A 57,671-nucleotide genomic window follows, 5' to 3' on the forward strand; every position below is an offset into this window, starting at 1 on the left:
GGCTTAGCTGCTTATTACTTTTTAAGGAAAGCGCATTTTGCGCATGGAGGAAAATATGGTAAAATCATTCAAAGCGAAAGGTGGAAGAACTACATGGTTACGTGTAGATCGTACCTTTCCTTGTCCTATTTGCGGTAAGACAGACTGGTGCTGTGTAAATGAGCAGCAAACCAAGGCTGTCTGCATGCGTGAATTAGACAACACTAAACAATCGTATATGGGAGGAACTTTATATGATTTATATGACCACCAAAAAGTGGATATAAAAAAAATTGATAATTCGTCCCTATTAAATTTAGCACCTGCAAATAGACTGCACAAAGTATATTCCTTAGTCATCCAGCTCTTAGGATTGACTGAGGAGCATCAGGAGCATTTGATGAATGAGAGAGGACTTTCTGCAGAACAAATCGCTTTACGCGGATATGCATCTGCAGAAAAAAGTACTTTATCTCGTCAAATTTCTCAACAAAAATCTGGTGGGAAAAGCATTAAAACAATTTGGGAAGATGTTTTTTTAGCAAATAATCTTCCAAAAGATGCTTGGAGAGGAGTCCCAGGATTTTCCTACAATGAGGAGCATCAGGCTCCAGTATTTAATGTTTCTAAACATGGAATACTGATCCCTAGTCGCAATGATTGGGGGCAAATTGTGGGGATTCAGATAAGGGTTAATCCTCGCGAATATACTTATGATGTCAAAGTAAATTCTAAGAATCAATACCGGGTAAGCATTGTCTCTTCGGATAATACACCAAAATATATTATTCGTGATGAAGCATTTGAAGTAGTAGCTGAAGGGCCACTTACTTCTCCCGAAATGACTTTCAAGAATGGACTTTCATTTACAGCAAAAGTTAGAGCTAAATACATTTATGTGTCTAGTTCTGACAGGAACTTAGGAACAGCAGCAGCATCGCGACCTCACTTTTCTTTTCCTGATTCAATTTTAGCTCAAGCTAAATTTGATGATGAAGGAAATAGTCGAGTTCATTTGATGAGCAAAGTGAATATTCATAATGTTCTTGTGACAGAAGGTTTATTAAAAGCTGATATTATCAGCTCTTGTCTGCCAGAGTCACAATTTGCTAAACTTGGCCCAACAGTTGTAGTTGCTATGGCTGGTGTAAGTTCTTGGCAACGTGTTGCAGTGCAAATCTTGAAATATAATTTTCAAGAAGTTTATCTGGCTTTTGACCAAGATTTTGAAGGGACTGAACAAGTCTTTGAACGTTTAAATGATATGGTCCAGTATCTTACGTATGATAAAGGTCGGATATCAAATGTTCTAACTTGGGAAACCGGAAAAGGATTGGACGATTTTCTTCTCTCTGAAAATTCTAGAGTTGAAAAAGTTCAAATTTGGTCTTATGAACCAAAACAATAGAAACCCTATTGGGTATGGAGGAAAATCAATTAAATAGTCACTCATCTTGATGAAGAAGACATGTGGAAATAGTCAAAAGAAATTCTTATTATAAGAAAATTTTGATTTACTAACTGTATAGAAATAAAAAGTTGTCAGAAATGGCAGCTTTTTTATCGTGGAGGAAAAATGACAAATTTATTAGTTGAAACAACGAAAAAAAGCTCAAGTTGTTCTAAAAAGGTATTATTTCCTAGATTGAAACCAGGAGAGAAGAAAACTCAAATTGTTCGCAAGATGGTGAACTATTTGGGAAAAGTTCGCTTGTTAAGCAAATCATCTTATACATTGACTTATAGTCGTGATGATGTAGATCAATTGCTAGGAGAAGAAATGGAATACTGTTTAACCTATTGTTCCAGTGTTCCTTGGGAAGATAGAGCTTCCTTAATTAGTATTTTTTGTAAAAATACTAATACTAGGTCTGATCTCCCTGCGGATTTTATAGATAACCAAGTAGTTATCATGAGTAATCATGGGACACGAGGAAAGGATCTATCTTTAAATCTTTTCATTCTAGTTGTTGATGATGCTCTTATAAAATTAAAAGGGTACTCTGAGCTAAAAAGATGGTACTATTTTGTTGATGGTGAACAGCACTTTTATTCTATTGTATCTTACAGTTTTTTAGAGCTGTTATCTAATGCCACTGATGGGGATTGGAGAGAATATAGTTCATTATACACGACTGTAGCAGACTATATTTTAGATACTTATGATGATGCTCTTGCCCATTCTTTAAACAAAGAGCATTCTAATAATGCTTTTAAATCAATTGCAACCATAACTGATGATAAAATCTTTCAGGATTCTGATATGAATAAATCAACTATTTTTAATGACTTAGGATTCAGGAAGTGTGAAATTGACACGGAACGTTACCAAGGTAAAGAATTTAATCGATTTGCTTTTAGGTCCCTGGAGCATCAATGGAAGCATTTGTGTAATAAACTACCTCATAGCTCTGTTAGACCAGAACTAAAAATTAGAAAACTAGGCAAACATAAAGCAACCGGTCTTTTTGTTCCGAATTTAAATATTCTTGCAATCGATGTTCGAGTTTCTAATTCTTTTATTCACGAATATGGTCATTATTTAGATCATACCTATCATGAACATGAAGATATTAGTTTAAATTCTAATCTATTCAAGACTATTCGAGAACAATACAGAAAGAATCTGAGTAGCCTCGTTTTAAAAGCAAAAAAATCAAACCACCTATCTCTGAAAGAACAAGGAGAAACGATTGCAAAAAAATGGGATTATTACATTACTCCCACTGAAATCTTTGCTAGGGCATTTGAATTGTGGGTACACTTTTGTATTGATAGTGGAACTGAATTAACAAAGTCTACCAAAGATTATCAGAATAAACTGGAATATGTTGCCTTTCGTTCTTTTCAAGCAGAAGTCTTTAGCTTTTTCTACTCTTGTTTTGATGGTTTTGAAAAAAATCAGCCGATATTCTCCATTCAAGAACGGATACCGGCCAGAATACAATCTAATAACCCGACAACTGGGGAACAGCTATCGTTATTTGAATGATAAAAATAAAGAATAATTAAAAAGGTCATTGGAAGAGCCTTTTTTAATTATTTTGGAGGAAAATATAATGGATGAACAAAATGTAAACACTGTTGTAGCAGCTCATGACTTTGATAGAGTCATGGCTTTCGATAAACTTAATGAAGAGATGAACTCAGAACATAGTCCTTCTGAGGATATTTTTCATAATTGGTTATGTGAGCAGATGGAAACTGATGATGAACTTGTTCATGGTGTTCTAAAATCAGACAGGACGATAAAAGGTGCTTTGAAATATTGTTCTAGTAAAGCAATAAAATTGAAGACAGACAATGTTGCCTGTGTTGATGACCAGACCGTATTTGGTTGGGTTCGAGAATACTACGTTGCAGATAAGGTTGAGATAAAGAAATCAGTCCCTGCTAAAGTAGTAACCTCAACTAAACAGAATGTCGTCTCTAAGACAAAGAAACCAGTAAGTAAGAATCAAAACTTACCTCAAAAAGAGAATTTTGAAGAACAACTTACTTTGTTTGATTGATTGGAGACGTGCCATGAAAAAGACTATTTTAGCAAAAGATTATGCAGAAAAATGTTTGCGACCGCCTAAAAAATTCTTTTCTTGGGCGGAGTGCTATTTTCCAATTTATAAATGGGAAAATAAGACTCAGGCTATTTGCTCTTCTAATCGAAAAAGTGAAGTATGTGAAGTGGTTAAGAAACGCTTGACCAAGAACTCACGATTAACTTTTTATGGTGCTCCAATGTACTTTGTATGGTTAGGCGTGACAGAAAAGAGAATAGAGTTGCAAACCTATCAATGCTATCAACATATTGAAGATGGCAAAGAAAGCTTTGAATTTTCACTTTATAATCTGGAGTATTTTTCAAAGGATGTAGGACATATTAAAATAACTCGTAGTTACGAGGGGTACAGATATGGTCTATCCATCTTAGGTGTATTTCAAGGAACATATTCTGGGGCTTATTTTTATGACACTAAAGAAAGTATCATAAAAAAATTTTCAAAGTCATGTTTGAAATATCTGGATATGGATCATCTTATTAACAATTTCGATGTTCTTTTACAGTTGGATCGCATTTTTAAATATCGTGGGATAATTGAATATGCTCAAAAAACTGGAATGAAAGGAATTGTCAAAGAAATTGTTGGTGAATATATTTACTATGGTTATGCTAAATCTATCAAACATGGAGATATGCGCGTGCTTACTTTCAAATTTTTAAAAAAACATAAATCTTTTTTTAAAAATAGTGAAAAGATGCTGGCAAATCTTAAGTATGAGCAATTTGCTATTTCTACTTATGGAACCTATATAGAAGGACTTGAGAATTACTTCAAACTGGAAGATTTTAATCTTTTCCCTAAAGAAGTAAAGCCTGTTAGGTTTATGAAATGGGTAGTTAAGAATCAAGTAAATGGCATCGATTATCGTGATTACAAGAGAAATATAGAGAGGCTTAATGTTGCCTTTGTAGGGGAACGAATAGTAATGCCTCAAAACTTTCAACAAGCTCACGATGATGCAGCAGATGCTTACACAGCTATAATTGATGAGAAACAGATTTCTCTTTATGAAGAGAGATTGAAAGAGCTACTAAAAACAGAAAGAACTATTGGCCAGTATACCTTCCTTGTCCCCCATACTCTTAAAGAGTTGAGAGAAGAAGGTAAAAAGCTTAAACACTGTGTAGGTAGCTATACAAATCGTATAGCTGAGGGTGAAACTTCTATTTTTTTTGTCAGAGACAAAAAAAATAAAGATAAACCTCTCTATACTCTTGAAATGCACAAGAGAAAAATTGTTCAACTAAGAGGTACTTATAATGCACCTGCACCAGAAGATGCCTGGGCTGAAGCAAAAGAGTTTCTAACTCAAGTAGACTGTCTAGGAATCCATTATTAAAAAATAAAGAAAGACTAAAAGACTGTGCTGGATGGGCCAGTCTTTTGGTTTTGGAGGAAAAAAATGACGGAAAGTAAATTTGAATTTCCAACAACAACAGTAGAAAAAGTTGAAAGCAATATTATTGCTATTAGACTGTTAAAACAATTGGACAAAGAAGGAAAGCTGGCTACTCCAGAGCAACAAATTATTCTATCAAAATATGTTGGATGGGGCGGACTAGCTAATGCCTTTTTTAAAGGAGATAGATTTAAAAAAGAACGTGAAGAATTACAAAATCTTGTATCCGATGAAGAATACCGCAGCATGGAAATGAGCTCTTTGACAGCTTATTATACAGATCCACTGATTGCTAGTGAAATGTGGCAATATTTGGTTGATAATGGCTTCAAAGGTGGTAATATCCTAGATCCTGCAATGGGAACAGGTATCTTCTTTGCAACCATGCCTAAGTTTATCAGAGAAAATTCTATTCTATATGGGATAGAACTGGATAGCTTGACAGGCGCCTTAGCTAGGCAATTGCATCAAGATGCAGTTGTTTTAGTTCAAGGATTTGAAACGGTTGATTTCACTGGAACACCTTTTGATTTGGTAATTACAAACGTTCCATTTGCAGATATTCGTCTGATGGATGAAGTCAGTAAGAAACCAACTCTTATTCATGATTATTTCATCAAAAAAAGCATTAGAATTACACGCAAGAATGGCGTGGTCGCTGTTATTACATCAACAGGAACAGTTGACAAACGTTCAGGCTCTATTCTACCAGAGTTGAAAGAACAAAGTAGTTTTTTGGGAGGTGTTCGACTCCCAAACGATGCTTTTAAAAAAATTGCAGGTACAACTGTTACCAGCGATATCCTATTTTTCCAAAAAGGAACAGAGCACCAGAACTATTTCGTAGAAAAGATTTTCAGTGCTCCACAAAAAAGCAGCTTAGATGATCGTATTTTTGTGAATCCATTCTTCTTGAAAGAAGCTGGGCTTTACAATCCATACGTTTTAGGAAACTATACTGTTCGATATTTCAATGGAGCCACACTCTCACTCAAAGCAAATTCAAATAATTTGAAATTGGATTTACAAAAAGCTTTAGCAATTATGACAGAACATAATTACATTAAAGGTTTATATGATTATGCTGCTGATGAAATTTTCATTAATGGATTGAATTCAGATGAGCAGAGTTTGATTGCTCAACTTGGCATTCGTTTACATGAGTATGCTTGTGATAGTTATGGAAATATCTATTATCGTAGCCATGATGGAATCAGTAAATCATCACGCGCTGCAGAAATGATTTTCTATCAAGATGAAACAGGTAATTTCTCACATTGGGACAGCAAATACAGCGAAAAAGTTGTAGAAGATTTTATGATTGCCTATAAGCAAAATCCTCAAATTATAACGAATACTTATATTAGCTCAGAACCCTCTAAAAAGGGAGCGAATAAAGGATTTTTTAAATGTGTTCATTTCTATGAGAAAGGAATGGAAGAAAAAGAAAATCAGCGTATTCGTGGGATGGTAGATATAAAAAATGCCTATCAGGATGTCATTGACATTCAGGAAACTAGCAATTATGACAACGAAGAATTTGAATATTTATTGTCTGTTTTAAATGATAAATATGATGAATTTGTCTATAAATATGGTTATATCAATACATCTGTCAATTCACGTTTATTTGAAAGGGATGATAGATATCCTTTGATTGCCAGTCTGGAAGAAGAAGCACTAGATGAAAGTGACAGCACTAAAGTTGTCTACAAGAAATCAGATGCTTTCAGAAAACCAATGGTTCGCCCTAAAAAAGCCTTAAAGATAGTATCAACAGCAGTAGATGCTTTGAATACAAGTCTTTCAGAGGGTGGTGGAGTTGATTTTGAATTGATGTTAGCTATATACCCTAATAGTACAAAACAAAGTGTTATTGCCGAACTTGGCGACCGGGTACTTATTGATCCGCAACAATATCAACGTGACAACGTTGTTGCGTATAAAGTAAAAGAAGAAGTCCTATCTGGGGATGTGCGAACAAAAAAAGAAATAACTGAAAAGCTAATTGAGCAGGGAGACTCCACTGCAGATTGGGAGCATTATCTTAAGTTATTAAATCAAGTAATTCCTGAAGATATTCTTATCAGTGATATATCTTTTAATCTTGGCTCTTCCTGGATTCCTAATAATGTTGTTGGCATGTTTGCCTACCATTTCTTAGCAGGTGATGAAGATATCACTTTAGGTGATTATGAAGCAGATAATGTTGTAGTAAGCACAAAACTAGGACGTGGTTTAGCTGGTGATTTTATTAGCTATACTATGAATCGTCCTAAAAATATTCAAAGTGGTCTTCGTAACGCATCTACTTATCGTTATTCTCGAGGACATGACATTCTATCTTATTTACTTGGTTCAGATCAGCCAACTATCACAAAAGATATTGGAACTAAAGAAGAACCTAAAAGAGTAGTAGATGAAGTTGCAACAGCAGAATTGCGTAAAGCAGAGCTATATCTTCAAGAAGGTTTTAAGAACTTTGTCCTGGAACACAAAGAAGTAATGGAACTTGTAGAGTCAGTCTATAACAACACTTTTAATCGACGTGTTACCAGAACCTATGATGGAAGCCATTTAGTTATTAATGGACTTGTAAAAGGTGCTAGTCTGCGCCCCCATCAATTAAATGCTGTTCAAAGAATTATAGAAGATAAACGTGCACTTCTAGCTCACGAGGTAGGTTCCGGAAAAAGCTTAACAATGGTTAGTGCGGGCTTTAAACTAAAAGATCTTGGCTTAGTCAATAAACCTTTATATGTAGTACCATCAAGTTTGACAGCACAGTTTGGACAAGAAATTTTAAGATTCTTTCCAACTCGTAAAGTATTTGTTACTACAGAACAAGATTTTGAAAAAACACGCCGCCGTTTGTTTATCTCTCGTATCATTACTGGTGATTATGATGCCATTGTTATGGGACATAGCCAGTTTGAAAAAATCAAAGTGTCATATGAAAGAGAGCGTCTCTTTTATAGTGACAAACTTGATGAACTGAGTGAAATTATTCAATTTGCTGAAGCGAATGATGATCGTATCAGTTTCAAACAGGCACAAGCAATGAAAGCACGTTTAGAGAAACAAATGGAAAAAATGTCAGAAAACAAAAAAGAGCGTTCAGATGAATTTATTGATTTTGAGTCTCTAGGAATTGATATGCTCTTCGTTGATGAGGCACATAAATTTAAAAATGTGCGGCCAGTAACTAAACTTGGCAATGTGGCCGGTATCGGTCAAACAACTGCACAGAAAAACCTCGATATGGAAATGAAAATTCGTTCAATTCAGAACGAACATGGAGGCACAAATGTTGTATTTGCAACTGGAACTCCAGTTTCTAATTCCATCAGCGAAATGTATACAATGATGAATTATATTCAACCTGATATTTTGGATAGCTTTGGTATGAGTAATTTTGATGCCTGGGTAGGAACATTTGGGATTATAGAAAATAGTCTTGAATTAAATCCAACCGGGGATAAATATATTTCTCGCAAACGGTTTGCAAAATTTATGAATCTACCAGAACTTATGCAGATTTATAAAATGACTGCCGATGTACAAATGACCGAAGATTTAGATCTTCCAGTTCCAAAAGAAGAACGCATTGCTATAAAGAGCGAATTAACAGATGCTCAAAAGAAATATCTGAACCTTCTAGTTGCTCGTTCTGAAGCAGTAAAAGATGGGAAAATTGACCCAAGTGAAGATAATATGTTGAAAATCACAAGTGAAGCACGCAAGCTAGCTCTTGATATGCGTCTATTGAATAGTGATTGCTATTCTATCGCAGACAATAATAAGATGATGCAGGTGGTGGATCGCGTATCTAACATCTATCATCGAGAAGAGAAGAACCGTGGAACTCAAATAATTTTTTCTGATCTTGGTACCCCAACTGCTGGCAGCAGCTTTACTATCTATCAAGAATTAAAGAATTTGTTAATAGAGCGTGGAGTGGCCGAGGAAGAAATTGCCTTTATTCACAGCGCCAATAACAAGAAAGCTCGCCTACAACTTCAACGACAAATGAACTCTGGTGAGATTAGAATATTACTAGCCTCAACTGAGAAAGGAGGTACTGGACTTAATGTTCAGCGCCGATTAAAAGCAGTTCATCATCTAGATGTTCCTTGGAAACCCTCAGACATCATTCAGCGTAATGGTAGAATTGTCCGCCAAGGAAACATTTATCGTAAAGTTTCCATATTCCACTACATCACGACAGGTAGTTTTGATAACTACCTATGGCAAATTCAAGAGACTAAATTGCGTTATATTACACAAATTATGACCTCGAAAACACCAGTCCGTGCTGCAGATGATATTGACGAACAAACCATGACCGCTTCAGACTTCAAGGCAATTGCCACTGGCAATCCATACTTGAAATTGAAAATGGAGCTGGATAATGAATTTGAATTACTAACTAGCCGATATAAGGCTTGGAAACGTGATTATAGGTATTCCAAGCGAAAGATGGAACAAGCTCAAAATGATATCGAATTGACTAAGTATCGTTTGGAACGTATTCAAGAAGATATTTCCAAAGCAAATGCTACCAAACATCGATTTGATTTTGTTGATGGCAAAAAAACAGAAATCAATCCATTTTTGATGACTTTTGAAAATGGCATTGCTATTGATAAAAAGGATGCTGCAGGAAACCAACTACATTATGATATGCAGATGGCTATTTCTGAAAATCCTGAATTCATTACTTTAGCCTATTATCGTGGTTTTAAGTTAAGAGTGAAAACCCATAAACAACCATATATTAGCAATCAAATAATGGATTTGAAAATAGTTGGAGCTAATCAATACAACTTAGAGATTGATTTCTCTAGTCCAGTAGGAACAATTCAACGTATTGATAATCTTCTAAATGCTCTGGTCGCCAAAGAGAATGAATATCATCGTGACGAAGCTTCTTTACAAGTTATTATAGACCGTGGACTAGCTTCTGAAACATTTAGCGATCAAGAACGCCTTAATTATATTTCTGCCAAAAGAAATGTAATTAATCCTCTTATTCAGTTAGAAGAGAACACTGAGTCTATCGAAGCTGCTCTTGCAGAATTTGAGAAAGATTATGGTGCCTCTCATGGTCAAATTTTTGAAACGACTATTCCTTCTATTGATCGATATAGTGAGGTAGAAGATGAAGAGGAAAGTGAGCTTGTTGAAGATTATGTGACAGAAGCCGAAGTAGTTGAAGCGAAGCCAAATAAGCCTAAACTTGAAATTTCTAATGAATTATCAATCTTGCTGCAGGAATTTCTTTCTGAAGCTGAAGCATTTTTGAACAATGACGAAAAGGAGGAAAAAAGCACGGATTTTAATGAATACTCTGTAAATACAGAGGAAAGGTCCGTGAAACAACTGTCCATTTTTGAGACATGTGAAACAATCGTTTAGATTATCTAGCAATAATTAGCTAGACGTTAACCAATATTTATTGGTTAATGGGAGGAATTAAGTAATTAATTTCTCCCATTAGCTGGTAAAAAATATCGGCTAATATAAAATATCAAAAAAATATACTAAAATATGATATAAATAATGAAAAATAAATTATTTTATGGTATAATCAATTTATAAATTGATATTTCTATAAAATATGTCGTAAATATTCGAGGAGAACATTATATGGCTAAACTAATTTCAGTTGAATCTTTGGAAAATGAATTAAGATATTACCAAAGCATTGCAAGTCGCAAAACTACAAGAAGAGTATTAGAAGAAATGGAGATTGGAATTGGTCTTCATGACATTATTAATATCTGTGGTCTGGCCAGCAATTCAGCATTAGCTGAACGAACTATAAAAAGATGCCTGGATAATGACTTTAATAAAGAACAGGTAGAGGATATTTTATCTATTTATTATCGACTTTTGCTATATCCGATGTTGATAGCTGGAGAGCAGAATATTGAAAGAGAAAGTGAAGTTATAGATATGAACTCACGTATTTATAAGGAAACATTTCGTCGAGGGTGTATCAATTATCTTGGGAACTTACCTTATAATTTAGTTTCCAATTTAATTTCTCTTCCTGTTTTATTAAGCAATTATCCATCAGGAGCCGATCTTCATCGTACCGCTCAAATGTTTATTGAAATAGCGGAAAAGAACAAAAAATTAGCCGATTTTGCTGAAGAACTAGGCTATACAAAAGATAATCTTACTCTAATCATTAATAACTATTTAGGTAAGATGAAAATCGGATTTTTGGAACTACATCTGATGGATATGAACACTCAAGAAGCTGTCACTTTTTTGAATACTGCTTTACATCAAGGAGCATAACATGAAAAGTATTTTGAGATATCCAGGAAGTAAATGGAATCTGGCCAGTAAAATTGTTGACTTGATGCCAGATCATAAGAGCTATTTGGAGCCATTCTTTGGTAGTGGAGCGGTACTGTTTACCAAAGGAATAAGCAACATCGAGACAGTAAATGACTTAAATGAGGATGTTGTCAATCTCTTTAAAGTCATTCAGCAAGATCCTGCAGCACTAGCCAAGAAAATCTTTCTGACACCTTATAGCAGGGTTATGTATGACAGAGCTTGGGAAGTTCAGCCAGACAATGAAGTAGATAAGGCCTTGAATTTTATCATCCGCTCAGTCATGAGCCATGGTTTTCGCAACATTGAAAAATCCGGCTGGAAAATGGATGTGAATGGCCGGGAAAAGGCCTATGCGGTTAAGCATTGGAATGACCTTCCGGAATTGATTCAGGAAATGACCCTGCGATTGAAGCAGGTCCAGATAGAATGTCGGCCAGCCATTGAGCTGATTGATAAATATAGTAGAGAAGATGTCTGCATGTATGTAGACCCTCCCTACGTTCTTAGTACGAGAACAAGAAAACAATATAGTGTTGAGATGGAGGATCAGGATCATGAGGAATTATTGGACATCCTGAACCAATCTAAGGCAAAAATTCTCTTAAGCGGTTATGACAGTGAGCTTTATAATAAACAACTGAGAGACTGGGAAAGAGTGGAGTTTGCGGCTACTGCTGAGCATGGTTTACCGAGAACAGAAGTCCTTTGGATGAATTTTCAACCTAAGCAGCAGTTAGAGTTGTTTTGAATGAGGTAATCAATGAAATTTTTGGATTTATTTGCTGGCATTGGTGGCTTTCGCCTTGGTATGGAAGCCGCTGGCCATCAATGTGTAGGGTTTTGTGAAGTAGACGACTTTGCAAGAAAATCTTATAAAGCTATTTTTAATACAGAAAAGGAGGTAGAGCTTCATGACATCAGAAGCGTACCAGATGAATCTATTCGAGGACTTGGACAAGTGGACATTCTCTGCGGAGGATTTCCGTGTCAGAGTTTCTCGCTTGCTGGAAGCAGAAGAGGTTTCAGAGATGAACGAGGTGATCTCTTCTTTGAAGTTGCACGCTTCGCAAAGCTTCTTAGACCCTCTTATATTTTCCTTGAAAACGTCCCAGGACTCCTTAGTCATGGAGGAGGTGATACCTTTGAGACCATCCTCAGCACGCTTGATGCCTTGGGGTATAATGTGGAATGGCAAGTGCTTAACAGCTCGCACTTCGGAGTTCCACAGAACAGACAAAGAGTCTTCCTTGTTGGACATTCTCGAAGACGAGGTACCCGACCAATATTTCCTCTCGGAAGCTACAACAGGGAAGTTGCTGAATTATCAGAAATCAGAACAAATTCCCTTACCGCGCAATACCCAGGGGGACAAGGGAACGGATCGTACATTATTGAAAGTAAACCGAAGAGAGTAGGGAATATTCATCCTTCGGGTAAGGGAATGAATGGAGATGTTTACTCAACTGAAGGGCCTGCTCCTACTCTTACAACAAATAAAGGGGAGGGGATGAAGATTGTACTATCAGGTAGGCTGCCTGGTAAGTATTCTATAACGAACCGAGTATATGATACTTCAGGTATTGCTCCCACACTTTCCACAATGCAAGGAGGAGACCAGGAGCCAAAGATAATTCAGCGCTCTCATGGCTTTAATAAGGGTGGGGAACATAAAATAGCACCAACCTTAACCAGTCATAGTTATCAGGAGAATAACCTAGTCAAAATTGTAGACTTTTACAACAAAATAGTGAAAGACGAGGTTGGGACTTTAACATCTAGTGGGGGAGGTAGCACTGTACGAACTGGCAGCTTTGGAGTGACTGATGGTTACCGCATTCGCAAGCTGACGCCCAGAGAATGTTGGAGACTGCAGGGCTTCCCTGATTGGGCTTTTGATAAAGCGTGTTATGGAGAAGTTATACCGCAGGGTTATTTTGACCTACTGCTTTCAAGAAAATTGCCCCGCAAAAAATGGCGGAAGCTATGGAGAATAACTCGTAAGCAACGAATGTCAAACAGCCAGCTATACAAGCAAGCAGGGAACAGTGTGACGGTTCCTGTAATTACAGCTATTGCCAAATACTTTGAAAGTGATGTGCCTAATGAAAAAAAGAAAAATGGTTAAATTATATACTTGTGTCCGATGTCATATCAAGTATATTCCTAATCGTTCGGATCAGATGTACTGTTCTAAAAGCTGCCGTCTTAAGGCATATGCAGGAAAGTAACGAGGTATCAATCAAAATGAAGAAAGAATTAAGAGAAAGAGTCTACAAAAAATACAATGGTCACTGTGCTTATTGTGGCAAAGAAATTGCCTTCAAGGACATGCAGGTGGATCACCAATTGTCCCAACGTAACGGAGGTGGAAATGAGTTAGATAATCTTTTCCCAGCTTGTCGTCTATGCAATCATTATAAGAGAGCACAGGGTTTAGAAAGTTTCAGAGAGACCATGCTTACGCTTCATGAGCGTATTGTTCAGCCTTATATTAACCGGGTTGCCTTGGATTATGGAATAATGGAATTGAAACCATTTGACGGCTATTTCTATTTTGAGAAGCAGTAGGTTATTGAAAAAGATAAATATTATATTTATAATACATCAGATACATATGATAAATAAAAAAAGATGATTCGCTTGAAGCATCTTTTTATTTTAGGAAATTTATAATTACAGCTCATTTAAAGCATTTGCTTGTTCATCGGAAAGAACGTGCGCATACGTACTAACTAGGTTAGAACTTTCAGAATGACCAAGTTGTTGAGCAGTCAAGATTTGATTTTTAGTAGCAGCATAGAGACGAGTCGCAAGTGTATGACGCAATTTATGAGGGGTTACACGGATTTTAAATGCCTCAGAGTATTTTGCTACGGCTCGCTCAATAGCAGCTCCTCCTAGCCTTTTTACAGTGCCTGATTGACTAGTTACAAACAAAGCAGTAGTGTAGGTTGATGATATTCCATATCTTTTTTCTCGGATTGATAAGTAATCGGTCAAATATACTTTCGCAAATGCTGCAATTGGAACAGAGTCTTTCTTATTTCCCTTTCTCGTAACAGTTACAGTCATAGTATTAACATTAAGATGCTTTAAGTCAATATTGACTGTCTCTGAAAGACGGATACCAGAAGCAAGTATCAAAGCAATCATAGCTAAGTCGCGTTCTTTGTTCTTTTTATAAGAAGAGAGCGCTCGAGGAGATAAATTCGCTTTTTTGACATAACCTTCTGGACTTTCTTCGTCGGAAATGAAAGCTAAAAATTCGTTTGTTTCATCCCCCAGGAATAGTTTATCTTTAATTGCTGCAGCACGTGCGGCTAATGTCTCTTTTGAAAATTTAAAACTTAATTTCTTCATCACGTTGCGATAGAAGTAGGGCACACCTTCCTGGTTTTCGGTTTCTTCAGTTAAATATTTCCAAAGGCTGGCCAGTGAAGCTAGGCTGCGTTTGATTGCTGCTTCAGAAAGATGTTTAACCTTATCTTTATTGACACTTATCATTGGTCTTTCTTGGAGATAAACAAAGTATGCCTCCGCGTCTTGAAGTTTTAAATTCTCCAGAATTTCAATTGGTACGTTCATGATGGAGTCAGCATTAGAGATTCCTGAATCTATTAGCCACGAAAAAAATCTTCGGTATTCATTTAAATACTCATAAAGCGTTTTTTTGCTATATCTTTTGACATTCTTTGAAAAATAGTATTCTTTAACGTACCAAGGCATAATTGATAGGAGATCGTCAATGTTTTTTAAAATACGTGTATCTGAAGGCATTTTAAATTCCTTTCTTTTCTATTATTTTATCAAAAATTAGTTAGTAGTGGTGGTTTTATGTTTAGTAACAAAATTCCTATTTTTCTAATAAACGTATATATTGCTAAAAACACCTCTGAAATGAGGTGTTTTTATTACGTCAATTTTAAACTAATATCTAGTAAGTCCGCAATCTCTTCAGAAATATTGTTATCTTCTTTAATTTTAATGGCGGCCAGGCTAGTTTTTTCTGATGTGATCACTTCACAGCCGTCTAATTCAACTAACCTATCTATAGGAACTAATAAAAGTTTCATATAGGCTCTCTCTTTCTAATTATTATGATTTCTCACGATTGACAATGGGTCTGAATCATCAAATGAATCTGTGAAAGTGAATTGCTGGCCCTGTTCTCGGCTTTGCTCTTCTATTTTATCTTCCAGGGCATCAATTTTCCGTTCAAGTTTTTCAAAATTTGATGCCATTTTGGTTATTAAAGGAGTTAATTTATTCAGATACCCTTCAATAGCTTTTTCTCTATCATCCATTCGCCTATCTTCTAAACGTTCTCCAATCTTATGAAGAGAGGCAGCCTTTCTCTCAGATATTTCTGATAAGGAAATATCACTAACAGATATAGTCTCAGTTTTTTTGGATATTGCATCTAATAATCTTAGTGGTTTATTTTGCTCAGATAAAAAATAATTAGTTTCAGATAAAAAAGGTTGTTTTAGAATATCCGCATTGCAAAGAGTTCTAAAAAATTCCTTATCCCGTTCCAGAACTAATGAGGTCCACAAACTAATTTGAGGATCTATAAAGAGCATAGTATTAAGAAAAAATTTATCATCAGTTATGGTATCGTTTAAAATACATGTTTTAAAAACTTTTGATGTAGTTAAATAATGTACGTCAAAAGTTTCCCTGACCTTATAGAATAAGTTTGGTCCTATCTCACCATATTCATCAATAATGAATAGCGTGGTGAAACCCTTCGCTTGTAAATTTCTCAGCATCTTTGGATCTGAGGTCATTACAATTGAGCTATCAGATATCTTCTTCTCGTCAAACACGATATTCAAACTAGAATCAGTGAAATAGTGAATAACCTTTTGCGATGTACCTGCACCAACTAGAATAGCAGTTTTAAGAGCCTTGTTTTTTGTAATCCGCTCAGCTTTTTGAAAAAAGGGTGATTTGTCAAAATCAGGATGTATCATACCATCTATATAGATACTTGCTGGTTTCACTCAGTCTCCTCCTCTACTTCTACTACAGCCTCTTTGGTCTCTTTGGTTTTCGGTTCTGATCGATTTAAAAGAGTATCATCGATATTAAACTTTGCCGTTCTCAATTTATGACTCTTCCGATCTTCGCTTAGCAATAATACTTTCATAGCTTCCATAACATTGGTCTGACTAGCTATTTCTAAATCTAGAAACAAGATATTATTAAGACTCATGTAATCATTTGATAAATGATATTTATTTTCAATAGCTTGAATTTGTTCAGTAGAATCAACAATAATCATCAATAGGCGCTGATTTCCATTCTTATCCAAACCATTTTTCAGTTGTCCGTAATGAAGAAAAACATTAACTAACTTACTTAAATCACTATAATCTTCATTTTGAGTCACAAATGGATAGAGATCAATAAGTACATTCTGACCATTCTTTCCTCTCATATTGAATTGGCCATTAAAACGGATACGTGGGACGCGACGTTGTCGTTGATAAGTTCTAGCTGCAGGTTTAGTGCCTGTCGATTTTTGGTTTTTTATTTCCCCAACAATTCTTTTAGATTGTTCAGAGAGACCGCTCTTATCTCCAGATTGATTTCTAATTGGTACACTTATTTCTTCTGTATAGGTAAAGCCTTCCATATAGGAATAAGGTTTGAAGCTAACAAAATCATCTTTAACTCTAAAATTGAGATAAGCATCTGCAATCTTCCAATAACGAATAGGAGAATAACTGTCCTCCTCTTTGGTAATTTCTTTCCATTTATGGGCTAATTCTGGAGCAAGAATATTATTTACAAGCAAAACAGTAGTTCCATAAGCGTAAATACTATAACAATCACCAGCTAATTCTGCCTTATCCTCTCCGACAATGAGAGGATCCCTTTTAAACTTATACTGTCGAATTAAATAGAATTTGAGCAATCTTAAGAGAGATTTTTCAACTCTATTAGCACTGACACCAGTCTCTCGAACTATCTGTTGGAACTGCACATTTCGGAAAATTGCAATAAAAAGCAATATTTGTTTATCCAAGTCAGTCAGTTGATTATAGACTAGCAAACTATCTGTTTCTGAATATGCGTATTCAATTAAAATTTTATGTTTTTTCCCGCTCGGCTTTCCTGGTTCAATAGGTGTATCTGTCTGAGTGGATGATGAAAAAACTCCTAGTTCTTCTTCTGGTATTGTAAGATAAAAAGGAAAGGCAGACGGATGCTTGACCGGCTGCAGTTCAAAACTCTCATAATATGTTTCAGAAAACCTTGAAGCTGATGGCGCGATTAGTTTCCCAGTTTCATTATTTTTATAAAAGCCTAGTCTTTTTAATGATGCTTCAGAAAGTGCATGAGGTTTTTTAGGCTGTCTACTATTTGGTTTAAAAAAGGTGCTTTGGAAACTTTCTCGAAGGCTATTCCAAAAATTCTTAACACCAATTCGATTATTACTCATACTTATTATTGTTCTCCTTGTCAAAGTACAATGTGATATTCTTTTTGTTATTAATAAAATCTATAATTAACAATCGAAGTAAATTGCTGATTGATTGGTTTACTTCTGCTGCTCGTTCAGCAAATTTATCTGCTATGTTTTTATCAATTGTAGTCGTCAGAGTTTTTATATCTTCTTTGTTTAATGCAGTTTTTGAGAAATCAATGGAAAGTTCGTAGGGACTGTCTACAAAATTTGATACTAATACTCCCAAAAGGACACTAGGACTCCCGCCAACAATCCTTGCTTTCTCCTCAAACTCATTTGCTTTTGCTAAACTCACTGATGTTTGCATCTGCTTCTTCATTCGTTTTTCTATGCCGTCCCTTTCTTGTTTACTATATTTTGCTTGTTTGCTCCCCCTATTATATCGTTATTTGTAAATTTTGGGAATGCTATCATAAGAATAATAGTTAATAATATAAAGAAAGAGGCCTTTTCAGACCTCCCACTTTATAAATAACGTTTAGTTTTCCTGTTTCTGCTTCTTAAGTAATAGGAACATTCCTGCCAATGCTACGCCTAATAAAGTTAGGAGAGATGTCTTTTCACCAGTTTCAGGTAATGTCACTTTATCTCCTTTTTTATTTGTGACAGAATATGTACCGTTTGGATTTTTTGTTGCTCCTAAATCAGCTAAATTGGCTTGCTTACCATTTGATAAAGTTGCAACTCCAGATTGGATATTTACAATAGAGGTGCCATCCTGCAATTCTACAGGACTAGCAGGAGAAACAGCTACAACAATGTTGGCACCAGGATCACTTTGATTACTTTGGGCCGCTGAGGATGTCTGTGAGGCAGATTTTTCAGATGAAGTTTGATTTTTAACTTTCTTATTATTTTTGCCAGTGGCAGACGAAGTCCCTGATGATGAGGTTTTATTTCCAATTACAGCAGAAGACGATGCGGATGGATCTGTTACAATTGGAGTTGTTGGAGAAACAGTAGGTTTTGTAGGACTAAGAGCATTTCCATCTGTTGATGGAATCACTGGTGTGGTGGTGTCACTGCCTGTTGTCGGTTTTGTGGGGGTTGTTGGTTTTACTGGTTTGGTATTTCCGTTTGTTGGCGGAATTACCGGAGCGGTGTTGTCGCCACCTGTTGTTGGCTTTGTAGGTGTTGTAGGAGTTGTTGGCTCAGTAGTATTTCCGTTTGTTGGCGGAATTACCGGAGCGGTGTTGTCACCACCTGTCGTTGGGTTTATAGGATTTGTAGGAGTCGTTGGATCAGTAGTATTTCCGTTTGTTGGTGGAATTACCGGAGCAGTGTTGTCACCACCTGTCGTTGGGTTTGTAGGATTTGTAGGAATCGTTGGATCAGTGGTACTTCCATCTGTCGGTGGAATCACTGGTGTAGTAGTGTCACTGCCTGTTGTTGGGTTATTGAGGTTAACTTCTGGCGCTGTAGGTGCTGTTACAGTATTACTGATGTTCTCAGATATTACTGCTGTATCACTCGCTGGTACTTGATCTGCAAATACTGATGATGTTGCATTAGATGTAAGTGCGATTATTGTGGCTGCTGTAGCCATTTTTAAAAACTTAGATTTTGACATGGGAACTTATCTCCTTCATTTTTTATAATACCATTGTAACGTAATTGACCTTAAAAAGTAAATAGTATGATAGATTTAAGATTTTTGAGTTTCAAAAAGAAATTTAGTTGCATAAGTATTGGCTGATAGAATTTTTTCCTTATCCCAAGTTACACGCGCATCGAATAGTTTTTTCTTACCTTTAAATCCTTTAATTAAACGTGTTTGCCCTTTTTCAAGCAGCATTTTCGCATCTTTTTCTGTTAAAGTCTTGTTTGCAATTGTGAGAAAAATAGAGAAATCACAGGTAGGCTCTTCACCATGCTCGTGCTGGTCTTTGCTTACCCAGCTATTCGTACAGTACATGGCCGCAGATTTCTTTTTATCTTTCTCAAAAATACGATAACAAACTTCTCCTTGGCATTTAGGACACTGGCCTACTTCGCCATTTTTCTTCTTTTTGATATCTTCCAACCAATCATTCATAGAACTATAGTCATATGCTCTTACCCACTTACTAAGGTTTGTGAAAAGATTACTGGTTGGGTTATTTACTCCCAGATAACGCTTAATGTTGTTGACAAACGTTTCCTGAGTGTTCTCTAAAGAACTAATTTTACGGAGTGATTGTTCCCATAGGGCTGTTGTTTTAGCATCACAGAGTAATTTTTCTCCCTCGATTGATTGACAAATTAATCTTCCAAGCGGAGTTAAGTGCAATTTGCCTTTTTTTACGCTAACCCAGTTGTATTCTCGAATATGCTTGATAATCTCGGCGCGTGTTGCTTCTGTTCCCAATCCTTCTGTCTCTTTCATTATAGCTCGAAGTTCTTCGTCTTCAAAATCTCGACCAGCAGTTTCCATAGCATCCAAAAGGGTGCCTGAAGTATATAAGGATGGTTTTGAGGTTTTCTTCTCTACTGGATTAAGAGTAGGCTTTACTTTATCTCCCTGTTGGACCTGTATCAATTTCTTTGTATCGATGTCCATCTCATCTATCAAGGCTTCTCGATCCTGCCATAGAATTTTCCATCCAGCATCTTTAGGGACATTTCCGATAGTCTTAAATAATCCGCTGCCTACTTGTGTAATGATAGTCGTTTGTTCATAGGTATATTTCGGCAAAAACATAGCTAAACAACGTTTTACAATCTCAATATAAATAGTTCTTTTTTCCTCTGGCCACTCTCCAAGTTGCTGCATTGTTGGAAATATTTCTGTTGGAGTCAAAGCTGCATGAATTCTGGCTTTCTTATTGCTAACAAAATAGCCATCTGGTTTATCAGGAACATTGATCTTTTCTTTTGGAATATCTAAAATCTTTGCCAATGTTTCTGCAGTAGATATTAGTGTATGATATCGTTCTTTACCAATATGGTTAGAAGATGTTCTAGAATAAGTCACCATCTTATCTATTTCATAAAGCTCTTGAACTATAGCCAAGGTCTGGTCTGGTTCAAGTCCCAGACGTTTATCCATCAATTTTTGCAAGTCACCTAGGCTGAATAATCGAGGAGATCGCGAATGTTTTATGTCGACCTCATGATTGACTATTTTTCCGCTTGAATAATCACCAATAAATCTGGGATTATTAATGAGCTGCTCCCACTGTTTTTTGGTATCAAAATCCCCTTTCCACTTCTTCCCTTTATTTGGTCCTTTTTTTAGGATTATATCCGGAGGAATATATTTTCCTACATAGGTTCCGTTTGGATGTGTAAAGGTCGATTCTAGTTCATAATAAGTCCTGGAGACAAAATTCTCTATCTCTTTTTCTCTCTGATATATAAAAAAGAGAGTTGGGCTGATGATACGACCTACTGAGATTTTCCCTTGTCCCCTTCCAAGGACTAATCCCAATTTTTCTCTTAAAAGAACTGTCAGCAATCTGGAAGCATTCATTCCAATTAACCAGTCAGAATAGGCGCGTGCCTGAGCTTCCAGGGCCATATGATAACGTAGATCGATGGACTGTAAATTTTTAAAACCTTTTCTGACAACTTTTGGATCTAATTCATCAATCCAGAGACTTTTAAAAGTCTTCCCTGGTGCTCCCCATACTCCAGCTAAGCAACATATACTATAAGAGATGTAACAGCCTTCACGATCATTATCTCCCGCCCAAACAATTGTATCTGCATTTTTCAGGAGTTTTTCGACGATTTGATACTGTCGTGCTGGATTCTTATCCATCGATGGTCTGTATTCAAATTTTTCGGGAATAATCGGTAAATTTTCTAAAGACCACTCTTTCCACTCGTCTCTATATTCGTGAGGTTCTTTTAACTCAGTTAAGTGACCGATAGCCCAAGTTATGACAATAGGCTGCCCATCAAAATATGCCGGATTGTAAACCTCAATATATCCTTTTGCACGGGCCATTTTTTCATTTAAATTTGGATTTATAGCCAATCCATTATAATAATCAAATGCTTGGTCTCTTTTTTCAGCTAAAATAACATACATGGCTACAATGTACCATTTTTTTCTACTCCTGCAAAGCCTACCATAGCAAACAAACTTTCGTTTTGGAAGTAATAAAAAAGCCCTTTTAATAATAGGGGCTGTTTAATATTCTAATTATCTAGTTTGAGCCAAATTTCCTGAAATCCTGATACACCATCATAGAATTGAATAGGAATACTTTCCCCTTTTTCCAGATTATTATAATTCTGTAACCAGATAGCTCCATATGGTTCCCCTGGTTCAGGGTCTATACGTTCTTTAGATAATATTCCTTTACCTTGCGTATAGGAAAAGAGTGATGAATTAATTTCAACACTTCCGTTTCTTTTAAATTGTGCTAGCTGAGCTTCTGTAATATAGATGATTTTCTTTTCTATCATGAAATCCCCTCCTTTCTATTTATATTATTCAGTCATTGGCTTAGTTAGAAATAAACTCGTTAGGAAGGCAGATACAATAGTCAAGACTAGACCACTTATTAATACTGAAGGCGCAACATTTCTCTGCAAATAATACGCAGCTGCAGCAGCTAGTAAAGTAAATGCTAATTCTAGATAAAACATCTTCATAAGAAACATTGTCTGCTTCAGTTCAAATACACGTTGCTGATGCACCATTGGCACACTTCCTCTGTAGTCATCTAAAGATATGACATATAAAGGTTCCCTGCCATCTGCCACCATCAATTCGTCAGCATATAACTCAGTTTCATAGATCAGTTCATCTGTTATGCCGTCGACTTGTTCTAAATTTTCATCAACTAAAGCATCAAAGTAGGGATCCATAAATTGATTATCATATTTGCGATTCATCTTCATTTTAAACATTTTTTTCACCTCTCAAAATACATGCTAGCTCTAAAATAAATCAACAAATATCTTTCCTGAAGTCAAGCGGACTCTTTACTTTGTTGCTTTTCCAGAGTTTCTAATTTTTCGATAAATTTTAAATCATACGATTTTTCAGCAATATATCGTATTTTAGTTTCAATATGCTCAATAACTTTTGCCAGTCCAAGATAAGAACCTGACGAACAGATTATATTAATCTCCTCACCAAAAATTTGAGCCTTTCTCAGATCATTGCCTAAAACTAAGAATGTATAATCAGGTTTAAACTTTTCTTCCGGATTATAGGTCTTTCCCAAAACCGAATTAGACAAGTGAATATAGCAACCGTTATCTTTTATTTCAACAGATAGTTCATTGGGGTAAGTTTCTAGATGCTGTTTCAGAAAGTCTAATTCATTTAAAACAGATATTTCAAGTATTTGTTTATTAAAGATTTGGATAGTATTTATCAATTCTTGTTTATTCATATTTTTACTGTATCCTCCATATCTTAGTTCAGTATTCTTTATTTTTATCATCTATGAATATCAGTTCGTATATCTTTGATTTCGATGATTGTTCAAAAGCTATTTTCTGCCATTGCTTTTTAGTAAAACTTACTTTCCAAAGAGGGATGCAATTAAACAAATAAACTCGGCCTTCGTACTTCACTTGTTTTTCTTTTTCTTCTTTCATACCAAATGCCCCTTACGATTTTTTTCTTTTACTCAAACAATTTCTAAAATAGGAACTAAACTTTATTATACCTGGTACGAACTATTGAGTACGGGATTTCCGCCACAGAATGAACCAAGAGACTAGAACGTATAGGAACAATACGCCTGCCAGTATCAAGGTACTGTAAACCAGTCCAAGGTTAATATCTGCCATTAGTTCCTGCGCATTATAGCGGCTGGCATGGTGATTGAGATGGGCAATCACTTGAATAGATGGCATTAGCGTGTATAAGAACAGTAGCAAAATAGAGCCATCGTTGTCTGTCACCAATGCCCCTATACTGAGAATTGGTACTGCAACAGCGATAAGGCCAATTTTTAGAATGTCAAATGGGGCGAATGGAAAGTTGCGTTTGAAAAATTCTATTGCATAAAGATTTAATTCTTCTCTTAGTTTCTCCCACTTTTCTTTAGTTAGGTAGTTTTCTTCCACTTCATAAGAAGTTATATCCTTTACAGTATATTGTAACCCCTTATGTACTGTTACTCCCAACGCTTCACCTCTGATACTTAAATTCCTTGCATATACAGCTGAACCAGTATCAAATATGTAGTTGAAAAAGAAAAATAAGTAGAACACAGCTAGAATAACTATACCTATAACGATTTGCTTCGGTTTCCCACTAAAAACCAAAAACAAGGCATGAATATTGGTTGCTACTAGAAACAATTTTATTAAAATATGAAACGTTTTTTTGTTAAACATTATTACTTCCACTCCCTCACCGCATGACAACTAAATATAGCCAGCCAATAACAGAAATAATAACTAAAGCCAACATGTCAAGGAGACAAATTAATAAAACGAACAACAATATAAATTGTATCAGTATTTGTTTAGCAACTTCAAAATTAGCTATCAAAACTAAAATTTGACTGTAAAGAAATAACAATATTGGAGCACAGATTAACGGTACAACTATAACTAAACTACACAAAAGGAATCTTTTTGATAGCCTTTGATATTCATTTTTAGGAAAAAGAATGCTTGTTGTAATTGATTTTAAGTGATTCTTTTTTATAAAAAAATAGTAAAACAATATTGACATTTTTATCTACGTTATCCTCTCTTCAAAATTCCTGCGTACTGATTCACTCAGCTCGCTCAGGTTTTTTTGAATCAGTCCAGTGTCTGCTAAACGCTCTAATCGTGCGTATCAGCATACTTTACTAGTTTGTCAAATGTAGCGTAGCTGATGCGCTTGAAATCATCTTTTATTTTGTAAAGTGTGTCTCTGGTCACACCTGCTTCTTGACTAATTTTGTGGAAAGTCAAGCCACTGTCAGACAACAACCATTCAATTTTCTCTTTGCCCTCTTTGGCAATATGAGAATATTTAGTCAGTTTGACAATTGTTTTGAAGTTTGCATCCTCTATCTTTCTCTCCTTTTTCGTATAAAGAGAGAGATTAGGCTGTGTCAAACCCGTCATCTTAGCTATAAAATTGGTTCGGAAAGTTGTTAGGAACCATTTTACAGACTGCAAGTCTACCTCCATTTCCTTATTTTGTGTACCAAATCCAGACTTGATAATTTGAGCATTGTTAACAATGCCTGCTGGCATTGACTGGTTCGGAAAGTTGTGTCGAAAATCTGTTTCCATATCATTTCTCCTTTTATTACCTTTTGTATTTATTATATACTTTAAAATATAATTTATCAATGGTTTTGGAAAAAATATTAAAAACCTTTAACACCTCCGATAGCAGGGCTAGGGACACGCGCAGCATTGGAGTGTTTAGCTGATTTAACTGATTATCTTCACAATTCTCTAACGCTCGAATTATCTTGATGTGCATTTTAATTTCTTTTCTGCGCTCTAGTAGAATAACTTTTTCTAACGTTGTTAAGGATAAGACGAACCCAGACGTTAAAACAAGTTGATGTACCTGGTAAGTCTTTTTACGACAACTCACGTCTATGACCAACCAGTGCTCTAAACCGTATTCTGTTTCTTGGATTCGTTTGATTTGGATCTTTTCAATTTTCATTCTTTTTTTCCTCCTATTTTTATTATTCGCAAAAACATGAAAAAAAGAGCTGCCCTAAGGTCAGCTCTTATAATTGCTAGTACTTTTTATTTTTCAGTTTCATTAATAATAATTCTTATTAAATTGATAATGAAAAATATAAGAAGAGAAATTATTTGTTCTTTACATCTTGCAATCAGCATCCCTTCTATAAGTGTCAGAACTTCCTCACAAATAGATTTCTTTTGATTGCTGGATAAAGAATAGTAAAACATTGTAATTTTTTTAATAATTATAAGAATATACATAAGAATGGACCTTTCTTTTTTTTATTTAATGAAACTCAATTTTGTAACATCAGAGATGCAAAATTAAGTTTACAAATACTATTATAAAACAAAAAAAACATATAAATATTAGTAGAGAAAATGATAAAAAGGACCTGGCCGAAACCAAGTCCCATTCAATAATAAGGGGTTATATGAGCCACATCAACATTGTACTAATGTTGAGCTTTTGAAAAAAGTAGATTAAAACTTTTACTAAGGACAGCCCCTGCCCTTTTTTAATCAATTTAGCAAAGATCCACGTTTTAAAATTCGTTTGGCTAGCTCATTTAGATCATAAGCGCCTTCTAATCGTGCCTGGTTACTATGAAGTGGAGCAATAAGAATTAACTTCTTACCAGCCCAGGAGCATTTATAGGTCAGCATGGCCTTAAATAGATACCAACTAGGATTAGTGAGTTGTCGATCCCCTGTTGTGATATTTTTAAAATCTTCCATGACTATTAGATCGTAATCCCTAACTAATTTTGTTGTTAGTTTATGCAAATAATCTCTATGCCTATTTTCTTCCTTATCCTCATAAGGCCCTTGCATATGATATGTATTTTTAAAGTTCTCCAAAACAGTCCCATTAGATAGCACTGCCAATTCAGCTCCACTAAAAGCTATACCTATACTTTTCCCTGTTCTTGGCAATGGTGGCCTATCAGGAACTTCTAATTGTAAACCTAGATAGTATTTTCCATGACTTAAGGATACAGTGTATCGTTTGATTTTTCCTTTTATTTGATTGGTATCAGAGCACTTTATAACACCTACCTTTGGAATTTTGATATATCGTTTCTTAAGTATTATGAGACGCGATTTCCCTGTGTAAGATTTCTTTGGGAAATTTTTAGATTTGAAACGCGGCTTACTGAAGTATTTAGGATTTGTAAAAGCACTTCGCCATGCTTTCACTAAGTTTTCGTTATCTACTTGAAGGCTTGAGCTATCACTATCTTTTAAAAAGGGATATTCTTTCTTTAAGAAAGGTAATAAGTTATTCAACGCAAAACCGTTTAATAACTTCAATTTAGGATTGTTGCTATATCTCTTTTTCGTCATATCCAACATAATATTCCAAAGGAAACGTGAGTTTTCAAACATCTTGGAAAAAATAGCCTTTTGTTTATTATTAGGATATAACTGAAGTTTAATCCCCTCTATCAAAGCATCGCCTCCTTTTTAATAATAGCAGATATAAATAGTATAACAAAATAGCGCCATAATTCATATGGTATGATAAAAAAAGAACCTGATTATTCAATCAGGAACTAAAATCCTAAACAATGTTAGTGTTCAGACGTAGCTTCTTCGATTTGTTGAAATTTTAGATAATCCCATGTCGCTTGCATAAATTGAAAATCTGGTTTGTAATCATAAGGTGCTTCATATTCCGATCCTCTATTTATTTTAAACGTAAATAACCCTTTAATTGTAGTTCTGTTTCTATGGAAGATATCATCATAAGATATAACTAATTCAATTGAGACAGAATTCTCCCAAGAGTCTCCTTTTAAAAACATATGTTCAGGAACGGAAATATTAAACACAACCGATTCACCTACTAAAATCTCTCCTAGAGAAACAGGAAAAGAAGTACTAAAATCTAAGTGACTATCTTCATCCCAGCTAGCATTCTTTACATATGCAGCATCCAAATATACGTTAGTAGCCTCTCCTCTTCCCTTATTTTTTAATACTATTTTAAACTTTCTGAAGTTTCCATTTCCATTATAACCATAATTTGAACCATCAAGCCCTGGAAAAGAAATTCTTAATTCTTCTTCGCCTATTAGTTCAATATCATCTAGTTTTTGGGTTCCCCTTTTTACCTCAATAATTTTTAAAATTGGCCTGTACTTCACATCATCATCTTTTCTAGCTTGTTTTGATTGATAGTCCAATGTGATAACTAAACCGATTAATGTTATGAGTGCCCCCAGAACAGCACCATAGAAAGATAGTAAATCCCCTGCAGTCCACTCGGCAGCTAACAAACGTATAGAGCCAATTTTAAAGGATAGATTTATAAGTAATGGTATTACAAACAAAATAACAATAGCAATAATAATAATTTTTGGTAAATCCTTATTTTTCATAGCAACAAAATTCCTTTTCCATTTTGTTATGTATTCTTTACTAACAATTTTATCATATTATCTTCGATTTTAAGTAACTCTACTCGATTCGCTTCATAAGCACTATAACAAAAAAGAGAAAACGAAAAATCATTTTCTCACTATCTCAAATTTCTTGAAAGTTATATTTTTATCCAAAACTAGCTCCAACTTCCCCTCCATGATATGAGACGAGTTGAAGTTGTTTTGCGTAAATGTTATAATTTCCAACAAAATAACAACTATTTTTCCCATCAGCTTTTAATTTGCATATAAACTGAACGACATCACCATTTTTAGATTTGTAAGCCTCAACTTGGGTAGGTTCTACAGAATATTTATTGACGGTAATAGCTATCCAGAAAGTTTGGACCATTGGCCCATCTGTCATTAAAAGCCTATTATCATAATCTCCTTTCAGCTTATTAATATCCTTGTTTTCATTCACATATTTTTGAGCTGCTTCCATAGCCTCTGCTACTTCAGATCGAATATTTTCATCTGCAGGTTCGTTTGGTTTCTCAAGAGAGTTGAGAACTTTTCGATGGTTCTTATCATCTTCTGAAAGCTCTGATGATGCTTCTACTGATGATGCTGTAGAAGACGACGAAACTTTTTCTGTTTCACTCGATGGTTGAATAACAGGTTTCTCTGTTTCTTTTTTTCGAGTAAAAACGTAGACAGATAAGCTTCCGATTACTAACAATGTAACTAAAGAAAAGGCAATTACTATCTTTTTCCTCTTTTTATTCATTCTCATTAGTCTTTCCTTCCTTTTGTTTTAAAACAACTGCTCTTTGTAAGGAACGCAAATTTCGTAGCTTCATATTTTCTAAAGCAGCTATATCGCTTCTGATTTTATCAATAGTCTGTCGAGAGAGATTGGCTGTTTTCGCAATCCACGCGCTATCCGTGTTCATATCAAACAATAATCGTTTAATAGATGCAATATCAACAATATCATATTTATGATATTCAATTCCAAGAGCTTCCGTTATTTCTTTAGTTAATTTTTGAAAGAGCCTTTGGAGATATGTGCTGCTAACACTGCGCTTAGCAACGATCTTGTTATCTTTTTCCAATCGTAGCTCTACTTCAAAGTTATCTGGCAGAAAAAATAGATAATAATCCTCTTTATATGGAACTGCTGCTCTAACAAAACTCGAAGGCAACCAAAAGAAATATCCTTCGTATTCGCTATATTTGGGGGTTGAAATTTTAAAGGCTTTTTTCTTTTGTAACATTAAAAGTTCTTTTGGAAAATAGCCTTTTTTCCAATCACGCTTACCATCCATCACGTTACCTCCTGTCGCTATAACTTTATTATATTATCTCAAAAAGAAAATGGAATTTCAAACTCTTTGGAAAGCCTTCTTAATTAATTATAATTTTCCCTTGAAATTAGGTTGTTTATCATCTGGATAAGCATAAGTCGTAATTTCCGCTTTCTGTTGTTCCGGAGTCCAAATTCTATAATTCCAAGTGTAAGGCTGGTGGAATAGATCCCATCCACTCATAGGAGTATTTTGCTCTACAATTAATATAGAACCGTTTTCAAAAACATGACAGACAATTCCGGTGTGTCCATTTCCGCCACCTCCATTTTGAGTTGCGAAGATAGCTCCTTTTTTAGGAGAGTTTTTTACCCCATTCCCAAAAATAGCAGCCCATGCATTAGCCATATCTTTACCATTACCCGATACACCTCCAGTATGCCCCCAAATTTTATTGGCCATACTAACAGTTAAATTTACACACTGACCATCTAATAACAGAGTTCCAGTGACATTCCAACCTGTAGAAGCTGCATATTCCATCCCTAGGCTTTTGGGATCAATGATGTATTGTTTCAAGCTATCAGGAACCTCATCAGGTTTATATCCCCAAGCAGTTGCATCAGTAGGGACTGTACCTGTGCCATCAGCTTTTCCACTACTACTAGAATCATCATCTGCACAGTCATTTTCTGTTTCGTCGGATGACGTAGCTCCTTCTTCATTTAATTTTTTAATATAGTCTTCAAAAGAGATATTTTTCTCAGTGATATATTTGGCACTTGCTTTACCAACGTAACGAAAATGCCAGTCTTCATTACCAATACCTGTACTAGATTTATATTCTTCTTTAAAGTGTCGAATAAAACCATAATCTGCTGCAATCTTTTCAAGTGTAGCACCGTCTGTTGGACTCATCTGATTTAAAGCATCTACAGTCGAGATATCAATTGCAAGCCCTGTTTGGTGCTCAGAAGCACCTGCTGGTTGAGAATATTCTTGGGTAAATTTTTCTGCTTCTTCATAAGAGATCCCACGTTCTGCCATTTCCTGTCTAACGTACCTATCGTAAAGACCACGTTGTGTTTCAACACTACGATAACCAGAAATCAAATGGAACGAAGGGTTACTTTCTCTTGCTTTAGCTAAAAACTGTGCAGTAGCATCCTTGATTCTAGCATCTACTTGAATATTTTCAACAGTTGCCAGACTAGGATTCATTTCCTCTTTTTTATTATCTCGATTTACCAGAACTAGCTCCCAGGCAGTAGTTGATACACCATCTGGTAAATCTGATTTCTTTTTCTTGCTGTCAGAATTTCCACTATTTTTACTATCTTGAGAGGCACTAGCTGTTTGTTTATAGGGGGAACTACCATATTTAGCAATAGCCTCTTTATCTAGCCACTCGTATTGCCGGCCAAAATTGTTATATGCGGCTATCAGTTTAGATTTGTAGCTAGTATCAGTGGCCCAGCCACCATCTGCAATAGCACTAAGAGTTGATATGCCATCGGTATTATTAATAGCACCAGTGTAGAGAGTCTGATGGGCCATAAACTCGGCTTTTGCGACAATTCCTGCATCATAGCTTGAGAACCAAGCATATGCTCCCCCAGTTCCATCTCCGACATTTGCTCCTGGCTTTGAGCCAGTCAAATCGACACTATCCTCACCATATTTAGCAATGGTAACTGGGAAGTCGCTTTTTTTTGATGTTTTCACACCACCCATATTATGAGCTTGCCAGAAGGAGGTCCCATTAGGATTAGTGAAGTTAAAGCCATTTTCTATCATCGTCTGAGTGATAGAAGCAGACGGTAGGAAACCACCTGCTTTCCAAGACTCAATGTAGGCTTCTTTATGTTCATTGATGAAAGCTTCAACTGAAGCATAGGCAGAAGATGGACTCTCCGTACTATTTGCTTTTGCTTCAGTACCATCTGTATTGGTCACGACATCTTCAGAACCACAACCAGCTGAAACATTTGCGGAAGTAGCACTGACAATAAACATGATAACGACCATAATAAAAAATAAGGTTAACAGCAAAGGTACTACTATAAGAAGCACCTTTGTCAAAAGAAGTTTTTTAATTTTCTTTTTGACACTTTTCTTAGCCATATTCCTTAAGGCCATAATTCCTCCTTCGTTTAGTTAAAGTTGTGATAAAAGATACATGATAAAAGAGACAATTACCAAAACAACAACTGTAGCAGATAATTTCACTAAAAAAGCGTCATTTCTCAAATTTTGTTGTTTCCGTAGCCAGTGATTGTCTTTATCCTTGTAGTATTCCTTTTGAAAAGACACATTATCTCGATAATCATTAATTGGAGCCTGGTAAATAGATTTTACTTTAGCTACCCATCCATTAGTTCGACGTTTCTCATTTTCAATTTCTTCCTCGTCGAGTTCTCCGTAGTGAGTGTTGTAGTAGTCCTCATAGCTATCTTCGGATTCTTCATCACGGTAAAATGTCTCCCCTGCTTCTTCTTGAGGAGACACTTCTTGCTGCGCGTGTTCACGATTTTTTAATTCATCTTCTGTCATTATTTAACACTCCTTTGAGGGAACCATCGCTTCCTTTGTGGAGCGATATATAACTCATCAGTAACAGTTGTTGTCCCAAAAATACCCTTAATTTTAAATGTTCTGGTCAGAGTACGTTCAGGAAGATTTGTTCGATAATCTTTATATCTGGTATCTACTTGTTTGACTAACTCAAAATCTTCAACCTCAATGAGATCTAGCAGACGATAAGCGGCTTGGTACTGCTTGTATTTTGTTTTGTTTGCCAGGCGATGACTGTAGAGTGGAGAATACTCCTTAGAAAACATAGCCACAACATTAACAACATGTTGACGATGTTTCTTTTCCATTTGATAAATAATATAAGCCATCAAGAAAAATAAGCTGGCCGTTATCCCAAATTCAGTTGTAACAATAGAAGGCAAGGAGCCGATAGCAAAAGCCACCGCTGCCCTATCCTTCTTGCCCCGAATTAGTTGATAAATAGCAGTAAGGATACCAAAGAAGAGATAGGGCGAAAACGCCATAGCTGCCATAAAAAATCCATACTGAGCTATCATCATATAATAATGAAGACTATAAGCCAGTAAAGCCCCTACACTAGAGGCAACAATACCTGCAAATGCAAGAAATCTTAAAATTTTCAAGCCTTTTGTCCCATACATAAAAGCATTTATCTGGAATGATAATGTCATTAAAGCACCCATATTAGATTCTTTCCCCTTTCTGTACTTTTAATCCACTACGAACTTTATAATCAATCTAATCATCTGATACCTTCCTTACATGATATCCAACTGTAATTATCAGCTCCTTATCATCTAGAGGTACGCCAATTTCTACTTCATCAGCCTTGTTGATTCTGAGAATTTCTAAAAGCTCTCTCATTGTTTTATCTAACCAGTCATCCGTTGTCGTTGGCATCATTTTTCTCCTTTTTCTTCAAAAATGGAAAATTAATCCAGACTGCTATATCTCTCTTCTTCAGAGTAGACCATCCCCCAAACATCTACATCGTCATATGACGCTAGCTGTTGGGAGAACATCAAATTTTTATAGCTTGCAATATTCAAGAAGAATTGCCCACGTCGTAAATATTTGAGACCTTCTAACTCAGAAGGCGTCATTTCACCTTGTAGAGCATTGGCAAGAAGGGGGAGTGTTACTTCATCTACTTGTGCAAACAAGCGATAACGAAACGAAGCAAATACTTTACGTGTGGCCAGAATGTAAGGATCAGCTGTTTTTGTATTGCTGGAAAGTAAGATATTTTGTAAATCAGACATTTCCATAATTACAGCAGCATAGCTAGAACTGATTTTATTAATCATACGAGAAAGAAAATCCAAAGACTTAGAAAACTCTTGATTGAAAAGTTTTTCTGCTCCTGTAATTGTGATAATACAATGCGTCATCTGGTCTTTTTCTAAATTAGTGCCCTCGATAACTTTTTGACTATTTTTCTTGCCATTAATAATCGCATAGGAAGTCACTAAACTTAGAACCTGGTACAGCTGAATATTAAGTAGTGTTTGATCGTTGATACCTGATAAGTCAAATGTCACCACCGCTTCATCTGATAGGTCCTCGAATTCGGATATATCATCTAAAAAGCGATAATCATTAAAGAGAGACATGAAAGCATCTCGAAGACGTTTATAACTCTGTGCTTTGTCATCTTCTCCTTGGCGCTGTGCGGTTGAATATTCTGTATTCAATGCTTCGACTAGAGTTTTAAGGGTAGGGTAGTCTTCTGGTACAACATCTGTGGTATGTAGTAACCCTTCTGCAGCTAAACTTTCTGCTTTTGGTGACCATAATCCTAATTGAGTATACAATTCATTGATTGTAGTTCCCAAATCATTCAAATCTGACTCTGATAAAGCCGGATTTTTCATTTGAGCAAAAGCCTTAAGTTTCTCTCGATGATCACGGAAAGATTCGATTTGATCGTCTTCAAAGTTATCATCTGTTTTGGTAGCAACTACTTCCATCATGTTGAGGTGGTTCTCATTATGCCCGCCATACATTCGGATAACCTTCCCACCCTGTGCTTCAGTAAGATTGCCTAGACTACCATTAATATCAATATTGAAAATTCTATGGCCCTTAGCAAATAGAGCGTCCAAGTATTTTCCTAAAAATTTTTCTTTGCCTGTCTTACTTCGGCCAGCAATTAACATGGTTGGTGTATTTCGAACATCATCTTCCTGCAGCAAGTCAAAATTAACTGCTCCTCCAGTTCGTGTTTCTCCAAGGTAAACTCCGTGAGGATCCATTAAAGAAGTATGGTTAAATGGATAACCTGCACCCAGGTCCAGAACTGATGCAGCTTGCCCACGTCGACGTGTCATTAACCCTTTTTGCCGGCTAGCTGGAACAAAAGCAGAATGGAATTCAATGTCTTGCATTCCGTCATTTGCAGAGATATTGAATTGAGAAAGTTGAGCTTTAATATTTTTTTCAGTAGTTCTTAATTCCTTTTCAGTATCCCCTGTAATGTGAAAAAAGGACCAGATTAGTTTACTTGGGATATTATTTCCTAAACGAGCACGAAAATCAAGAAGTGATTGGATTCTAGCCTGGTCATCAATATCTTCGGTTGATTTTCGATTCTGTGTACTTAGCATATTTGAAATTGCGTTAGTTGCTGTTTCACTAAGTTCTTGATTTGAAGCATGCTGAACGGCCACAAAAGAGTTAACCCCCTCCAGCAACATTAAGTCACCCATCCAAAAATTTCGTAGTCCTGACTCTGGGTAACGATCATAAGGAATGTGCAAAACCTTATGATAGCCATCCCCTTGCTTCCAATAGCTATCATTTTCTTTAAAATTGAGATTGCCACTTGGCTGAATCCTACTAATAAAATTCAGATCATATCCTTTTTGGATAAGTTTTTTAACCTGACGTTTCGTCAACATTGACATAAGTTTTTTCCTTTCTTTAGACCACTTCATTATAATTGTAGTATTGTTTCAAGATTTGCTCCTTCTTTTCTACACTTACAATATGAGGGGTAAATAGATAACTTGCTTCCTGGGCAATTCGAGTATTGTTTTCCAGTTCTTCCAAAGTATCTCCAAAAATCCAAACAAAAAATTCCGTGTTATACTGTCTAGCCGCAACTATTTCAAGCTTAACAATATTTTGAATCAGGATATCCTGTCTCTGTCTTAGTTGCATTCTTTTTCGTTCATCAAGAACTGTTAATCCTAGCTCATTACGAACGTCATTTAAGATTCGTATTAAATCTTCTATTTGTTCTCTGGTATTTGTAGGAAGGGTGGTAGTCTGTAGGCCAAAGTCAAACGGAGTTCCCGCTAACCATTGAGTGTAACCTGCAATGACTTCAGCTTGTTCTTGATTGGATAAAGAAGCAATATCATTTCCGTAAATCTCCATGATTTGCAGATAGCCTGAATAGCCGTTTGCTAATTCAATAGGTTGATTTCTAACACTATGGAGAATTTTCTTTACATCAATTTCTTCTACGGTTGATAGAAACTCTTTCTTTTCCCAATCTTTATCATATTCAAACTTAAAGCCTTGGTGCTCATCTAAATTTAACTGAGCTGTCTTCGGCTGCCCAATTTCTGTAGATTTATTTTTCTTATTTCCATTATTTAAAGCATCAATGATCCCCATCAAAAAACTCCTTATGTTTTTGTATTATTGCTTTATTATATCGTAATTCGTAAAAATTGGTAGGGTATGATACTAGGTTCTTTTGGAGACAAAAATTAGCTTCCAATACAGTTGAAATTTATATAAGATTTTGCTATAGTCAAATTATAAAGTGAAAAGGCAACACTTTTCTATACAAAATTTATAAAGTGTTTTTTGTTAAGAGCTGATTCGCTTAGCGATTGGGGTGAAGATCAACGATTTGTTGTTTGAAGTCATCTGTGAAGTGACGGCGAGTTTTTCTGGACATATTGTTCTCCTCTTTTCTTTAGTGTAACCGATTCATTTGTAGAAATTTTTTTAGAAAGGAATTTTAATGTTAACAATTCTCTATTTTCTCTTACTAAAATATACCAAGCTTTCCCACTACAATCTTCTAAATTTTTTGGGAGGGTACTTCAAGTTGGGAATGTCTTCTCTTTCACCATGGGACTCCACATGTAAATCAGCAGTAATAGATTTATTAGGGGGATATATTCATGCTTTCAGTATTATGTATATTCTAGTTAGCTTGAATAAACTAATTTACTCATCTCTTTTTTGGGGGATACGTCTATTTTTGTTATTTGATATTTTAGTTGTATCTGTGACTTTTGCTTTGGTTATATTTATTCTTCCGATGTATAAATTGTATAAGGAAGCCTATAAGTTTGATAGTTCAGAGAAAAACTAAAGAGGTGTCTGATTATGAAAATCAAGAAATTTATTAGTCAACTAAAAAGTGTTTTAATCTCAAAAGACAGCCAGGGAGATATGGAAGAGAGAATTTTTTCTCGTTGCATAAACTCAATGGTAGCTGGGTTTGCTTTCTCTATAGTTTTATACATTGCATACCAGTTTCATCTTACAGATCTATTTGGAAGTACAAATGCTTTTAGTGGTTCAGATATTTCCAAAATTACAATCCTTGCATTAGTAGTCCCAGCTTCTTTTGTTGTCTATTTGCTGATATCCCTATTCCAGACATTTCTTGAGTTTTCTAGCACCATATCTAGACTTGCTCTCACGGAAAATGGTTTTAATCATTTCTTCAAGCTCTGCCTCAGACTTTGATTCTATGGCTTTGTAGTAATAGCTAGCACGAGGGATGTTCAAGCAACGACACATGGCTGAAATGCAATATTTATCCTTATTAGCAGTGATTACTTCCCTTTTTGTGCCATAATCACTGCCGCTTGCTTTAAGATATCTAATTGCATTTCAAGCTCTTTATTTCGCTTCCTAAGAGCAATGAGCTCACGTTGTTCATCAGTGAGATTATCAACAGACTTAAAGGAACCAGTCGTTTTAGTGTAACCGATTCAAAGTAATAATCTAGTTAGAAAAGGAGTCTATATTATGAATACATTGACAGATTTTTTCAATTATATTGTTAATCACCCACTGTCCTCGCTGTTCTTTCTAATAGTGTGGCAGATAATTGTTTTTGTTATATTTGAATTATTTAGTGCAAAAAATACCCCTCTTGCTAATGGTATTATTTCTGCAATGATTATATTTGGCGGTGGCTTAGTAGGATTAATTACTAAACCAACTAAAATACTTAAGAAACACTCTATTGAGCATTTAAACAAGCCTTTGTTTATTATTTCCCGCAGCATTGGCTTAATAATTTTCTTTGGACTTCTGGCTTTCATTAGTTCTTCAGTTCTTTTGCACACTGCTACTTTCCTTCAAGTTATTGTCGAAAATGGATTTATGTTTGGACTGGCCGGCTTGTTCTTAATAGTTTTATTCTGGAGCGCTATTGGACTATTCATTGGTGATTTATAAAAAGACGTACTCTAAAGTACGCCTTTTTTATTTAAAGTTTTTTCTCCTTCCTTTTTCCAAGTTTGTCTAACTTATCCTTTTTGCTTTCTGCCGGTTCTGGGTTCTTTTTAGAATTATTAGGACTTGCTGGTTGCCATTCAGGATTTGCATGGCCTGAATTATTGTGAGAAAGAGCATCTAATTGAGATCCACTATTTGCTGATTCATTACCTTTAGGGAAAAGTCCATAACCTTTTTCTTTTCCTCTATTGTAATTTTCTTTAGCAGATTGAACTGGATTGATGAATCCAGATTTATTTCCACCTTCTCTCATATTGCTAGTTAATGCTCTAGCTGCAGCTCCAAATCCTTGTTCTTTTGTACCTTGATAGACGCCTGCCATTGCTCCAGCCCCACGAGTAATTTTTGATCCTGCTCCTCTAATAGCTCTTCCGCCAAAATCTGTTGCTCTATTAAGGGCAGCAGTCTTATTACCCATCAAACCTCCATGGCGTTTGCCTGTTCTAGTATCATACTTTCCAAATAGAGAATTAGGGACAGAACGGCTAATACGATGCGCTGCATAAGTAGCTCCAGCGGCTTGCATCATTCCACTCTTTGATCCAGTTTGAATACCTAACCAATTTTCAATAGCGCGTGATCCTTGAGCCGTTGCTATAAATACACCGATATACAATGCTGCTGAGGCTATAGCATTCTCGAAGAATCCTAGACCGTCCATAAATGAACCAAAGCCCTTTAATGAGACCGTCCTAGAGGCCGTAATAAACCATAAACCATATTTTACAATAAGAATTTCAAACCAGATGCCAGCGATACCAGCAAAAATTGATTGAAGTAAATCTAGAAATTTTGATGAGTCATCAACTGAGGTATATCCAACAATGGGCGCAACCACAGCAGATAGTAAAACTCGATATATTGCTTGAATTGTATTTAGCAATAAACCAATTAGCAATAATATCAACATTACCTGTTGAACATATAAAGTAATCCAATTAACCCTATACCTTAAATAAGTTTTTATGTTTAGGTTATTATAAGCTTCTAAAAATCCCTTTGATTTGTAACCTTGTACAACTACTAATTCAGGATTGCCCTTTTTATCGTACTCAAACGAATCTAGGGCAGAGTGAAACACTGCTGCTAATCCATAATAGTTAGGATTGTCACCACTTTTATCTGCAAAGTAATCAAGTGTCTCTTTATCAGTAGCTCCATAGGTCTTTGTGAAGTCTAATGCATAAACATTTTTATCATTAATGGTATTTAATTGAACACCTTTTAATTTTGAGGGGTTGATATAGCCATTATCTTTTGCCTCTCGACCTAATTTCTCTGCATCAAAATTGTATTTAACTAACTGCATTACATCCGTTATATTATCCTGAATAGGTTGGATTGATAACGATTGATTAGTTTCCCCATCTTTATTTGTAGATGTTGCAAGAAGCTTACTACTTGCACCCGCCCACATAGAAGAGAAAGAGATTAATGCTTGAGGTAACAATGAGACTGATGCTGTGACCAAGATAAGATGGTTGATAAACTCTTTGTATTTAAAAGCTATTCCCATCCAACTCATAACAATACGAACTACCACAAATAGTAAAAATACTGCAATACCAAATATTCTCAGCCATGTATAGACATTCCCAACAAAACTATTTTGCTCTAAGTTCTGGAAAAATCCAAAAAGAGCAAAAATATTGTTGAACACATGTTCTAAGGCGGCTGAAAAAGCGTAAAACATTTTTACAAACCAACCTGGTATCATGTAAAGTGGGGCCATAATTTGGTAAACAGGGGAGAGATAAACACTCCACTGTTTAAGAAAAGAGCCAATTATTTGTGTGTTTTCCTCATTGATTTTCCAAGAATTGGCTGAATCATTTGGCCCACCACCATTCCAAGCTTTTGCTTTTTCTAGGGCGTCGGCCATCTCTTTTAAGCTTGACCAAAATTTATTTTGATAATCACTTGCCATTGCCAAGAACCATCACCTCCTACTCTTTGTTTTCTGAGGAATTATTACTTTCATTGTTAGATCCAGCAGTCTGATCTGAACTTGAAGTATTAGATGATGAACCCGGTCCATAATCTTCAGCAATAGGCTCAGCAGTAACAACCCAACCATAATCGGCTGATTTTTTCTCAACACAATCAAAAGAAATTTGTTTGATGCTGATTTTTTCTGCAGAATCTTTAACTGTTACAACATAAGACATTGTATATGTCTTTCCGTCTTCATTCAATTGAACCTTTTTCAAAATCGTGCTCAATATCGATGCAGATTCTGGCTGAGTATATCGAGCATCACCATCTGATAGAAAAGGTTTCAGCAGTTCCTTGTTTCCTGTATAATAGTAAGTTAAGAAGAAACGTCCAAATACGTCAGCTTCATGCTCATTTTTTTGAATGGTCTGAGCGTTTGCTAATTCAGAGTTTAAATAAGATATACTATTTTTCTGTTGTTTAACTTGTAGAGCCAGAACGATACATAGTAGCAAACAGATTGCTCCAAGAGTTCCACCAGCAATTCCAATACCCAAGGTCAATTTATCTCGCTTGACAGGCTCTTTATATCCTGCATAATAGTCTGATTTTTGAGTTGCTTTTTCTGTAGAATATGAACTAGATAGCTCCTGAACTGGCTGCTCGTTATGTTTGGTACGAGGCAAAGCACCAATTTTTTGGATATCATCTGCTGATGGGAATTGAGGGATTTCTGCAAGAGATAATCCTAAACTCTTTCCATACTGATTAAAAAGGTTATATTCAATTCCTGTAAAATAACGAGCCAGCTGCTCATAACTGTATTCCTGGAATCGTTCATCCCTAAAAGATGACTCAACCAGCGGAATCACAACATTTTTGTAATTCTGATCAATAATAAAAGGGGAAACAATGGGTTGATTATCTGTAGTAGGCCTTCCAGTCAACTTATTCCCTTTAAGTTGTGAAGCTAGTGCAATCCCTTCGAACTGAAAATACTCAAAAGTTGATTTTATAGCTTTAAAAAGCATTTCAGCCTGCATGAACGTTAAAAAAGGTAATGACTTTTTGATGCTATTTTTAGAGTTTGGAAAGTATTCCATATCTAAATCTTCAATCAACTCTCTAATGCGCTCATTGTTTTCCGGATTGGCTCGAGCCTCCCATTCGATATAAAGAAAGAGGGGGTCCGGAATTGAGACCTTCCTCTTCCCTTTATATCCAAACATTTGTTCAGACATAAAATCTTTCCTTTCTAGCTAAAGAACGATGAAAACCATGTAACAAGGGCAGTAGCACCTGAAATTACAGCTACTCCCAAGAAAATCCATGGTAGCCAAGATGAAGCTTTTCGTTTACCATTATCACCAAACATGAACAGTACTCCACATATCATCACTGCTATAACAGCAACAATTGTTGAGCCGGTTTGAATCAATTCTCTAAGACCAGTTGCTGCTTTTGTTGGTTTGTCTAAAGGATTTTCTCCATTCGCAAGGACCAGGGAATTTTGCAATGTTGAAAATACAACAGTTCCTACTGCCGTCATTGTTTTTCCTATACGCTGTTTGAATTTTTGTGACATTTCCTTCATTTTTTTAAAAACTCCTACATCTTTAAAATTTATTTATAGTAATATTTTATATGTCTGTTATCTATTTGTAAAGCCTATGATACTTGTAGGTTCATATTGCCATCCATTTTTTCTAATTTGACATTAACAATACGTCTATCAACAACACTATACCGTCCACTTTGATCCGGCTCATGCTTAGGTGGTTGACCAGATAGAGTAATAGTAGCTTTTAATTTCTCAGCATCTTCTCTCTGAATGTAATAAAGTTGATCAGAAATTGGATTTGTCAGAACAGTCTCTATCGCACGCGCCAAAGGACGTGCTCCATTTAGTTCATCAGTCCCAATGTTTTTGAGGTACTGATAAATACCTTCTCGATTTTCTTTATTTTCATCATCAAGATATTGGACGATAATGTTGTGGTCACGCAACCACTCTTGTTCTTTTACTCGAACACGACTATCAGTTATCTCATAAATAACATCTTCAGATAGCATATTCATGACAATAATAGAATTCCATCTATTAATCATTTCAGGTGTGAAATCAAGCGCTAAATCTTTATGAAGATTTTTCATAAAGGCTTTATTTTCTTGTTGGCTAAGAGCTCCAAATCCACCTGATATTCTAAATTTATCACGAATTGTCTGATGCCCTGCATTGGTTGTTCCAATAATGATACACTCTTTGAAATTAATCAATCGACCATCTGCATTCTTTAGCCGGCCAGCATCTAATAGACCTAGTAATAGGTTGTTTACACTTTTGTGAGCTTTTTCCATCTCATCCAGCAAGATTACTGAGTAAGGTTTGGTCTTTCCAAACTCTGTTAGAATACCTTTCTTTCCATTCGCTCTATCTCCTATTAAAGCTGAAGGAGCATCTTCTTCTGAGTATTCAGACATATCGAGTCGCAAAAACGCATTTTCATCACCAAAATAAACTTTAGCGACTTGTTTAGCTAATTCGGTTTTTCCAGTGCCAGTTGTTCCCATGAAAAGAATCGATGCGGGACTACCAGTATCTTTCATACCGGTTGCTGATTTTCTTAGTATCTGACAAACTTGTGTAACAGCATGGTCTTGTCCTTTAACAACCTTTTTTATTTCTTCCTCATAATTTACTGGTTCATGACGAGAAATACGAAGGATCGTTTCAACAGGGATACCTTTCTTTTCATGGATAAGCTGCGCAATGTCCCGAATAGTAACTTTATCACGTTCTTCATAATACGCAGCAGAACCAGCTTCATCAATTAAGTCAATCGCCTTATCAGGTAGTTGCTTATCTGCCATGTAACGAATTGAAAAGTCCACTGCTGCTTCTAACGCTTCTTTTTCATACGAAATAAAATGTTCTTTTTCATTCTTGTTCTTGACCTTTGAAATTATTTCAAGCGCCTCAATCCTGGACGGCTCATTAATGTAGATGGGGTTCAACCGCCGCTCCATAGCTGCGTCTTCTTCAATGATGGTAAACTCTTCATATGTTGTAGCAGAAATAAAATAAATCTCTCCGCGAGCTAAAGCTGGTTTCAGAGCATTTCCAATATCCAAGGCACCATCTGAGCCAGAACCCATAATCGTATGGACCTCGTCAATGAAAAGAATATTTTCTTTCTTATATAAGGACATTTCTTCTACAATCTTTTTTAGACGAGATAAGGCATTTTCTCCATCTTTTTCATTGATGATTGAGCTTAGTTCTAATGAACGAATTCGGATATCTTTAAATTCATCTGGAATCCGTACACGATTTTTTCCTTCTTTTGCAAGAGCAATCTCAGCACAGATTCCTTCAACAATAGCTGACTTTCCGACACCAGCATCACCAATTAGAGTAGGAGAGTTTTTGCGCGTGTTTAATAAAATCTTAAATACTTTTGCAATTTGTTCTTCTCGACCGTAAGCGATATAGTTGTTAACGTCTTTTTTTACCTTTTCAGTAAAATCTGTCGTATACTCATCCGCGTATGGAGTCTTCGACAATTGTTTTAATGATGGATTATCTTTTGTATTACTCACTTGATTAAATCCTCCTCAACTTACGCCTTCTTTGATGTTCTTTGGGATCCGGATAGGCATTCCTATCTATAGAAATATATCTTTTTTTACGCTTTATATGAAAGTAGAAGATGGCCATTGCATTTGTTCCACCTGAACGAGACGGTAGGATCAGGAAGAACGATAGAATAGTCATTAGAATTAGACACACAATAAATTGAATAGGTTGATCTACTGGAAAAACACTTCCTGAAAGCTGCAGCCCCAGGATAAATGTCATTGCTACAAATCCTGCTTTCAAGATGGGAATTCCATAATATTTAAGCTGTTGGTACAATCCTCGTGGCATTCCCCAGGTCATATTATTGGTTTCTTGTTGTCTATCATCCATGTATTGAAATCTCCTTTAATAAATCTATTTCCTATTTTAATGGTTTTTATAAAAATTGTATAGTCTACCATAGAGAAGAAAAAAAGAGGTCTAAAAAAAGACCTTCCAATTATGAAAGGCCTTATATTTTCTACTCTATTACTTTCTTAATAGATTGGACAGGAGCATTAAATTGATAAGTCCCATCTTTAATTTGTTTGATGTTACTCTCCAATTGTTCAATGACAGAATTCAAGGTATTGATATTATCTCTTGCTTTATCAATTTTTGACTCTTTAACCTCTATTTCTCTCTGCATGCCGGAAATATTCTGTTGATTCTCATTAAGCTTGCTACCAACTAAGTATTGTCCTTCTCTTTCTAGCTGCTCAATCGTTGATTGGTCCTCTTCAATACTCTTAGTTAGATTTTCTATAGCTGTTTCCAGTTTTTTGACTTGCTCTTTTTGGAAATCTAATTCTTCATTAAATGCCTGAAGTGCAAAATTCTCACGAGAAATATTATCTAGCCTTGAATATTTTAATTTACCATTCTGATGGGTAATATAGAAATCAACGTAGTTTGATTTTTCTTTCTCTTGATTCTGCTCCTTTTGGGTTGCTTTGTAGTCTTCATAATCTTGAATATCTACATTTACATCAGATCCTGAAACAGTTTTATTCGTTATCCGAACTAATAGAACTCCATAGTTCTTAGGAACATTTTTAACAATGACATCTATCTTATTATCTGTAAGAGGTATAACTTCCATTTGTGTGTTCTTGGTATCAACACCAGGTGAGGTAAACAGTTTCCACTCTAAGTTATTAGCATTAATGCCTTTCTTAATAGCTGATGTGCTATCAGAAGTTTCAAATTCAAAGACCATCATGCCATTATCTTTCGAGTATGTCTGGCTAATCAACTCGATTTCACCAGTCGAATTTTCAAACTCCTGTTTTGATGCTAATTGTTCCTTTGAGAAAGTTTCACGCGCTGGAGAATAAATTCCTCCAAGAATTAAACAAATAATAGGCAATAATAGAGCGTAAAATATCAGAACTTTTCGTAACAGAACTTTCCTGGATAGATACCTGACCAAACGATTTTGGGTGAAAATTTTCCTCAATCTTTCTAATATAAGTTCGGCCCGGCTTTTTTGCTCTAAATCTCCTAAATCATCATATTGGTTAAAATCGTTAGTCATTAGTAATCCTTTCTTTCATTCATAATTTATATTTTACCTGTTTCTCCATAAAAAGGGTAGTCTATGGTAGCAAAATAACTGTTTATAAATTTCCTGCCAATTCAGTTGAAAAAAAAAACTATTCAAGATATAATAGTTTTATAAGAGATGAGGAAGTTCCTAGACCGTTGTTTTACCTAGGTGCTTCTGATTAACCCGATTTTCTAAATTTCCTTCATATCGGGGTCTTTTAAAACAAATCGGAAGGTGCCATCCACATCTTCCGTTTCTTCCAAAAAAAAAAAAGCTAGTCCATTAGGAGCTAGCTTTTTATTTTTCACAAACACAAATATCATAAATATAATACATAATATACATACTGTATTTATTTCAAAAAACCTTTAATTTCTTGATTTAATTCGCAAACTGGATAGTGGCAGAAACCACTTTGAATATTATAACCAACTTGCTTAAATACCTTTGCCTTTTTTAGAACATCAATAAGTTCGGGTGATAAGTTATTGGTATCCAAACAAAATTGATCCTTTGGTAAAGGCACAATATTAACTGAGATAGGGGTGATAGATCCATCACCATCCACCTCTTTTGCGATAAGCGCAAGGTTACCATTGTTTTGATAGCTACTAACTTCAAGGTAAACCTCGTACTTACCACCTAGAAACTTATATGTAAACAGGTTTTTAAAATTTTTCATGTTATTTTTTCCTTTTCTATTTTTAGAAACTGCAGGAAGAAAACTTCCTGCTAGCTTCTTTTTCTAATACACGCGCTCTTTCTTCTACCCTGCGTATAAACGCTCTAGAAGAATCTTCATTTCTATACTCCGCTCTTTTCGAGGACGGAAATAACCAATAATATCTTCAAGAGACATATCAAGATCTTCTGTAAGATATTTATTTGGTTGTTGGTCATCATAAACCACCAAATAATGATCGAAGTCAATCCCTCGCTTCAAAAATTCAGCATTCAAGACTAAAGAAAACGGACGCACAATTGTTTCAATTCCTTTATCTTTAAACTTTGCTGCCCAGCGCTTAGCTGGACGAAGAGCACCTGTTTTAGGCGCGTGTTCAACGTTATTATTGTAGATAATGTTTATCATACTTTTCCTCCTTATCTGCTTACATAAGCTAGATTCTTCTTCTCGATGTTTTGACAATCTTCACCATTCAATCCCAAGCAGCTTTGAGCCAAATAAAAAGATAAATCACGTTCTTCCTGGCTAATAGTTGCTAGATCAACTTTTTGTATAAATTCATAGTAACCTAGCACCACTAAATAATCACTCAGAAACTCTTTTAGATTTTTGCTGCAGAAATTAGTCACTATAGATGCTGGATGGCTATCTGGACCGAATAGGTCTTTAAAGCTGTAGTCCAATCTTCGATTTTCAACCACAATGATTTTCTGGAGCAACTCCACAAACTCATTTGATTCGCCAGAAATAGCTTTCTGATAATCGACGACGGCCACGACTTTTTCGCTATCGAAATCAAAGTTATTATTGTTTCGATAGCCTTTTGTTGTCCAGGAGTTTAAATCATATACAAATTGTCTAACAGAATCTACGTTAGACGGTTCAATATATGCTAGATTCCCCTTCCAAAAATCATAAAGAAAGCCAGTACCAACAAAATCAATAAGAAATTCCTGAAAATCCTCTATAATCGGTTCAAAGGAATAGGTCCACTTTGAGAAAGTAGCAAAACTAACAGGTATTCTGTCTGTCTCGATACTATCAGAAACATAATTATCATATTCCTTATACAGATATCCATCCTCATTGAACGAGTATCTAGGAATATTATGCTTATCTTCCATGGCATCTTTACCGTAGACGATTTCAATTTTCGGACCACCTTTTATAGGTGGGTAATTAAATACTGAACTATCATGAGAGTCTACTGATTCTTCAAATCCTCTGATAAGACCATTAAAGTAACGATCCCTGAGAACAATATTTTCTCCAAAGAATTTTGAAAACTCTGGAGATATTTTCAACCAGTACATTTTATCTGCAATATAATCTTTTAGCTGGACAGAATTTTCATATGAAAATTTCCATCCCCAAAGTATGCCATTGACTTTCACGAATACATTTTGTTTATTCATTGTTTTTCCTCCAAAATAATTAAAAAAGGCTCTTCCATTGCCCTTTTTAATTATTTTTCTTCTAAAATTAGTTGATTGATCTCATCTGAAACAAACGAATTATTATCTGCCCCTTCCATATTCAACCAATCATTGTATACCCTCTCTAAGATTTTCTCATCATCAATACCATATTCTATTGACATCAAGGCCATAATAAAATACTTAGTATCTTTATGAAAGAGTCTGGTGAGTTGATCCTTATAATCTAAAAAACTCATATCTGCCCCTTTCATTGAGACATCTGGGATAAAGCTGCTAACATCGAATCAGCTTCTTCTTCGCCAACTTCTAAATAAAGAATCATTTGTTGCTCTTTATTTCGTGCAGTCAGCTCCCAGGTTCTACCTTGATTGATAAAAAGAAAATCTGATGCAGGAATTGCATTAAGTAACCTTAAATACAGTTCTTTCATAGCCAACCCCTATTCCACCATAATATCCGGCACCCATAGGTCTCGGATTGCCTGCGCACGTTTACAAGCATTGAATCGACTCGTTCTTGAATCAGACTCAAAGTCAACACCATAAACAGCTCGATAAACCGCCTGCATTCGACTGGCTTGTTTATCAATATGCGCTTGTTGCTCTTCCTCGATGGCAGCTGTTTCTTCATCTAGCCAAATTTTATATTCACGATTGAATATAGCGTTTAACCTTGCTTCGTCAGCCAAATACCATCTTTTAGAATAATCACGATAGTGGGATTGAAGCCATGAGGCTTTTTTAACATTAGAAAGCATATTATTTCCTCCAAAAATAGAAAAGGCTGCCAATTATGACAACCTTTTTTTCTTCCAAAATTTCTTATCCTCTAATTCTAGCAATAATAACCAGAACACTAAACAACAAAAAAGCTATGGCTTTAAATACAATCTTGATCCCAAGGATTTTCTTGACAATCAAGACTAAAAAAACAATGCTTATAATTCTTAATAGGCCTTCTGTCAAGAACAGATACCATATTAATTGTTGTTGCTGATAATCCATCGTTTTCCTCCATCCCCAAAAATAGGGGTTTCTAAATGGTATTAATTAGCTACAATATCTAACTGTTGACGCACATAAGCTGATACAGCTTTAATTGCGTCTTTAATTGGCATTGCTTCCCATTGGCCAATCAATTGATCCAATTGAGCTTTACCTTCATCAGTTGTTACACTTTTAGCACGTTCAATACCAGATTTTAAAATCTCTTCAGCAGAACGCTCCTCCTTTTTCACAGAAGGTGTCGTGCTTACTGAAGGTTTTTCTGTAGCAACATTCTGTGTCTTTTGACTCTTGTTTTCAAAGTTACGAGTATTATTAGACTTATTTGCTTGTGCAGCTTCTAGAGCAGCAAACTGGCCGTCATCATCTTCTTCTCCCTCAACTCCTAGAATATCAGTTGCCGCACATCTCCTTAAATAGGAGATTTTTGAACGTGCTTCCTGATGCATATTCAAATTATAGTTTAATGGATGACTTTCCTGTGATATCTTTAGCCCATTTTTAAACATAAGCTCTGTGATAACTACTACAGTCGTCCCTAAACCAGATGAATTGAAGCGAGTATGTTGCGAAAAGAAAATTCCTTCCGCGTTTAAATGAGGCTCAGTTGCTGCCAGGATATCCGCTAACGAAGAGTACGTCCAGTCATAGGACTTTCCTTTCGCTAGCTTAGTTTTTTTAGGGTTTTCAAATTTAGCTTGCGCACGCGCTAAGGCTTCATAGAATTCCCCGTAATCCTTTCGAAGATTTTCCCGATCCATTTCGGCTTTCATTTCTGCTTTAGCTAACTCTACCTCAGCTTTGATCGTTCTTTCCATCATAGACTGAATCATGTTTGCTACTTCTGTTGTGTTTTCCATTGTTTTTCCTCCAAAATAAAAAAGAGCACAGCTCTTTATTAACTTATTTATTCACTAAATCACTTAAAGTGATAGCATGCTCTAGCTTTTTATGTGTTAAGCAATAATCACAATGACCACAACCGCTTGGATAAGCGTTGGAGTCTAAGAATTGCTTAACAATATCAATATTCGATAAAAAAATTGCTTCACCACTTTCCAGAACATCATCATCAATCAAGATAATCTCTTTGTCTGGAATAGGTTCCTTGCTTATTGCTACCATATAAGGCGTGAGTTCATAACCGAGTTCTTGCTTCAGCAATTGCTGATAAATATAGAACTGCAAATTATATTGATACTCAACAACATTATAGACAGCCTGCTTTGTGTAAGACTTTAATGTAGGTGAAAAGGTTTCTTTTTGTATAGATTCCATTGTTTTCAAATCTACAAAGTATCCACCTGATAGGTTGATACTATCTATCTTACATTTAAAAGGTATCCCACCTAGGAAGCCTGTGATGATTTTTTCTTTTTCAACTATATCATCACTTCCGCCATGATATAGACGATTAAACAACGACTCTTTTTCAAGAGAAGCAATCATCTTATCAGCAACTTTAAAAGCTGCTTTTGGCTGGCCTTTGGTTGCACCTCTAGTAGAGATGATTTCTTTTTCGTGCTCTTGTAGGAACTTCTCATGAGCCTCTCTGCTTTCAAAGTAGCTGTGAACATAATTCCCAACTAAGAAAGTCTCTGAACTTTTAGGGGAGTTCCAAAAGCCTAAATCAATCATTAACTGCCTGAGAGGGCACTTGAGATATTCTTTAAAACGACTACTACTCAGATAATGAGTATCTGAGTAGTAGTTCTTTTCAGTAAGAATAGGCAAATGTTTAGTAATTTCTACTTCCATATTGCCAAGGACCCTTCAATGTCGTCCAAGTAATCTTTATAATCTTGAACTGTAGTTGAACTACAATTATTCAAAACATCCAGCATTCCCTGGGCAACGTCTGCACTGCTTTCGCTGTGTTTCCTTAGATCAGCAATCTTCTTTTCGATTTCCTTTTTTAGCTTTTGCATTTGCATTTATTTTTCCTCCATATAAAAAGAAAAGCCAGTAAAACTAGCTTTTCATTACCTATTCCTTAGAATTAACTACAACCTGCTTTTAGAATGGCAGATCGTCATCTGAGATGTCAAATGTTTCACCAAATCCACTACCAGCAAAACCATTGCTTGTATGTCCATAATCTCCGTTACCAGAGTTAGAAGCATCACGTGGTTGAAGATTTTGAAAAGCACCAACAAGTACCTCTGTCACATAGACACGGTAACCTTGTTGGTTCTCATAATTGCGCGTGCGGATAGAACCCGTCACGGCAACTAGATAGCCTTTCTTTATCCAGTTGCTGAAATTTTCGGCAACTTTGCCCCATAGGACAAGATTGATAAAGTCGGCTTCTTTTTCGCCATTCTGACTCTTGTAGGTACGGTTGACCGCAAGAGTAACAGTGGCTACAGCTTTATTATTGGCTGTATACTTCAAATTGACATCAGCCGTAGTTCGACCGATAAGTTGTACATTATTCATGAGTTTTCCTCCATGCGCAAAATGCGCTTTCCTAAAAAGTAATAAGCAGCCAAGCTGCTTACATAGTGAACCACAGACTGTTCAGGACCGTTGTGTCCCTGCAAGCCTGCTGTTTGCTGGCAGCCACTTCTCTCTTGCACCCCTGCAGGAGAATCGCGACCCAAACGATTACTGTCGTGAGGAATAAAAAAAGCACACCGAAAAACCGCTCCGGCCGGTGGTCCTTTCGGACCAGGCAGAGCTCCTGCTGCCACGGCTCCCAGACTTCTCTGAGACGTGCATCCACAGCAGGCGTTTTCCAAGTGTGTTTCATTCTTCTTCTACGATCAGCACGGCCCTTTCTCCTGTCAAACAGGTCTGCTTTCATCGCTCCGGCCGGCAGAGTTTCTTCTTCCCCTGTAAGGAGATTAAGCTGATGAAAGGCCTCGCTGGTGTTTCCCTGAGCAACCGCTCTAAAGAAATCCAGACACCGCGAACATCCATTTTGAACCGAACACTCAGTTCCTTTGCCCCTGGATGGGTAAAGATAAAAATAATAATTTTTATACCCTCATTATAGCATATTTTCATCAGACTTCAAGGGGATACTTGTATGATAGATTTTTGAAAAATTCTTTTTAAAAAGGATATACAATTAAGTATATCCTCATCCATTATTAGTAAATCATATCCTCTACTGCAATCATGTCATATTCATCAGTATCAGCATTATACACGCGCGATACCATTCCTTTGTGATTATCCCAAATTACTGGGTAATAAGTCGACACTGAGTCACAGATGTATATTGTATCACTAAGATAGGACTCTTCTCTCATTTCCTCTAACATTAAGTCATAGGTGTCATATTCATAAATTTTGAGGTCTAAACGTCCATCTAGCACATCTTTCTCATCAATCATTTCATAACGTTCAATAAGATGATTTCCCTTACCATAGAATACCATCGTTCCACACATGAGGCTGCTACTAGTATATTCGTATCGATAATACTTATCAGACTTCATTTCAGATGCAAATAATTCATAAGGTACTGCGTAACTATAATTTTGTGTTAAAATAGCTTGCTGCAAAATCTTCCGAACGTTCGCATGCTTTAGAGCTATAGCTACAGGGCTGCTAAAAACATCAAAGATAATATTTAGTTGTTGCTCTACTGACTGGTTTTGTACCGTATCTAAGGCTTGTCCTAAAATTCGATGAATTAGATTCATATTTTCACCTCCATATTTTCTATTTTTAAAACCTGATAGTTCTGGGTTCAACAGGATACTCTGGATATTCTGGAGCAATTTCAGATTCAGTTCTTACCGCTGTTCTATACTGTCCTCTGTCTATTCCATTACAATAAATCCACTTTTGAATTGCAATTAATTTATCAACTCTTATACTTGTCAAGGAATAAGGGCTTGTTGGGTTTCTTAGTAAAGAAACTGCAGTTCTACTTAACTTGCTGCCAAATTTTTCACTGCCTTTCTCTATTTTCCAACCAGATATTTCTGGATCTAACAAGACGTTTTGAATCAATTCTAGATCCAAACGACATAACCCCTTAATTTTAGTCATATCATCCTCCTGCTTCTATCACACATTTATAATAACGTTTATTTTAATAAACGTCAAGAGGAATGGCCGTTTTTTTTATAAACTAGCATGAAAACTATATTTTCGGGCTTCTCTTTATAATGGAATTAGTATAATCTTCAAAAACGGAATGTTCTTGCCCATATATTGTCTCCTTGGTTAAGTTGAGAGATTTGAGCTGCTCCTTTATCAAGAAAACTTTTGAAGGGGCTATTTTTAATGCAATGCCCATTTCTCTATTTTCAAATTTGAAATCTGTCAATTCAATCTCTCTATTATATCGAGCTTCGTGTAGCGTAAAGACACCAGACTGTCTTGAAATTCTGTGAGATTTGAGATCATAGTTGCTTTTAACTGCAAAAGGAAGGACAGAGAATGGCGTTTTATTCATATCAGAAAACCATTTATCAAACAATCGGTCATCTGCATCATCTATACAGAATGGTTCTCTAATAGCTCGCTGACTATCTTTGTAATAAATTGAAGAGTTTTCGTTTAGTATTGAGGGGTTTAAAATATAAACAACAGGAAACGTATTATTATCAATATAATTAAATCCATCTATTGCAAAATATAATGCAACCAGTGGATCGGTTGACCAATCTAAGCAGGGAGTTAGTAATCCGTAATGCTGTGCTATAAATGAGTAATGAAAAAGATTAAATCTCTCATCACGTTCATTAATATCTAATCGATCGCGGAACTCTCTTATATTTTTATTAAAATCTAGGAAGTTTCTATACTTCAAGCTATGTATGGCCCCATCTTTAGGCACGTCCAGAATTTGTTCACGAAACAAACTAGGCCTCAATTTCCAATTTTGCTGCCTATGTCCTCGATACCAAAGTTCTTTTTGATTCTTTTCGGTGTAGTCCAAAATATTCTCTAGGTACTCGATGACATTACTTATTGGTTTTTCGTTATAAAAATGATTCATTATTTAATTTCCGCCATCCTCTATAATTTCCTTTTTATTATATCAAAAAAACGGTATAACCTGGATTTGGTTATGACCGCTTTTTTATTTAAAAGCCTCAAAATGCTTTTGAGACACAGGGTAATGTTAGGGTTCTTACCCATTAGTAGTATAGCATAAATTTTCTGTATGGTTAACTCATGTGTCTAAAATAAGCATCGTATACTAGCTTATTAGCATAATAAAGTTCCTGATCATATTTGGTCCCAAAGCATTCATGTTCTGTAATAAATGCTTCATCAACTATATAAGCATCTAAAAAAGGAAGGTTATTCTTCACAGCATTTGTAGTTCGATGATTCCCATCAATAACTCTATGAGATTCAATTGAGTCTTTGAAAATGATGATTGGCTCATCTTTTAATTCTACATCTGACAGATCTTCAATCTGGTAATAAACATGTTTTTTATTCATCATATGTACGTTCACTTCTTTGATTTCAGAAAAACGTTCAGATGCTATTTGCTGAGTTATATAATTACCATCTTGTAAGATGCTTCTTATTTTCCCAATGCATATAGTTATATTAAAAGGGTGCAGAATTCCTCCAAAATTTGCTGGATATTGGCAATAATTCCACCAATCCTTAATTGATTCAGAATCACGGACATAGTTTGAAGGAATTTGAGCTATAGTACTTGCAATAATACGCATTTCACTTTCGTTTAAAAAAACTTCCTGGGATAGTCTTTCAAAAATGATCTCCTCAACCATTTTTCTATTCTCTTTAATTGTTGCTGCAGTCTCTTTAGCTATTCTTTTTAATTCCTTTAGTCGCTTTTTCTTTTTGTTTTGGGCACTCATTATAAAACCTTCCTTTCAATATCTATTATAACATTCGCATAGAAAAAACTACAATTGGTGGGAATATTCAATTTACGGAGACTTAGTGCTGGTGTCCAGCTCGATAGTCGCTACGAATCCAGTGAGACATTTGCCGATGCCTTTTTTTATTAACTGAAAGAGCCGCCTAGATAGCAGCTCTTTTCTTTTTGTTTCGAGACAATCCATTCTTCTTCGCTTGCTGATAGAGGACACTACTTCTTTCCTGGAGTCCAGTTTTAAAAATCAACGAATCCATATTGGATAGGAGTATTATTAATTTGTGCTGAACATTTTGCGCAATAACAATTATCGTCAAAGTTTAATTGTTCTCCTTCCACTAAGATACCACTTGACTCATTTGGTTGCAAGTGAGGATAATAATGTGAGACTAGCTTTTCAAAACTGCTAACCTCTTCAATAAAATCACGCGCGATTTGGTCGTAATCATAAATTCCTAAATAAACCTGTTGATGTTGATCTGTGATAAGAAAATAACAAGGGGTAGAAGAGTCAACATCAGATACCTCTCTAAAGAAAACTTTGCTTTCATTACACTGAGGACAACTTAAAAATCTGGACGCTCTTTTTTTTCTAAACCAGGTGTCTAAACGGAACCCTAATTTTTCTTTATTGTGATTTATTTTTAAAATGATCATTGGTAAAATCTGGCCGAAAAGAGCAATACCGTTATCTAAGTAACTTCCATATCGGAACATGTTATAGATTGTAAGCAGGAATATGAATCTGAGCATCCATTTTGCTCCAGAGAACATGTAGGAGACTATGCCTCCTAAGTGAAATTCATTTTGCCATACAATTTTCCTTAGAAAGTAAATTTTTACTGTTAATGAGGAGACTGCTAAAAGAATTCCACTCAATATAGCCTTAATTATCATTCGCTCATTCCCCTTCTTTTTTACTTGCCTCTTCAATTTCAAGAAGAGCTGTTTCATCAGTCTTGGGATGTTCTTCCGTTCCAACACCTAGATTTATAATCTTCTTTAAAAATACTCCGTTATGTTTTTGATAAGAAACTGCAGTAGCCGCTTTTACAACACCTAGATGTTTTGCTACACGTGCATTGTCCGGATTAGACAAGTCAACAAAAACAATTCTTTCTCTTTGTGCAGCTGTTAAACGAGATAAGATTTCAGGAATAGCTGCTTTGCAATAAGGGCAACCTAGTTTGTAGAATATATAAACAGTTTTACCCTCTATAAGAGGAGCTTCTGAAGAGTTTTCTTCCTGGTTATCTAAATTAATCGGAGAGAAGACCTGCCTTAGTAATTTTTTATTGAATTGATTTGTTATTAGTACATTATCACTTTGAGAATCTGCATAAGTGCGCGAGGGATATAGAATAGGGTATATCATCCCTAAAATAGAAATTAACAAAGGAGCAACGTATAACAAGACCTGGTATTTGAAGCTATATTTGAAATAGCTAATACCAATATATTTGATAAATAATGCTGTAATTACACCAATCGCAATAACTACTAGAATGTTTAAAAAATTAAAAGGATAATAAAAAATAACATGATGATTAACAATGACAATTTGTATAAAAAGAACTAGTAGTGTTGCTGCTAAAAAAACAGCCCATAAGGAGAGAGTTATATCAGAAAGTAGATTATTTAAAATAAAATCTTTAATGCGCGTGAGAAGTGTTTTTTGTTTCATAAATGATCCTTTCTAATTATAAATTATTCTCTATAAAAATAGAGAGAGAAAAAAAGGAGAGTATGGCAGTTGATAAAACTGAGCATTGATCTTTTTATCAAAAACAATTACCACATGGTTATACTGTCCCTTATATTCTCTATACAATTCATCTAACATTTTCTCAAAGCCTGCAGGTATGTATGATGTTCGTATCAAGGGCAGAACCTCTTCTTCAAAGGAGTCATTTTGAACGGTTACAAAATATTCAAAAGGACTATCGTCATTTGCTGATTTGATTTCTAATACATCATAAGGTAGACCACCAATTTCAGACAACCTTTCTACAGTTATCTTCCAATCAATATCCTTTATCAAGTTCAAAGAACCACAAATATGATAACTAATTTGGCTAGCAGATAATTGAGATGGCGATGCTAGAATAGATACTCCTTTCTCCTTTAAATTTTCTAGATAAGTATTATCACTTTTATTATATTTTAGTTCCTGAATATTCTTTAAAAATCTCAGAACTCTAGGATGAAAATCATTCTTATCTTTCCCTTTTGGAGTTCCCAAACTATCAAAAATAAAAAACACTGTAGAGTCTTCATAATATGGTTCAGAAAAATAAGCAATGATTTTTCCAAGGAGCTGGAAGTGAGCCTCTGTATTTCTATCATACTCAACATAATAGCATTTACCTTCTACAAAAATCGCAGCATCTGGTAATGCAGTTACTGCTTGTCTATTTGTAGGGAATGAAAATTGAAAATTCAATTCAAGGAAAGATAAATGTTGACATCGTTCTGAAATATCTTTAGTGATCCTGGCACAGAATCTTCTTGTATTTAAGTCATGAATATTTACTGTTCGAGGTTTTCCGCCATAGAGATTATTAGCAGCAATGCTGAACATTGAATAATCATATTCAGTCACAAAAGATAGTTCATATAAATCATTATGATTTGGTAAAACTGAAAAGAGCCATTTAGCAAATTTTGAATTTACATAATATATTTTCTTTCTACCATCTCTTTCCTCGTAAGCACTAATGGGAAAATTTCTATTTCCAATACAACCCTGAAGCCAGAGAGACTTAAGAGCCTTTTTAGGAGCAAGTGAAGAATAGAGATTTGAAATGATTTCTCTGTCAAAATATCCAAATCTTATTAAATGATACATTAACAAAAGCTGTTCTTTATTAAAAAAAATATAATCCATTTTTGATTCAGATAGAACGAAATACTCCACTGCATCTGATGGAGGTCTAATTGATTTAGGTCTTTTAAAAACTTTAGTTTCGTAGAAAATATTCTCAGACACGATACACCTCTCTATATATCCTTGAAAAATAAGCAAAAATAGGTATAAACTCACCCTTATAGCTCTGATATATGTATATACCTCTAAAATAGTAGATAAAGCCTATATAATAAAGAATAAAGTAACCATCTGGCTTACCCTTATAAAGTCACAAAATCACCTCAAAATCACTAAATTTAATTTATATAGTTAGATAGTGCCTTTAATCGGATATTATAAACCTTGTTAATTCAGCATTTTATCTGCATTTCCAAAATATTTTATTTTTTAGATTACTTATAAGACTATTATAAGACCATTCAAAGTATTGATAAATAAATGATTATCGCAATTTTTATAAATAAATTAATTTTTGCTTTTATCTAATATATCACGAAGTATTTTTTTAGACAATGGTATGATAGACTGTACTTTTTTTGAAAAACTGATATACTTGTCTAGAAAATATGAATAACAAGGAGTAACCATATGGCAGCAAAAAAGAACAGCTTAGCATCTCATCAAAGTAGCATTGATGAACTTTTAAAAAAATTAGAAGAGGAAAAAGCTAAATTAAAAGAATATGAAGAAAAAAAGAAAGCCGAAATTGGGAAATTGTATTTTGACTTGCTTTATATTGACAACAAAAACATTGACGTTGATGAAGTTGTTTCTGAATTAAAGGAACAAATTAAAATCAAGCGTAAAGAAAATCAAAAATCTAAAAATAATCAAAATGCTGATTTGGATGATGCCGATGTATAGTAAAAGAGAGGTCTAATACCTCTCTTTTTTATTACCATAATTCTTCTAATCCATCTGAGTCATCCTCTACAATAATGTTTTGAGCAACAGTTCCTTTTTCCTCTGCTTTGATTACCGGGCGTTCAAAATCAGACTGTTTCTTTATTTCATTTGTAGATGACTGTGGTTCTTCTTCAACCAACTCAATAGGGCTTTCAGGAATTGTTTTTACGCTTTCTGAATCACTACTGATATCTTCTTTTGCAGTGTTTTCACGTTTAATTTGAGGGGCATATTCAGGGGCTACTGTTTTCTTTTCTTCATTGTTAGATAGAATATTTGGTTCATGAATTTCCATGATTTTGGCCCACTCGTTTGGTGTAAAGTCACTTTCCGTTAATGAGTCCCTCTTACCATTTTCAATGTAACATTTTTCTACCATTTCTGACCAAATTTTATAAGCTTCTCTATCTTCGGGATCATCCATATTGAATGGTGGTTTAAAGTTCTCATCACTGAACATTGGCATTAAAAAATTAGGTACAGAAGTTACAAACATCATGTCCGACACTTCATCATCAACAACCATAACTCCAGCATATTCAAATTGTTCAAGCTTGGCCATATCCGATTGTTTAAGTTGAGGTTCTTCGATAATTTGTTCACTAACTCTGCGCGAATTATTATCGTTTCCAGCCATCATATCTTCTTGAGCATACTGATCGTTTTGTTGCAAAACATATTTATCGCCTACCCGATTTGCAATATATTCTACAGATTGAGGACTGCTTTGCTGGAAGACAAAAG

General features: G+C 35.4%; 61 protein-coding genes and 4 pseudogenes (1 of these 65 running past the window's edge). 12 read left to right on the top strand and 53 right to left on the bottom strand.

Translation table 11 applies throughout. The annotated features are described in order from the left end of the window. Positions 1 to 55 precede the first annotated feature (55 nt). The 9 genes from RSK81_RS12530 to RSK81_RS12570 all read left to right on the top strand — a co-directional run bounded on the left by RSK81_RS12530 (position 56) and on the right by RSK81_RS12570 (position 13,860). Positions 56 to 1,387: a DUF3854 domain-containing protein gene (locus RSK81_RS12530; protein ID WP_315687857.1), complete on the top strand. Its 1,332-nt coding sequence runs from the start codon at positions 56 to 58 to the stop codon at positions 1,385 to 1,387. Between the two features lie 168 nt (positions 1,388 to 1,555). Next, on the top strand, positions 1,556 to 2,971 hold the full coding sequence (locus tag RSK81_RS12535; RefSeq protein ID WP_315687859.1) for a hypothetical protein: 1,416 nt from the start codon (positions 1,556 to 1,558) through the stop codon (positions 2,969 to 2,971). Positions 2,972 to 3,038: 67 nt separating this feature from the next. Continuing rightward, positions 3,039 to 3,491 carry a Cas9 inhibitor AcrIIA9 family protein gene (locus RSK81_RS12540; protein WP_315687860.1) on the top strand — a complete coding sequence of 151 codons (453 nt, stop codon included), beginning with the start codon at positions 3,039 to 3,041 and terminating at the stop codon, positions 3,489 to 3,491. A gap of 13 nt (positions 3,492 to 3,504) precedes the next feature. After that, positions 3,505 to 4,878, top strand: a complete 1,374-nt coding sequence (locus tag RSK81_RS12545) for a PcfJ domain-containing protein (RefSeq protein WP_315687861.1) — start codon at positions 3,505 to 3,507, stop codon at positions 4,876 to 4,878. Between the two features lie 63 nt (positions 4,879 to 4,941). Beyond that, complete coding sequence (locus RSK81_RS12550) at positions 4,942 to 10,356, top strand: SNF2-related protein (RefSeq protein WP_315687862.1); 5,415 nt, start codon at positions 4,942 to 4,944, stop codon at positions 10,354 to 10,356. A 231-nt stretch (positions 10,357 to 10,587) separates the two neighbouring features. Further along, the gene (locus RSK81_RS12555) at positions 10,588 to 11,247 is read left to right on the top strand and encodes a hypothetical protein (RefSeq protein WP_315687864.1); all 660 of its coding nucleotides are present in this window, start codon (positions 10,588 to 10,590) and stop codon (positions 11,245 to 11,247) included. A 1-nt stretch (position 11,248) separates the two neighbouring features. Continuing rightward, complete coding sequence (locus RSK81_RS12560; protein ID WP_315687865.1) at positions 11,249 to 12,040, top strand: DNA adenine methylase; 792 nt, start codon at positions 11,249 to 11,251, stop codon at positions 12,038 to 12,040. A gap of 12 nt (positions 12,041 to 12,052) precedes the next feature. Next, on the top strand, positions 12,053 to 13,417 hold the full coding sequence (locus RSK81_RS12565) for a DNA cytosine methyltransferase (protein WP_315687866.1): 1,365 nt from the start codon (positions 12,053 to 12,055) through the stop codon (positions 13,415 to 13,417). Between the two features lie 119 nt (positions 13,418 to 13,536). Next, positions 13,537 to 13,860: an HNH endonuclease gene (locus RSK81_RS12570; protein WP_315687868.1), complete on the top strand. Its 324-nt coding sequence runs from the start codon at positions 13,537 to 13,539 to the stop codon at positions 13,858 to 13,860. A 105-nt stretch (positions 13,861 to 13,965) separates the two neighbouring features. Here the strand turns inward: RSK81_RS12570 and xerS are convergent, their stop codons facing one another. The 26 genes and pseudogenes from xerS to RSK81_RS12695 all read right to left on the bottom strand — a co-directional run bounded on the left by xerS (position 13,966) and on the right by RSK81_RS12695 (position 35,225). After that, positions 13,966 to 15,069 carry a tyrosine recombinase XerS gene (gene xerS, locus RSK81_RS12575; RefSeq protein WP_315687869.1) on the bottom strand — a complete coding sequence of 368 codons (1,104 nt, stop codon included), beginning with the start codon at positions 15,067 to 15,069 and terminating at the stop codon, positions 13,966 to 13,968. 134 nt (positions 15,070 to 15,203) lie between these two features. Further along, a complete protein-coding gene (locus RSK81_RS12580) occupies positions 15,204 to 15,365 on the bottom strand; it encodes a hypothetical protein (RefSeq protein ID WP_315687871.1) in 162 nt (53 codons plus the stop codon). 15 nt (positions 15,366 to 15,380) lie between these two features. After that, positions 15,381 to 16,298 (bottom strand): hypothetical protein, encoded by a 918-nt coding sequence (locus tag RSK81_RS12585; RefSeq protein ID WP_315687873.1) that lies wholly within the window; start codon positions 16,296 to 16,298, stop codon positions 15,381 to 15,383. Then, positions 16,295 to 17,743 carry a hypothetical protein gene (locus tag RSK81_RS12590; protein WP_315687875.1) on the bottom strand — a complete coding sequence of 483 codons (1,449 nt, stop codon included), beginning with the start codon at positions 17,741 to 17,743 and terminating at the stop codon, positions 16,295 to 16,297. Before RSK81_RS12590 ends, RSK81_RS12585 begins: the two co-directional genes overlap by 4 nt. Further along, entirely contained in the window at positions 17,736 to 18,089 is a 354-nt protein-coding gene (locus RSK81_RS12595) for a hypothetical protein (RefSeq protein WP_315687877.1), read from the bottom strand. Before RSK81_RS12595 ends, RSK81_RS12590 begins: the two co-directional genes overlap by 8 nt. A 159-nt stretch (positions 18,090 to 18,248) precedes the next feature. Then, a complete protein-coding gene (locus RSK81_RS12600) occupies positions 18,249 to 19,340 on the bottom strand; it encodes an LPXTG cell wall anchor domain-containing protein (RefSeq protein WP_315687878.1) in 1,092 nt (363 codons plus the stop codon). 75 nt (positions 19,341 to 19,415) lie between these two features. Further along, positions 19,416 to 21,785 (bottom strand): DNA topoisomerase, encoded by a 2,370-nt coding sequence (locus tag RSK81_RS12605; protein ID WP_315687879.1) that lies wholly within the window; start codon positions 21,783 to 21,785, stop codon positions 19,416 to 19,418. A 110-nt stretch (positions 21,786 to 21,895) separates the two neighbouring features. After that, positions 21,896 to 22,165 carry a hypothetical protein gene (locus RSK81_RS12610; RefSeq protein WP_315687880.1) on the bottom strand — a complete coding sequence of 90 codons (270 nt, stop codon included), beginning with the start codon at positions 22,163 to 22,165 and terminating at the stop codon, positions 21,896 to 21,898. Between the two features lie 24 nt (positions 22,166 to 22,189). Continuing rightward, on the bottom strand, positions 22,190 to 22,612 hold the full coding sequence (locus RSK81_RS12615; protein ID WP_315687881.1) for a hypothetical protein: 423 nt from the start codon (positions 22,610 to 22,612) through the stop codon (positions 22,190 to 22,192). Between the two features lie 62 nt (positions 22,613 to 22,674). Then, positions 22,675 to 23,103, bottom strand: a complete 429-nt coding sequence (locus RSK81_RS12620; protein ID WP_315687882.1) for a hypothetical protein — start codon at positions 23,101 to 23,103, stop codon at positions 22,675 to 22,677. Between the two features lie 28 nt (positions 23,104 to 23,131). Continuing rightward, entirely contained in the window at positions 23,132 to 23,311 is a 180-nt protein-coding gene (locus RSK81_RS12625) for a hypothetical protein (protein WP_315687884.1), read from the bottom strand. A gap of 81 nt (positions 23,312 to 23,392) precedes the next feature. Beyond that, entirely contained in the window at positions 23,393 to 24,058 is a 666-nt protein-coding gene (locus RSK81_RS12630) for a hypothetical protein (RefSeq protein ID WP_315687885.1), read from the bottom strand. A gap of 438 nt (positions 24,059 to 24,496) precedes the next feature. Continuing rightward, positions 24,497 to 24,955: a hypothetical protein gene (locus RSK81_RS12635; protein WP_315687886.1), complete on the bottom strand. Its 459-nt coding sequence runs from the start codon at positions 24,953 to 24,955 to the stop codon at positions 24,497 to 24,499. 16 nt (positions 24,956 to 24,971) lie between these two features. Further along, the gene (locus RSK81_RS12640; protein WP_315687887.1) at positions 24,972 to 25,343 is read right to left on the bottom strand and encodes a hypothetical protein; all 372 of its coding nucleotides are present in this window, start codon (positions 25,341 to 25,343) and stop codon (positions 24,972 to 24,974) included. A 548-nt stretch (positions 25,344 to 25,891) separates the two neighbouring features. Continuing rightward, positions 25,892 to 26,821 (bottom strand): transposase, encoded by a 930-nt coding sequence (locus RSK81_RS12645; protein ID WP_315687888.1) that lies wholly within the window; start codon positions 26,819 to 26,821, stop codon positions 25,892 to 25,894. Between the two features lie 122 nt (positions 26,822 to 26,943). Next, positions 26,944 to 27,753: a hypothetical protein gene (locus tag RSK81_RS12650; RefSeq protein ID WP_315687889.1), complete on the bottom strand. Its 810-nt coding sequence runs from the start codon at positions 27,751 to 27,753 to the stop codon at positions 26,944 to 26,946. Positions 27,754 to 27,922: 169 nt separating this feature from the next. After that, positions 27,923 to 28,531 carry a hypothetical protein gene (locus RSK81_RS12655; RefSeq protein ID WP_315687890.1) on the bottom strand — a complete coding sequence of 203 codons (609 nt, stop codon included), beginning with the start codon at positions 28,529 to 28,531 and terminating at the stop codon, positions 27,923 to 27,925. Then, a complete protein-coding gene (locus tag RSK81_RS12660) occupies positions 28,518 to 29,066 on the bottom strand; it encodes a hypothetical protein (protein WP_315687892.1) in 549 nt (182 codons plus the stop codon). The genes RSK81_RS12655 and RSK81_RS12660 overlap by 14 nt, the downstream gene beginning before the upstream one ends. An 87-nt stretch (positions 29,067 to 29,153) precedes the next feature. Beyond that, a pseudogene (locus tag RSK81_RS12930) lies at positions 29,154 to 29,732 on the bottom strand (CHAP domain-containing protein); the annotation flags it as partial. A gap of 111 nt (positions 29,733 to 29,843) precedes the next feature. Continuing rightward, positions 29,844 to 30,266: pseudogene (locus RSK81_RS12935) on the bottom strand (D-alanyl-D-alanine carboxypeptidase family protein); the annotation flags it as partial. Between the two features lie 48 nt (positions 30,267 to 30,314). Beyond that, a pseudogene (locus RSK81_RS12670) lies at positions 30,315 to 31,142 on the bottom strand (glucosaminidase domain-containing protein); the annotation flags it as partial. 60 nt (positions 31,143 to 31,202) lie between these two features. Beyond that, complete coding sequence (locus RSK81_RS12675) at positions 31,203 to 31,598, bottom strand: hypothetical protein (protein ID WP_315687893.1); 396 nt, start codon at positions 31,596 to 31,598, stop codon at positions 31,203 to 31,205. After that, complete coding sequence (locus tag RSK81_RS12680) at positions 31,598 to 32,284, bottom strand: hypothetical protein (protein WP_315687894.1); 687 nt, start codon at positions 32,282 to 32,284, stop codon at positions 31,598 to 31,600. Before RSK81_RS12680 ends, RSK81_RS12675 begins: the two co-directional genes overlap by 1 nt. A gap of 55 nt (positions 32,285 to 32,339) precedes the next feature. Continuing rightward, complete coding sequence (locus tag RSK81_RS12685; protein WP_315687895.1) at positions 32,340 to 32,504, bottom strand: hypothetical protein; 165 nt, start codon at positions 32,502 to 32,504, stop codon at positions 32,340 to 32,342. 29 nt (positions 32,505 to 32,533) lie between these two features. Then, positions 32,534 to 34,507 carry a hypothetical protein gene (locus tag RSK81_RS12690; protein ID WP_315687897.1) on the bottom strand — a complete coding sequence of 658 codons (1,974 nt, stop codon included), beginning with the start codon at positions 34,505 to 34,507 and terminating at the stop codon, positions 32,534 to 32,536. Positions 34,508 to 34,523: 16 nt separating this feature from the next. Continuing rightward, positions 34,524 to 35,225: a hypothetical protein gene (locus RSK81_RS12695; RefSeq protein WP_315687806.1), complete on the bottom strand. Its 702-nt coding sequence runs from the start codon at positions 35,223 to 35,225 to the stop codon at positions 34,524 to 34,526. A gap of 726 nt (positions 35,226 to 35,951) precedes the next feature. Here RSK81_RS12695 and RSK81_RS12700 point away from each other — a divergent pair. Beyond that, on the top strand, positions 35,952 to 36,317 hold the full coding sequence (locus RSK81_RS12700; RefSeq protein ID WP_315687807.1) for a hypothetical protein: 366 nt from the start codon (positions 35,952 to 35,954) through the stop codon (positions 36,315 to 36,317). Here the strand turns inward: RSK81_RS12700 and RSK81_RS12705 are convergent. Continuing rightward, a pseudogene (locus tag RSK81_RS12705) lies at positions 36,225 to 36,553 on the bottom strand (IS3 family transposase); the annotation flags it as partial. The gene RSK81_RS12700 and the pseudogene RSK81_RS12705 sit on opposite strands and share 93 nt — an antisense overlap. Positions 36,554 to 36,602: 49 nt before the next feature. On the opposite strand from RSK81_RS12705, the gene RSK81_RS12710 reads away from it, so the two are divergent. Beyond that, a complete protein-coding gene (locus tag RSK81_RS12710; RefSeq protein WP_315687809.1) occupies positions 36,603 to 37,037 on the top strand; it encodes a hypothetical protein in 435 nt (144 codons plus the stop codon). A gap of 31 nt (positions 37,038 to 37,068) precedes the next feature. Here RSK81_RS12710 and RSK81_RS12715 read toward each other — a convergent pair whose 3' ends face one another. The 25 genes from RSK81_RS12715 to RSK81_RS12835 form a co-directional block, all read right to left on the bottom strand. Continuing rightward, on the bottom strand, positions 37,069 to 39,024 hold the full coding sequence (locus RSK81_RS12715) for a pLS20_p028 family conjugation system transmembrane protein (RefSeq protein WP_410530921.1): 1,956 nt from the start codon (positions 39,022 to 39,024) through the stop codon (positions 37,069 to 37,071). 19 nt (positions 39,025 to 39,043) lie between these two features. Further along, positions 39,044 to 40,273 carry a hypothetical protein gene (locus RSK81_RS12720; protein WP_315687813.1) on the bottom strand — a complete coding sequence of 410 codons (1,230 nt, stop codon included), beginning with the start codon at positions 40,271 to 40,273 and terminating at the stop codon, positions 39,044 to 39,046. Between the two features lie 14 nt (positions 40,274 to 40,287). Then, on the bottom strand, positions 40,288 to 40,626 hold the full coding sequence (locus tag RSK81_RS12725; protein ID WP_315687814.1) for a TrbC/VirB2 family protein: 339 nt from the start codon (positions 40,624 to 40,626) through the stop codon (positions 40,288 to 40,290). A 74-nt stretch (positions 40,627 to 40,700) separates the two neighbouring features. Next, on the bottom strand, positions 40,701 to 42,632 hold the full coding sequence (locus RSK81_RS12730) for an ATP-dependent Clp protease ATP-binding subunit (RefSeq protein ID WP_315687815.1): 1,932 nt from the start codon (positions 42,630 to 42,632) through the stop codon (positions 40,701 to 40,703). 4 nt (positions 42,633 to 42,636) lie between these two features. Next, a complete protein-coding gene (locus RSK81_RS12735) occupies positions 42,637 to 43,002 on the bottom strand; it encodes a hypothetical protein (RefSeq protein ID WP_315687816.1) in 366 nt (121 codons plus the stop codon). A gap of 130 nt (positions 43,003 to 43,132) precedes the next feature. Beyond that, a complete protein-coding gene (locus RSK81_RS12740) occupies positions 43,133 to 44,188 on the bottom strand; it encodes a hypothetical protein (protein ID WP_315687818.1) in 1,056 nt (351 codons plus the stop codon). Positions 44,189 to 44,552: 364 nt separating this feature from the next. Next, a complete protein-coding gene (locus tag RSK81_RS12745) occupies positions 44,553 to 44,882 on the bottom strand; it encodes a DUF4313 domain-containing protein (protein WP_315687820.1) in 330 nt (109 codons plus the stop codon). 84 nt (positions 44,883 to 44,966) lie between these two features. Next, entirely contained in the window at positions 44,967 to 45,290 is a 324-nt protein-coding gene (locus RSK81_RS12750) for a hypothetical protein (RefSeq protein WP_315687822.1), read from the bottom strand. Positions 45,291 to 45,301: 11 nt separating this feature from the next. Then, positions 45,302 to 46,300, bottom strand: a complete 999-nt coding sequence (locus RSK81_RS12755; RefSeq protein ID WP_315687823.1) for a hypothetical protein — start codon at positions 46,298 to 46,300, stop codon at positions 45,302 to 45,304. A 50-nt stretch (positions 46,301 to 46,350) separates the two neighbouring features. Then, the gene (locus tag RSK81_RS12760) at positions 46,351 to 46,560 is read right to left on the bottom strand and encodes a hypothetical protein (RefSeq protein WP_315687825.1); all 210 of its coding nucleotides are present in this window, start codon (positions 46,558 to 46,560) and stop codon (positions 46,351 to 46,353) included. 11 nt (positions 46,561 to 46,571) lie between these two features. Further along, positions 46,572 to 46,754, bottom strand: coding sequence for a hypothetical protein (locus tag RSK81_RS12765; RefSeq protein ID WP_315687826.1), 183 nt, complete (start codon positions 46,752 to 46,754; stop codon positions 46,572 to 46,574). 9 nt (positions 46,755 to 46,763) lie between these two features. After that, positions 46,764 to 47,114 (bottom strand): hypothetical protein, encoded by a 351-nt coding sequence (locus RSK81_RS12770; RefSeq protein WP_315687827.1) that lies wholly within the window; start codon positions 47,112 to 47,114, stop codon positions 46,764 to 46,766. A 31-nt stretch (positions 47,115 to 47,145) separates the two neighbouring features. Beyond that, positions 47,146 to 47,328: a hypothetical protein gene (locus tag RSK81_RS12775; RefSeq protein WP_315687828.1), complete on the bottom strand. Its 183-nt coding sequence runs from the start codon at positions 47,326 to 47,328 to the stop codon at positions 47,146 to 47,148. A gap of 41 nt (positions 47,329 to 47,369) precedes the next feature. Beyond that, positions 47,370 to 48,188 (bottom strand): ERF family protein, encoded by an 819-nt coding sequence (locus RSK81_RS12780; protein ID WP_315687829.1) that lies wholly within the window; start codon positions 48,186 to 48,188, stop codon positions 47,370 to 47,372. 43 nt (positions 48,189 to 48,231) lie between these two features. After that, positions 48,232 to 49,086 (bottom strand): PD-(D/E)XK nuclease-like domain-containing protein, encoded by an 855-nt coding sequence (locus RSK81_RS12785; protein ID WP_315687830.1) that lies wholly within the window; start codon positions 49,084 to 49,086, stop codon positions 48,232 to 48,234. Beyond that, positions 49,077 to 49,256, bottom strand: a complete 180-nt coding sequence (locus RSK81_RS12790) for a hypothetical protein (protein WP_315687832.1) — start codon at positions 49,254 to 49,256, stop codon at positions 49,077 to 49,079. Before RSK81_RS12790 ends, RSK81_RS12785 begins: the two co-directional genes overlap by 10 nt. 88 nt (positions 49,257 to 49,344) lie before the next feature. After that, positions 49,345 to 49,767 carry a single-stranded DNA-binding protein gene (gene ssb, locus RSK81_RS12795; protein ID WP_315687833.1) on the bottom strand — a complete coding sequence of 141 codons (423 nt, stop codon included), beginning with the start codon at positions 49,765 to 49,767 and terminating at the stop codon, positions 49,345 to 49,347. Further along, complete coding sequence (locus tag RSK81_RS12800) at positions 49,764 to 50,021, bottom strand: hypothetical protein (RefSeq protein WP_315687834.1); 258 nt, start codon at positions 50,019 to 50,021, stop codon at positions 49,764 to 49,766. Before RSK81_RS12800 ends, ssb begins: the two co-directional genes overlap by 4 nt. A 402-nt stretch (positions 50,022 to 50,423) precedes the next feature. After that, a complete protein-coding gene (locus RSK81_RS12805) occupies positions 50,424 to 50,981 on the bottom strand; it encodes a hypothetical protein (RefSeq protein WP_315687836.1) in 558 nt (185 codons plus the stop codon). 25 nt (positions 50,982 to 51,006) lie between these two features. After that, positions 51,007 to 51,333: a hypothetical protein gene (locus tag RSK81_RS12810; protein WP_315687838.1), complete on the bottom strand. Its 327-nt coding sequence runs from the start codon at positions 51,331 to 51,333 to the stop codon at positions 51,007 to 51,009. A gap of 94 nt (positions 51,334 to 51,427) precedes the next feature. Further along, positions 51,428 to 52,288 carry an FRG domain-containing protein gene (locus tag RSK81_RS12815; protein ID WP_315687839.1) on the bottom strand — a complete coding sequence of 287 codons (861 nt, stop codon included), beginning with the start codon at positions 52,286 to 52,288 and terminating at the stop codon, positions 51,428 to 51,430. 172 nt (positions 52,289 to 52,460) lie between these two features. After that, positions 52,461 to 53,132, bottom strand: a complete 672-nt coding sequence (locus tag RSK81_RS12820) for a hypothetical protein (protein WP_315687840.1) — start codon at positions 53,130 to 53,132, stop codon at positions 52,461 to 52,463. Positions 53,133 to 53,389: 257 nt separating this feature from the next. Beyond that, positions 53,390 to 53,926 carry a hypothetical protein gene (locus RSK81_RS12825; protein WP_315687841.1) on the bottom strand — a complete coding sequence of 179 codons (537 nt, stop codon included), beginning with the start codon at positions 53,924 to 53,926 and terminating at the stop codon, positions 53,390 to 53,392. Between the two features lie 127 nt (positions 53,927 to 54,053). Next, positions 54,054 to 54,836: a hypothetical protein gene (locus RSK81_RS12830; RefSeq protein ID WP_315687842.1), complete on the bottom strand. Its 783-nt coding sequence runs from the start codon at positions 54,834 to 54,836 to the stop codon at positions 54,054 to 54,056. A 30-nt stretch (positions 54,837 to 54,866) separates the two neighbouring features. Then, complete coding sequence (locus tag RSK81_RS12835) at positions 54,867 to 56,141, bottom strand: hypothetical protein (protein ID WP_315687843.1); 1,275 nt, start codon at positions 56,139 to 56,141, stop codon at positions 54,867 to 54,869. Positions 56,142 to 56,609: 468 nt separating this feature from the next. Here RSK81_RS12835 and RSK81_RS12840 point away from each other — a divergent pair, with 468 nt between their 5' ends. Beyond that, positions 56,610 to 56,885, top strand: a complete 276-nt coding sequence (locus tag RSK81_RS12840; RefSeq protein ID WP_315687845.1) for a hypothetical protein — start codon at positions 56,610 to 56,612, stop codon at positions 56,883 to 56,885. Positions 56,886 to 56,916: 31 nt separating this feature from the next. Here the strand turns inward: RSK81_RS12840 and RSK81_RS12845 are convergent, their stop codons facing one another. Beyond that, positions 56,917 to 57,671, bottom strand: partial view of a TraM recognition domain-containing protein gene (locus tag RSK81_RS12845; RefSeq protein WP_315687846.1) — the end only. It continues 2,065 nt past the right edge of the window; only the last 755 of its 2,820 coding nucleotides appear in the window; its start codon lies beyond the right edge, outside the window; it ends in the stop codon at positions 56,917 to 56,919.

This window comes from Streptococcus sp. DTU_2020_1000888_1_SI_GRL_NUU_041A, from assembly GCF_032387735.1.
GTDB lineage: Bacteria > Bacillota > Bacilli > Lactobacillales > Streptococcaceae > Streptococcus > Streptococcus sanguinis.

Coding starts and splice junctions, on each gene's coding strand:
- RSK81_RS12530 (WP_315687857.1), top strand. CDS start 56: ATGGTAAAATCATTCAAAGCGAAAGGTGGAAGAACTACATGGTTACGT.
- RSK81_RS12535 (WP_315687859.1), top strand. CDS start 1,556: ATGACAAATTTATTAGTTGAAACAACGAAAAAAAGCTCAAGTTGTTCT.
- RSK81_RS12540 (WP_315687860.1), top strand. CDS start 3,039: ATGGATGAACAAAATGTAAACACTGTTGTAGCAGCTCATGACTTTGAT.
- RSK81_RS12545 (WP_315687861.1), top strand. CDS start 3,505: ATGAAAAAGACTATTTTAGCAAAAGATTATGCAGAAAAATGTTTGCGA.
- RSK81_RS12550 (WP_315687862.1), top strand. CDS start 4,942: ATGACGGAAAGTAAATTTGAATTTCCAACAACAACAGTAGAAAAAGTT.
- RSK81_RS12555 (WP_315687864.1), top strand. CDS start 10,588: ATGGCTAAACTAATTTCAGTTGAATCTTTGGAAAATGAATTAAGATAT.
- RSK81_RS12560 (WP_315687865.1), top strand. CDS start 11,249: ATGAAAAGTATTTTGAGATATCCAGGAAGTAAATGGAATCTGGCCAGT.
- RSK81_RS12565 (WP_315687866.1), top strand. CDS start 12,053: ATGAAATTTTTGGATTTATTTGCTGGCATTGGTGGCTTTCGCCTTGGT.
- RSK81_RS12570 (WP_315687868.1), top strand. CDS start 13,537: ATGAAGAAAGAATTAAGAGAAAGAGTCTACAAAAAATACAATGGTCAC.
- xerS (WP_315687869.1), bottom strand. CDS start 15,069: ATGCCTTCAGATACACGTATTTTAAAAAACATTGACGATCTCCTATCA.
- RSK81_RS12580 (WP_315687871.1), bottom strand. CDS start 15,365: ATGAAACTTTTATTAGTTCCTATAGATAGGTTAGTTGAATTAGACGGC.
- RSK81_RS12590 (WP_315687875.1), bottom strand. CDS start 17,743: ATGAGTAATAATCGAATTGGTGTTAAGAATTTTTGGAATAGCCTTCGA.
- RSK81_RS12595 (WP_315687877.1), bottom strand. CDS start 18,089: ATGAAGAAGCAGATGCAAACATCAGTGAGTTTAGCAAAAGCAAATGAG.
- RSK81_RS12600 (WP_315687878.1), bottom strand. CDS start 19,340: ATGTCAAAATCTAAGTTTTTAAAAATGGCTACAGCAGCCACAATAATC.
- RSK81_RS12605 (WP_315687879.1), bottom strand. CDS start 21,785: ATGTATGTTATTTTAGCTGAAAAAAGAGACCAAGCATTTGATTATTAT.
- RSK81_RS12610 (WP_315687880.1), bottom strand. CDS start 22,165: ATGATAGAAAAGAAAATCATCTATATTACAGAAGCTCAGCTAGCACAA.
- RSK81_RS12615 (WP_315687881.1), bottom strand. CDS start 22,612: ATGTTTAAAATGAAGATGAATCGCAAATATGATAATCAATTTATGGAT.
- RSK81_RS12620 (WP_315687882.1), bottom strand. CDS start 23,103: ATGAATAAACAAGAATTGATAAATACTATCCAAATCTTTAATAAACAA.
- RSK81_RS12625 (WP_315687884.1), bottom strand. CDS start 23,311: ATGAAAGAAGAAAAAGAAAAACAAGTGAAGTACGAAGGCCGAGTTTAT.
- RSK81_RS12630 (WP_315687885.1), bottom strand. CDS start 24,058: ATGTTTAACAAAAAAACGTTTCATATTTTAATAAAATTGTTTCTAGTA.
- RSK81_RS12635 (WP_315687886.1), bottom strand. CDS start 24,955: ATGGAAACAGATTTTCGACACAACTTTCCGAACCAGTCAATGCCAGCA.
- RSK81_RS12640 (WP_315687887.1), bottom strand. CDS start 25,343: ATGAAAATTGAAAAGATCCAAATCAAACGAATCCAAGAAACAGAATAC.
- RSK81_RS12650 (WP_315687889.1), bottom strand. CDS start 27,753: ATGAAAAATAAGGATTTACCAAAAATTATTATTATTGCTATTGTTATT.
- RSK81_RS12655 (WP_315687890.1), bottom strand. CDS start 28,531: ATGAGAATGAATAAAAAGAGGAAAAAGATAGTAATTGCCTTTTCTTTA.
- RSK81_RS12660 (WP_315687892.1), bottom strand. CDS start 29,066: ATGGATGGTAAGCGTGATTGGAAAAAAGGCTATTTTCCAAAAGAACTT.
- RSK81_RS12675 (WP_315687893.1), bottom strand. CDS start 31,598: ATGACAGAAGATGAATTAAAAAATCGTGAACACGCGCAGCAAGAAGTG.
- RSK81_RS12680 (WP_315687894.1), bottom strand. CDS start 32,284: ATGGGTGCTTTAATGACATTATCATTCCAGATAAATGCTTTTATGTAT.
- RSK81_RS12685 (WP_315687895.1), bottom strand. CDS start 32,504: ATGATGCCAACGACAACGGATGACTGGTTAGATAAAACAATGAGAGAG.
- RSK81_RS12690 (WP_315687897.1), bottom strand. CDS start 34,507: ATGTCAATGTTGACGAAACGTCAGGTTAAAAAACTTATCCAAAAAGGA.
- RSK81_RS12695 (WP_315687806.1), bottom strand. CDS start 35,225: ATGGGGATCATTGATGCTTTAAATAATGGAAATAAGAAAAATAAATCT.
- RSK81_RS12700 (WP_315687807.1), top strand. CDS start 35,952: ATGAAAATCAAGAAATTTATTAGTCAACTAAAAAGTGTTTTAATCTCA.
- RSK81_RS12710 (WP_315687809.1), top strand. CDS start 36,603: ATGAATACATTGACAGATTTTTTCAATTATATTGTTAATCACCCACTG.
- RSK81_RS12715 (WP_410530921.1), bottom strand. CDS start 39,024: ATGGCAAGTGATTATCAAAATAAATTTTGGTCAAGCTTAAAAGAGATG.
- RSK81_RS12720 (WP_315687813.1), bottom strand. CDS start 40,273: ATGTCTGAACAAATGTTTGGATATAAAGGGAAGAGGAAGGTCTCAATT.
- RSK81_RS12725 (WP_315687814.1), bottom strand. CDS start 40,626: ATGAAGGAAATGTCACAAAAATTCAAACAGCGTATAGGAAAAACAATG.
- RSK81_RS12735 (WP_315687816.1), bottom strand. CDS start 43,002: ATGGATGATAGACAACAAGAAACCAATAATATGACCTGGGGAATGCCA.
- RSK81_RS12740 (WP_315687818.1), bottom strand. CDS start 44,188: ATGACTAACGATTTTAACCAATATGATGATTTAGGAGATTTAGAGCAA.
- RSK81_RS12745 (WP_315687820.1), bottom strand. CDS start 44,882: ATGAAAAATTTTAAAAACCTGTTTACATATAAGTTTCTAGGTGGTAAG.
- RSK81_RS12750 (WP_315687822.1), bottom strand. CDS start 45,290: ATGATAAACATTATCTACAATAATAACGTTGAACACGCGCCTAAAACA.
- RSK81_RS12755 (WP_315687823.1), bottom strand. CDS start 46,300: ATGAATAAACAAAATGTATTCGTGAAAGTCAATGGCATACTTTGGGGA.
- RSK81_RS12760 (WP_315687825.1), bottom strand. CDS start 46,560: ATGAGTTTTTTAGATTATAAGGATCAACTCACCAGACTCTTTCATAAA.
- RSK81_RS12765 (WP_315687826.1), bottom strand. CDS start 46,754: ATGAAAGAACTGTATTTAAGGTTACTTAATGCAATTCCTGCATCAGAT.
- RSK81_RS12775 (WP_315687828.1), bottom strand. CDS start 47,328: ATGGATTATCAGCAACAACAATTAATATGGTATCTGTTCTTGACAGAA.
- RSK81_RS12780 (WP_315687829.1), bottom strand. CDS start 48,188: ATGGAAAACACAACAGAAGTAGCAAACATGATTCAGTCTATGATGGAA.
- RSK81_RS12785 (WP_315687830.1), bottom strand. CDS start 49,086: ATGGAAGTAGAAATTACTAAACATTTGCCTATTCTTACTGAAAAGAAC.
- RSK81_RS12790 (WP_315687832.1), bottom strand. CDS start 49,256: ATGCAAAAGCTAAAAAAGGAAATCGAAAAGAAGATTGCTGATCTAAGG.
- ssb (WP_315687833.1), bottom strand. CDS start 49,767: ATGAATAATGTACAACTTATCGGTCGAACTACGGCTGATGTCAATTTG.
- RSK81_RS12805 (WP_315687836.1), bottom strand. CDS start 50,981: ATGAATCTAATTCATCGAATTTTAGGACAAGCCTTAGATACGGTACAA.
- RSK81_RS12810 (WP_315687838.1), bottom strand. CDS start 51,333: ATGACTAAAATTAAGGGGTTATGTCGTTTGGATCTAGAATTGATTCAA.
- RSK81_RS12815 (WP_315687839.1), bottom strand. CDS start 52,288: ATGAATCATTTTTATAACGAAAAACCAATAAGTAATGTCATCGAGTAC.
- RSK81_RS12820 (WP_315687840.1), bottom strand. CDS start 53,132: ATGAGTGCCCAAAACAAAAAGAAAAAGCGACTAAAGGAATTAAAAAGA.
- RSK81_RS12825 (WP_315687841.1), bottom strand. CDS start 53,926: ATGTTCTCTGGAGCAAAATGGATGCTCAGATTCATATTCCTGCTTACA.
- RSK81_RS12830 (WP_315687842.1), bottom strand. CDS start 54,836: ATGAAACAAAAAACACTTCTCACGCGCATTAAAGATTTTATTTTAAAT.
- RSK81_RS12840 (WP_315687845.1), top strand. CDS start 56,610: ATGGCAGCAAAAAAGAACAGCTTAGCATCTCATCAAAGTAGCATTGAT.